Here is a 57,671-nt window from a genome sequence, read left to right as displayed (position 1 = left end):
CGAAGGTGATCAGGCTTGCGGTAATGCCGCGTTTTAGGCCAGTGCATTGAGTGCCCGACGCGTTGTCCTCCACATTCAGAACAGGTGAGGTTTCCGCGATGTACACCCAAGAACGCACAACGATGTCGAATTTGGTGGTCGGCGGCCCGGTAGCGGTGAACAGCTATGACAACGCAATCGTGGCAGCACTGGTCGAGAATCGGCCGGTCATGCTCGTCCACGCCTTCAACGGCGGCTACCTGCGGCCGGCCGAGCTGGACAAGGACAGCCACGACAAGGGGGCCAAGCTGGCCACGGCGCTCGACCCGGCCACCAAGGAGGCGCAGGGCCACCTCTGGTACATCACCCCCGGTGGCTTCTTCGGGCAGCGGCCGCTGTACTTCGTCGAGAGCGCCGCGGGCCAGGTGTCGCCCAAACCCGCCGGCACGGGCGACGCCGACTCCGGGCGCGGCGACGACGGCGCGCCGAAGCCGCAGCGCAGGCGCATCACCGTCCACCAGGATGCCCCCCAGAGCAGCCCCGCCGACACCGTCCAGGTCGGCCTGCCCGACAAGGTGGGCGACAAGTGGCGCGGGAAGAACGGCGCGTTCGAGGACACCCAGCTCTGGGTCGTCACGGTGACGCCGTGGGGCGGGATCACGTTCGTGCCGATCACCCACCCCGACGCCATCCTCGGGTTCAAGGATTACGCGGTGGCGGCCAACAGCGAGGTGCGTCTCACCTACAACTGGGGCGGGGACTTCACCGGGACGGTCATCAACACGTTCTACCCGCGGCTGCCCAGCGAGTGGAACGTGCCGTACCACCACGTCTTCACGTGATCCGCGGCCACCGCCGCACCACAACCGTCCCGAGCCAACGCCCCAACCGCCTGGAAGAGGCACCACGATGGCCGTGCCCACCGAAGAACTGAAGCTGGAGATCGTCAACGCCGCCACGGGGAAGACCCTGGGCACCAAAGCCGCGCCGAGCGCGGACGGGACGCTCGTCGTCCGCGACTTCCCCGATGACGGCCCGAACCCGGAGCAGTGGCAGCTCACTCCTGTGCAGGCCGCGCAAGGCGGGCAAACACAAGCCGACCAGGCATATGTAATCCGCAACGCGGCCAACGGCAAGGTGCTCGACAACCCCGGCGCCGCAGACCGCGGCGTCCGCCAGTCGGACGCCACCGCCGGCAAGAAGAGCCAGCAGTGGCGCCTCGTCCCCATTGAGGGCGAAGCTGGCCTCTACTCCATCAGGGGCGCGACCGACGGAGCCGTTCTCGACCTCGCCGACCCCGGCGAGGACGACACCCGGATCGTCCTGCGCGAGTACGACGACAGCGCGAAGAGCCAGCGCTGGCGGTTCGTCACGGCCGAGCCCGAGCGCACCAGCGACCTCATGCTGCGATGGGCACCACTGAGCCACTGGAACGGCCGCCGGTCCTGGCGGCTGGCCCGCTCGACCGCGCTGCGGCCGACACCCGACGCGACGCCGTCCTTCAGCGACATTCTGCTGGTCCTCAAGCGGTTCGGCAGCGACCAGGACGCCGGCGGCTGGAAGAGCGGCGGGGCCAACCGCTCTCCCAGCGGGCAACCAGGCTGGTGGGCCGGACTCGGTGACCGGTTCCTCGCCGACACCACGGGAACAGGGCGAAGGGACATCGTAGGACTCAAACCCGCGAAGGGGGCTGTGACGTCGTCCAGCAGAGGCGACGGGACATTCGACGACGACGAACGCGTCCTGCACCAGCCCGCGCCCTCCGCGAGTCCCGCGGACCTGTGGACCCTCGTGGACACGACGGGCGACAGCAAGCCCGACGTCGTCGTGCTGTCCGCCGACGGTGTCCGGGTGTCCTCTCAGGACGCGGGCGGGACGTTCACGCCCGCGGGCGGCAAGCTGGTCCTCAAGGCGTTCGGACACGGCAAGGAGGCCGGCGGGTGGCTGGCCGACAAGCACCCCCGCTTCCTCGCCGACACCACCGGCGACGGCCGGCTCGACATCGTCGGCTGCCACGACGACGGCGTCTGGGTATCGATCCAGGACGAGCACGGAAAGTTCGCCGGCCCTCTGCACGTCCTCGACGACTTCGGGACCGACCAGGGGTGGAGCTCGGTCGAGGAGCACCCCCGGTTCCTGGTCAGGACCACCAGTGACGGAGCACTGGACATCGTCGGGTTCGGCCCACAGGGCGTCGTCGTCTCACGCGGGCGCGGCGACGGCACGTTCGAGCCCTCGAAACTCGTCCTGAACGATTTCGGGCTCGCCCAGGGGTGGACGGGCAAGAAGCACCTTCGAATCGTCGCCGATGTCACCGGCGACGGCACCCCGGACATCGTCGGCTTCGGCGACGAGGGGGTCTGGGTGTCACACGGCCGCGGCGGCAGCCGGTTCGAGCAGGCCCAGCTGGTGTGCCGCAGCTTCGGGTACAACGAGGACGCAGGCGGCTGGCGGGTCGACCGCCACCCCCGCTTCCTCGCCGACATCACCGGGGACGGGCGCGTCGACATCGTCGGCTTCGGCGGCCCGGGGGTGTACGTGGCCCGAAACCTCTTCCGCCGCTTCAGGACCCGATAACCCTCTAAGGGCATCCGCAGCCGCATCACGGCGCCTCACCATCGGCGTGCCGGAACCTGTCATCCCGACCCGACGGCCACAACTCGCCATAGGACCTGCCTGGCGTCGCAGCAAGGCCGCGTCAACCACCATCCACCGGGCCCGCCCCCAAACCACAGGAGCCCCCGCCGGCAGCAGCCGACGGGGGCTTCTCATCTCTGACACTGCCCTTATGAGGGGGCATGGCTGTGTGGGCCTGGCCAGGTGGAACACCTCGCGGGCGGCGTAGCGTTTGAGGCATCGGACGATCTCGCGTCGGGTTTTGCCCTCCTTGGTGCGGCGCTCACAGTAGTCCTGGGTTGCGCGGGTCGAAGCGCAGGCGGGTCTGCACGATCCGGTGGAGGGCAGCGTTGTCCTGCCGGTCGCCGCCGCGGTTGAAGCGACGGTAGTGCCGAGTGCGCGTGGAGCGTTCTACGGGGCTGACCCCGCGCAGCGCCGCGAAGGACGCCTCACTGCCCAGACGTTCGGGGTTGTCCCTCATCGTGATCAGCAGAATGACGGCCGTCTGAACCTACCGATGCTGGTGGGGTGTTGGCGACGCATTGTCGACGCCGCCAACGCGGCCAGCAGGGCATCGGGGCATCAGGGCATCAGGGCATCAGGGCATCAGGGCATCAGGGCATCAGCGTTGCATCCACCACAGGATTCCGGCGACGACGGCGGATCCGGAGGCAGAGGCGCTGCCGCGCACCAGACCCCGGCGGTTGGCGCTCCCAGCGCAGTCCGGGCGAATACCGTCGAGACCCATGCGGGATATTGCTCAGGACGCGTCGCTCATCGGAGTCCTGCCCATGGCGGACATGAACTTTCCGTAGTCGGCGTACAGATCGTAGTAGTTGTACCCGCCCCCGGAGGTCAGCCCTTCGATGCGCGCGTTGACGTCGTCCAGCGCCTCCAGCGCCTGCGGGTCGTCGGTGACCTCGTGCGCCCTGCCGCGGGGTGTCCCGGCGGTGGTGGTGCCCCACAGCTCGCGGTAGGGCGGCTCGTTTGGCAGCGGCCGGCTGTTGTAGGGAGAGATCCAGGTGCGCAGCAGCACCCGCGGGCTCGGCCGGCCTTCGGTGTGTCTCCATGCGGTGCGGCCGTGGTAGGCGAGGTGGTTGTTCAGGAAGTAGCAGTCGCCGGGCTCCAGGCAGAACTTGAGTCCGATGCGGTACCCGGTCTCCTGGAGCTCGCGCAGTGCCTGGACTTGCTCTCTGGTGATGGTGGGCGTTTGTGGGAGCAGTTGGGAGAGCTCGGTGTAGACCGGGGTGAGCTGGGTGGTGAACAGGCCCTGCCCGTAGAACTTCCATACGGGCATGCTGCAGTGGAGATCCTTGCTGGTGGTCCACAGCCGCGGCAGCGGCTTGAACAGCTCCTGGGCGAGCACGGGGCTCTCCTCGCGCATCACCTCGTGGATGGCGATGGCGCTGGCCACGATGCTCCCGCCGTCCTCGAAGTCGCGGCTTGAGTTCCTGACGCACAGCAGGCTGATCGCGTCGCACACGTCGGTGTGCAGCAGGAACCTGTTGTCGCTCTGTTTTCCGTGCAGGGGCACGCTGCCGCTCATCTCGGCAGTGACCTTGCCGAGGAACCTGCCGTGGCCCCTGCTCTGCGACCGGACCCTTCCGCCCGCCTGGCGGACCAGGTGGCCGATATGGGCGCTGATCCCTGCGTGCAGGACGGCCGTGTCTTGCTCGTCGAACTCGTCCACGGGGAGGTTCTTCAGCATGACCGCGCCGGTGCCGTCCTCCAGCTCGGTCCGGACACGGTCGAGAAGTTCCGCGACACTGCCCTCCAGCGGGAGCATCGACCTGTCGATCCCATGGTCGGCCACCGTGCGGTAACTGTGGCCGGACTTCTTGAAGCGGTGCAGTGCGTCCGTAAGTTCGGCTACCTGCCGCCCGGTGAGCGGGTGGCCCCACAGGGGGCTGCGCTGCAGCGACGCGCCGGTCCAGGCCGCAGGAGGAGGCGAAGGGGGCAGAGGTGAGTCCATGGCCGAACCTCCAGGGTGAGGCGCACAGGCAGTACCCGGGAGTGCGGTCCTGCCGTTACCGCGGTGCCGGTGCAGTCCGGTGGGTGCTGAGCACCCCGGTGGTTCCCACACCACGGTTTCTCCAATGAACGAGACCTGTCAACTCCATCGCGTCGACAGGCAGCGCTGCGGTGGAGTGGGCTTGCACCGTTGTTCGGAGGGGTTGTGGCGAGTGGTCCCGGCAGCTCACACCGCACCGCTGGCCGTGGCCGTCGGTGTCGGTGTCGGCGGCTGCGTAATCGGCCTGGAGTTCCATCAGCTGAGACATGGCAGCCGGAGGCACCATCAGCCTCGTCATCGCCGCCCTCTTCCTGGTCTCACTCGTGACCTCACCGCATGGCCTTCCCGGCTCCGAAGCCCCCGAGCCAACACGCAGGCGGAAGCCACATGAGAGATGTGAAGCCCCCGCGAACATGCGCTTTGTTAACCGGAGTTGACGGAAGATTGACCAGCCCTCGGCAGAGCCCTGACGCATTCCGTCCATAAGGTCGGCCGTATGCCCCCACACCCCCCGAGGCCCCCGGCGCTTCCTGTCCTCCCGTACCGCAAACCCACACCAGGCCGGGACTACTGGGTCCTGGACGACGTACTGCCCGACATCGACGCCGTGCGGGCCCGCACCCTCAGCAGGGACGAATGGGCCGAGGGCTACCCCCACAAGCCCGAGAGCTGGCCCGGTCTGCGCACGATGCCGGGGCTCGAACCGGCGGAACTGGCGCGCGTCGAAGGGCTGGTGAAGAAGAAGACCGGGGCGCGGCGGCTCTGGCAGGAAACGGCCCCGAGCGGCGGCACCTTCAACCACAACTGCATCCAGGTCGTCGGCAAGGACGAGTGCGGCCCGCGCCCTCACACCGACTCCCGCTCCCTGTGCCGCTACGCCGCCGTGCTCTACCTCAACCCGAACGTGCCGAAGCAGTGCGGAACCAGCTTCTACCGCCAGAGCCTGCCGGGCGGCAGGCTCGGCGGGAACACGGTGGCGGCACCGCACAACAACCTCGTCGACGCGCTCGGCACGCGCTTCGTCCCGCCCGACTCCTTCACCGAAGACGTGCGCGTGCCGCACCGCTACAACCGGCTGCTCCTCTACACCGCCAACCTGATGCACAGCGCCACCGGCTATTGGGGCAGCACCCTGGAGGACAAGCGGATGACCGCGGTTTTCTTCTGGATGGCCTGACACCGATCAAGCCGTCGGGGCGCACCCGATCCGGCATGGTCGATAGAGCCGGCGATCGCGTTCGCGTCAGTCCGCGTGGATGTACTCGGACGCGTGCTCGTGGTCGTGCTCGCAGGAGTCGTCGATGCCGTACGTCTCCCAGGACGGGAACGGGTCGCACAGCCCGGCATCGGACTCGCCGTCCCTGAGGAGGCAGGCGGTGAGTCGTTCGGCCAGAGCCTCCTCGCGCAGTCCGGTGCCGATGATCTGGTGGACGTCTCCCACGCCTCGTTGAACTACGGTGACCTCAACGACGCCCGCTCCGGTCGGGTCCCGGTGGGTGCGGTGCTCGGTTCGGACGCCGCCGGAGTGGTCATTGAGGCCGCTGCCGACGGAACCGGCCCGGCGGTGGGCACCCAGGTGGTGGCTTTGACCTCGGGGGCGTTCGCCGAGCGCGTCGCGATCGACGTGAGTGCGCTCGCCGAGATACCGAAAGGCCTGGCACCGGCCCACGCGGTCGCTCTGCCGGTCGCCGGAGTGGCCGCACTGCGCTCGCTGCGGGCCGCCGGGCTCGGACCGGACAAAAGTGTGCTGATCACCGGCGCATCCGGCGGAGTCGGCCGGTTCGCCGTCCAGTTGGCAGCGCGGGCCGGTGCCCACGTCATCGCGTCCGTGGGCTCGGCCGGCCGCGGGGACGGACTGGCCGAGGCGGGCGCCGACGAGGTGCTGATCGGCCTGGAAGGACTTCAGCGACCGGTCGACGTCGTCATCGACAGCGTCGGCGGCCCCCAACTGGTCGCGGCGTGGAACCTGCTCGCTCCCGGGGGCAGCGTGCAGAGCGTCGGCTGGACATCCGGGGAGCCGGCGGTCTTTCCGCCGTACGCGACCGTCGGCCCGGCCAAATCGCTGACCTCCTTCGTCATCGACGGTGATGCCGGCGCGGACCTGGCCGTTCTTGCTGAGCTGGCCGCTGAGGGCGCCCTCACCATCGAGATTGGCTGGCAAGGACCCTGGGACCGCTTCGACGAGGCCGCAGCGGCCCTCCGCGGGCGGCGTGTCTCCGGAAAAGCGGTCCTGGAGGTGGCACGCGGTGAGCTGCCCGGCGGGGCAGCTTGTGCGCAGGACTAGGTGTGCCGTCCCGGCACGTTGGTGACGGGCGACATACCTTTCAGGGTGCTTGAACGAGGTGAGGGCCTTCTGGCTCGGTGGGGATTGCGACATCTACCGCCGAGTGCAGGAGGCCCTCGTGATCCACCGTAATGCCCCGCTGACGCCGACCGGCAGGCTGCGTCTGGCCCGGTGCGTCGTCGACCCCGACGGGGCACTGGCTGAGGCTGTCGAAGAGGAGAGCGGCCACCGCCGACGGGAATGGGCGGTGAACATCGACTCCACGTCCGGCCGGGCTCATCAGCACGCGGCCGGGGCCCGCCGCCGGCCGCCGCGTGACTTCCCGTAAAAGGGGGTGGTTCGCGTGTGGAAGCCGATGGGCGTGCGGCCCTGGGACGCTCACGAGGCGGACTGACCAGCAAAGTCCATCTGCCGGCCGATGACCGGGCCCGCCCGCTGACCTGGCTGACCCCCCAGGCCAGCAGGGCGACAGCCCTATGTTCATCCCTGTGCTGGAGTGCCTGCGGATCCGGCGGCACGGACCGGGGCGGCCACGCAGCCGACCGGATCGGGTCCGCGGTGACAAGGCGTACTCCAGCTACGACAACCGTGCCTGTCTGCGACGGCGGGGGATCAAGGCGACCATCGCCCAGCCCGATGACCAGCGGGCCAAGCGCCGGCGGAAGGTCCGGGCCGGCGGACGTCCTCCGGCCTTCGACAAGTCCCAGTACCGCCGCCGCAGTGCCGTCGAGCGGTGCGTCAGCAAGTGGAAGCAGTACCGCGCGGTGGCCAGCACGACCAGTACGTACTCGTCGCCGGCATCGAACGCCTTGACGATGTCGTCGGCCGAGACCTCCTCACCGGTGCGTTCGTTGACCCGCTGATGGCGGATCCGGTCGGATGTACCGCGCTGGAGCTGGTGAAAGTGAATCGTGTGGCTGTCGGTCGCCGTATACATCATGACCGGCAGGGTGACCAGCCCGAAGGTCAAGGAACCACTCCACACCGGACGGGCCATGTACCCCGCACCTCCCACGCCTGGCATGCCGGCGGCCGTGCTGCTACCTGCCTTTTCATGGCACGTCCGGTCGGCGACGATCGCATCCGCGGCACCCCAAGAAACAGCAGCCCTATCAAGCGCTTTTCGCGTGCTCTCAGCTCACACTCGCAAGCCAACCGGCTGTCGGCGCCCTCGAACGGGCCCGTCAGGGATTCTGGGGATCGACCCCCGTGTGGGCCTCTGCATCTCTCCCACCGCTCGGACGACGCGAGCGTCCCTTCTGCCCCATGTCCCGCATGCCCTTGCTGGGGTCCTTACTGGTTCCCCGCTGTGAGGACTTCCGATGTTTCGCCATGTCTGCTCCCGGTATTGGCGGCACCAAACGGCTGCGCCACCCATGTCGGGCCTGGCGCTGCACAATGGCTGCCGTTCGAAGCCCCCGCCTCCAGGCTGCGGCTCCACCAGAGCCCTCGCATCTCAGGCCGTGACCAAGCCGGCCGCACGCCTGGTCCCTGGCAGTCCCGGTCCGGCGGCTCCAGCTGCAGAAAGCCGCCCCTGCTCGCGGCCCGCTCTGCAATCGCTGCCTGTGCGTAGCGCGAAGGCCCGGGGGCAGGTGCGTCTGCTGCGCCGCACCAAGGGCGCACGGCCGCTCGCCGGGAACGCTGATCAACCGTCGAGACCAGCAGCCGCCCGCGCTCCGGTCACGGTCGCCGCACCGTCCGGTCATGCCGGCGTGGGAGCCTTGCCCGGTTGCTCCTGCGCGCGACAGTCCCGGAGCCAGCAGAGTGGAGCGGCGCCCGCTCCCGTTTGAGATTCTTCGCCCGTGGGACACGCCCACCATGCGGATGCTCTCGGCGATGTTCACGCACAGGCCTTCCCTCGCCTCAGGCACGTCCCGAATGCGGAGTGCCGGCGCAGACCTCAACGCTTCTTCCCTGGCGAATTCGCTGGACTCGTTGGCCGACGCCAAGGCGCTGGATGCGGTGATCGCACCGTTGCGGAAGGTCGTGCGCGCCCTGCCTCTGGGGCGGTACCGCGACGTTCTCCACGGGCGACAGCTCGGGCACCCCCTTCACCCCGCCCTCGTGCAGGTTCCCATCGGCGCGTGGACGTCCGCCGCCCTTCTCGACGTGGTTCCTGGCGCCTCCCGCAGCGCCCGGTTTCTTGTTGGCGTGGGTGTCGTCGCGGCCGTACCGGCGGCCTTGACGGGCTGGGTCGACTGGGCCGAACAGCACAAGCGGCAGATGCGTACCGGTGTGGTCCACGCCGCGGCCAACGCCGCAGCCATCGGCCTGTACACCGGTTCCTGGGCGGCCCGCCGTCAGGGGCGGCCATGGCGGGGCAAGGCGTTGGGTCTCGCGGGCCTGACCGCGGCCACCGCGGGCGGCATGCTGGGCGGGCATCTGGCCTTTCGGCACGGGGCGGGGACGAACAAGGCGGAGCCGGTGCCACGCCTGCTGAAGCCGGACTGGCAGCTCCTGGGACGGATGGACGACCTGCCCGTCGGCAAGCCCGTGCGCCGCGAGGTGGGGGAGGTGCCGGTGATCGTGGTCCGAGAGGACGGAGACGAAGTGCACGTCCTCGCGAACCGCTGCAGTCATCTCTCCGGTCCGCTGTCCGAGGGAAAGATCACCGACGGCTGTGTGAAATGCCCCTGGCACGGCAGCACATTCAGGCTCTCGGACGGCCAGAACATCCGTGGCCCCGCAACCGCTCCACAGCCTTCGTTCGAGGTACGCACCGACAGCGCCGGTACCGTGTACGTCCGGCTGCCGGAGGCCGGTTGACGTCGGCGCGCCCGCACTCCTTCGCCACGCCGCGCACACGCCGGCCGACAGCCGGCCCACGACGAGCGCTGGCAGCGTCCATTCCGGGAGCGGTTGCCTCGTGGTGTGCCTACGGTGGTAGTTGGTTGGGCGAGTTGTCGCCGGGCCCGGGGACGTACTCAACCGGGTGCGCCGCGACACCACACAGGACGGAGGTTCCTCGTGCTGACAGCCATCGCAGACGTTCTCCGCGCCATCGGGAGCGCAATCGCCACCGTGGTCACTCTGCCCTTCCGGGCCGTCGCCCGGCTCTTCGGTGGAGTATCCGACACGGCGCACGGACGCCACTGATCAGCCGCGGAAGGTCTGGGCCTCCTCGCCGGCATCAGTCGCCCAGCGTGGAAGGCCCCACTCCCCCGCCTGCCTCCTTCTGGTGCGTCCCGCCGAAACGCGAACCTGGTGGCACCGTTCCCGGACAGCCCGGAATCAGCCCGAGCTGAGGTGCGGATGATCCGGGCTGCCTGCAGCCTGGGGTAGGGGGCTACGAGACCTGGCCCCGGATTAGTCGCATGTGGCATCGGGAACCCGTGTGCCATGTCTCCTGATCACAGCCAAGCGCCCGTACTGGAAGCTCTCGCCCAGTACCATGCATCGGCCCGGCTGGCCTTCAGCCCGCCCGGCCACAAGCAGGCGCGAGGTGCCGACCCGCGGGTCCGTGACGTCCTGGGCGACGCCGTCTTCTACGGAGATGTTCTGGCCTCCGGCGGCCTGGACGACCGGCGTACGCGGAACAAGGTCCTCGAACGCGCCGAGAAGCTGATGGCAGATGCCGTGCACGCCTCCCACACCTTCTTCTCGACCTGTGGGAGTTCCCTCTCCGTGAAGGCCGCCATGCTCTCCGTAGCGCACCCCCACGAAAAGTTGCTGATCGGCCGGGATGCGCACAAGTCCGTCGTCTCCGGTCTGATTCTCGCGGGCATCCAGCCCGTGTGGGTGGACCCCAGGTGGGACACCGACCGGCATCTGGCTCACCCGCCCTCCGCAGAGGACTTCGAGAGGGCCTTCGCCGCCCACCCGGACGCGAAAGGGGCCCTGGTCACCAGCCCGACCCCGTATGGAAGCTGCGCGGATCTCCGCTCCATCGCGGACACCTGCCACCGCCGGGACCGCCCACTGATCGTTGACGAGGCATGGGGAGCGCATCTGCCCTTCCACCCCGATCTGCCCACCTGGGCCATGGACGCGGGTGCGGATGTCTGTGTGACCAGCATCCACAAAATGGGCAGCGGACTGGAACAGGGCTCCGTCTTCCATCTGCAGGGAGACCTGATCGACCCGGCCCTGCTCAAGACCCGCGCCGACCTGCTCGGGACGACCAGCCCCTCCGTGCTGATCTACGCCGGTCTCGACGGCTGGCGCCGTCAGATGGCCCAGCACGGCCGGGACCTGATGGACGGGGTCCTGAGCCTGGCGGCCCGGGTACGGGCGGCGATCGAGCAGATCGAAGGACTCCACGTCCATGACCGCGCCGACTTCTGCGGGCCCGGACTGGCGGACGACCTCGATCCGCTCCCCGTCGTCATTGACGTCAGCGGACTGAACACGACGGGATACAAGGTGGCTGACTGGCTGCGCGAACACCGGAATGTCGACGTGCACCTGTCCGACCACCGGCGCATCAACACCCAGCTCACCCACGCGGACGACGAGGAAACGACAGGCATGCTGCTGGAGGCGCTCAAGGCCGTCTCCCGTGCCGCGTCGGGCCTGCCACCCGGCCCCACGGTCAGCGTTCCGGAACCCCGATCCCTGCGTCTGAAACAGAGTTGCCTGCCGCGTGACGCCTTCTTCGGTTCCGTGGGGGACGTTCCCGTACAGCAGGCTGCCGGCCGCGTTGCCGCCGAGATGCTCACGCCCTACCCGCCAGGCATCCCCGCAGTCCTGCCGGGCGAGTTGCTCAGCGAGCCCGTGCTCGAGTACCTGCGCTCAGGAATCGCAGCAGGAATGAACGTGCCCGATGCCGTCGACACCCAGCTCAACACCGTCAGGGTCCTGATGGAGACCGACGACTGACCCATGGCGCATCCGGGACCCACGCGCACCGGCTCGTATCTGCATGGGCAGTCCGGCCGGGGACCGGCGTCGCAGAGGGCCGCCGCCAGGTCACCACCGGCCCGGTGCCCCGGCGAATGATCCGCAGCAGCCGCTGCCCCTCGTCGTCGTCGATCTCCCAGACCCGTACTCGTTCTGCCACCAACGGCAGCCTGCCGAGACCGCACCACCGCGTCGCGGATGCCGCACTACGCGCGTGTCGCGTGCATCTCCTGGAACAACTCGAACTCGCCGTCGGGGGCGGCGCTGAATCCCTGCCAGCGGAAAGACGTCGGCGTGACATCGCTGAACGTCCACCGCGAGCGCCGGCCCTCGGAGTCGGTTCCCTCCTGGATCATCCCGCCTTCACCGTCAGGTCGACCGACCTGGGAGAAGTACGAAGGAAGCTTCGGTGAGATCCACGTAATCTGCCACAGCCCGGTCGTGACGTCATACATGCGGATGGTGGTGCCGGGGAACCGGTCGTGGAACTCCGGGCAGAAGAGCACATCCTGCACCGCCCGCCCGCCGAGGACCCAGCCGAAACGCCACTCGCCCGCCGCGCTGCGCCATTGACCGTCACCGAACCGGTACCGGTTGCTGATGTTCCACGTTCCGACCAGCCGGCCGTACAGCATCATCGCCTCGGCGTTGTCGGGGTCAGGGCCGTCTGCCGAGAGCAGCTCCAGCATCGAGTCATGGGACGACACAGCCATCAGGGCCTCAACCTCCTGCTGAGAAAACGCGGTTGACCAGCCAGAAGGATAGCCCTCCCCTCTGACAGGGCGAACGTTGCCTGATGCGGCACCAGGCCGTACGTTCCGAGACCGCCGGCAGCCACTCCATCAGGTGGAAGGCGTGATCACGCCGCGCAGCCGCACGCCGGCCTTCCGCTTGTCCGGTTGAGGGCGGTTGCAGTCGGCCCAGCTCCCCTCGGCCCAGCTCCCCTGCGCACAACTCCTCCGGTGCGTTCTCCCTGCCTCGGCGAAGCCGGAGGCCACCTCACCGCGTCGGCGCGGGCGCGGGCCACGGCGTACGCCGCCAGAAGGCCGACCACGAGCGGGACGATGCCTGCCAGGCCGATGATTGCAGTTCGTCTCGTGCGCCTCTCGGCCTGGGCCTGTCCCCTCGGCTCCGGTACAGCTGCGGCGGACAAGCCGCTGGAGCTTCGGCCGGAACGGCGCGCAGCAGGTGCCCTCCCGGTGGACGCCGTCGACACCCTCGTCCACCTCCCCCACAGTAGCGCGGCGGCCGCCGGCAACCACCAGGTGAAGGGCAGCCAGATGCGTTCGGTCTCCGCCTTGCTCATGCCGGACAGGTCGGCGGCCAGCATGGCGAGCAGGAAGGCGCAGGGCAGCGCGGTCTGCCCGCCCGAGTCCGGGTGGCCGCGAGGGCGAGCAGGGCCAGCGCCCAGGCGGCGACCGCCGCGAAGTAGCCGTCGGCGGAGACCTCGACCCAGACCGCGCCCGGGGCCAGTGCCATGAAGGGCGCGGCCGCCCGCGCCCGGCCCTCACCGGCCAGCAGGCGCAGGGTCACCAGCGCGGCGGCCGCTGCCGAAGGGCTCGTCCTCGTCACGGCTTCATGGATGAGACGGGTCGGACGTGGTGCGTGCCCGCTCCGCTGCGGTCACTGCGCCGGCCGCAGGGTGTCGACGAGTTCGGCGGCCAGGGTGGTGGGTGTGCGGGGGTGCAGGAGCTCGGTGCGGTGCACGACGCGGGGCTCGGTGATCGGTACGGCCGCGATGCCGGGGAGGTCTTCGGCTGCGGGCAGGGCCGCAGTGGTGAGGCCGGCTCCGGCGGCCACCAGGACGGACAGTCCGCGGATGTCGGTTCCGGCGTAGGTGAGTTGGTGGCCGAAGCCGTCGGACCGGGCGGCGGCCCGGAGTTGGGCCAGGGGTACGGCGGCGTCGGGTGCGTCGATCCAGCGGGCGGCGGCGAGGTCGGCCAACCGCAGCACCGGACGGCCCGCGAGCGGGTGGGTGGCGGGCAGCAGCACCGCGAGGGGTTCCTCGCTGACGGGAAAGGCGGGCAGAGAGCCGGCATCGGGCAACGCCAGTGGATCGCTGGGTGCCACCGCGCCGTCGACGAGCGCCAGGTCCGCCGCGCCGGTCAGCACCGCCCGGATCGCTTCGGTGCTGCCGCACACCCGCATCGAGGCCGCGAGCTGTGGGGCCGCGGTGCGGGCGCGTACCAGCGCGAGGGCGGTGGCGGGCGTCAGCGCGCCCGGCGTGCAGGCCAACGCGAGTCGCCCCGGGCGCACCTGCCGCAGGCGCGCGATGTCGGCCCGCGCCGCGTCCAGGCGCAGCAGCAGCGGCCGAGCGTGTTCCAGCAGGCGCTCGCCCGCTTGGGTCGGCGCTACCGGTCGGCGGGTGAGCAGCGGCGTCTCCAGATCGGTCTCGAGGCTCGCGATGTGCTGCGAGACCGCGGACTGGGTGTAGCCGAGGGCCTGGGCGGCGGCGGAGAAGGAGCGGTGGTCGACCACGGCGACGAAAGTACGCAGGTGCTGCGGATCCATGAATATCAGTATTGCTGATTCTGGATACAGGAATCATCGTTGGACGTGATGCAGGTGGGCGGCTCAGGATGGCCGCATGACACACACCGCCCGCGTCGCCTTGGTCGGCGACCGCTCGCCACACGTGCGTTCCCACACCCGCATTCCGGGCCTGCTCGACGCGCTGCGCGAGCGTGATGGCCTGGACCTGGACGCCTACTGGATCCCCACCTGGGATATCGCGGACCACACGACCCTGACCGGGTTCGATGCGATCTGGGTGCTGCCCGGCAGCCCGTACCGCAGCGAGGCCGGCGCGCTCGCGGCCATCCGCACCGCCCGCGAGGACCGCATCCCCCTGCTCGGCACCTGCGCCGGCTTCCAGCACGTCCTGCTCGAATACGCCCGCAACGTGGCCGGGCTGCCAACGGCCGGTCACGCGGAGAACGCGCCCGACACGTCGGCGGCCGACGCCGTAGTGGTGCCGCTTGCGTGCTCCCTGGTCGGTCACGAGGGCACCGTCGAGCTGACCGCGGGCTCCCGTGCCGAAGCGCTCATCGGCGCTGAGCGATCCATCGAGCGCTATCACTGCAACTTCGGCGCCGGCCCCCACCACGTTCAGCTGCTGCGCACCCACGGGCTGCAGTTCACCGGCACTGACACCGACGGCGAAGTGCGGATCGCCGAGCTGCCGGAGCACCCGTTCTTCCTCGCCACCCTCTTCCAGCCGGAACTCGCCGGCGACGGCACCCGCCCGCACCCCCTCATCCGGGGCCTTGCGGCAGCCGCCGTCGCGCGGGCGAAGGCAACGGCCTGACCGGCACCAAGCCTCGGTTGAGCGTCTGCCTGCGCCGCACGCTCTCCTTGATCCGCGAGCCTACGGCCGATGCGGTCCGGGGTGTCCGGCAAGGCCCTGTGGCAGCGGGCAGTGCATGGGGGCATGCCGCGCACGCTGAAACTCACGGGAACATCTCTCGTGCTCCGACCATCTCCGGATCGGTGTCCGCCTGCCGTCGTCGCTGACCCGGACGACCTCCCCGGCGTCACCCGTCTTCCCGATATCTTCCCGACGTGATCAGCCTACGTGCCAAGAGGCTCACCACCGCCTGCCCGAGAGCCAACTGGTGGTCGTGCCACGCGTCGTGGGCCGGTTGCTGCCCCGTGGATGCCAGTGCCTCACGGCGGGGCGGCCACGGGTTGGGACAGGAAGCAACTATGTAGTAGTGATCAGGTCCTGCACCAGCTGGTTCATCTGCTGTGAGGGAGACACTTCAAGTTCCTGCTGCAGTAGCTCCTGGTAGTTGTGGTAGTGCTTGAGCGCGCAGGCCGTGTTGCCCTCGGCTACGTGTACCTCAATGACGATGCGGTGAGCGGTTTCCCGGATCGGATTGATAGCGATGGCAGTCGTTGCCGCCTGGAGCGCGGGCAGATACTGCTTTGCCGTCTGCAGCTGGTGGGCGAGGCTCTCAAGAGCGTGGAGGCGTGCTTGCTCCCAGTGCTCGCGTTCCAGAATGAGCCAGTCATCCGGCCAGCCCGGCAGCAGCTCCTGGTTCAGCTCGTTGACAACGGCCTCGCAATCCGCCGGCAGCGGGCTGAGCCCGGCAGTGATTTCCTGCGCTGTCTTCCGCATTCGATAGAGGTCGACGTCCACCGAGGGCGAGAGTCGCAGACGGCGGCCGACGCTGTCGATTACAGCTACGGACCGTATCCGTCTGCCTTGACAAAGGGCAGACCGCAGGTTCGCCGCTGCGCGGCTGGGTGTGCAGTCGGGCCAGAGCTGTTCGGCAGCTGCCCCCCTGTAGACACCGTGCTTTTGCAGGGCGAGTAAGGCCAACAGGCGCTGGGTTCCCAGAGGGAGGGGGATGCGGCTTCCGTCGTGTGCGAACTCGAAAACCCCAAGTAGTTCTAGGTGTGCGCTCTTCGAATTCACATGCACCACTTTGCGACCGGCCGCTGGTTCGCGCATCTGGATATGCCGCTGGCACCGGAGCGAAGGTGTTTTACACCCCCCTCTCCTGGCCGGTTCGACCTTCTTTCGCCCACTGAGCAACTGCGTCTGACCGGCGGATCCACGGACAGGAGACGCGCCAGAGACGTTTGCGGAACGCCTTTGGACGGTTCGGGGGACGCCCGCGGGATGAGCGGGTCGGAGTCTGGTGCTGAACGGCTACCGCGTCCCGTGCCATTGGCGGAGAGGAGGTCGGAGTGGAAGCCCGATCGATCCTTCAGACCCCTGCACTGCGGCAGAAGGACCTTCTCGGTGACGCCCGGGTGCGGGTAGCAGTGCTCGACGGACCTGTCGATCTGTCCCACCCGTGCTTCGATGGCGCACACCTCACGAGGCTGAACACGCTCGTGGACGAACCCGCCGGGCGAGGACGGATGTCGCTGCATGGCACACACGTCACCAGTCTGCTGTTCGGCCAGCGGGGTAGCCCTGTCGTCGGTCTTGCCCCCCGTTGCCGCGGACTGATCCTCCCGGTGTTCCGTGACACGCAGGAAGGCCGCGTGCCCCAGCTGGATTTGGCCAGGGCAATCGAGCGGGCAGTCCAGGAGGGGGCACACATCATCAACATCAGTGGCGGCGAGCGCACACCGGACGCACAAGCCGACAGCATGCTGGAACGTGCCCTGCGGCGGTGCGACGACAGCGGCGTCCTCGTCGTCGCAGCCGTGGGCAACGACGGATGCGACTGCCTGCAGGTGCCGGCTGCCGTGTCGTCGGTGCTGGCGGTCGGAGCGCTGGGTAGCGACGGCGCGCCGTTGACGATCAACAACTGGGGCAAGGCGTACCACACGAATGGTGTGCTGGCGCCGGGCCAGGATGTCTGGGGCGCCGCACCTGGTGGCGGGCGAGCGGCGCTGACCGGCAGCAGCTTCGCCACTCCTGTGGTATCGGGAGTGGCCGCGCTGCTCGTGGCCGCTCAGCTCCGCGAAGGCCACGACGCGGATCCCAAGGCAGTGGCCAGTGCCATCCTCAAGACCGCATCCGCTGCCCCCTGCTCCCCCGATGACGCCCCCGAGTGCCGACGCCGGCTCGTCGGGACCCTGGATGCAGGGAGGGCCTACGACCTCATCGTGGGGCGGGGAAGCACCTCCGTAAGGCAATCCGATGTGTCTGCAATACGGGTGACGCCTACGCCGCCACAGGGCGTGCGGCAGACGCAGTTCACCGCCGCCGAACCGGGAGTCAACCCCGCTGGTGCACCCCCTGCGCTCGGGATGTCCCCAGCGCAGGCGCCCCACACGGAGACGTCCCACTCGGAAATGACAGAGGGAGTCAGTGCCATGGACACCGATCGTACAGACGTCGCTGCACACGAAGCAGCCGAGACTGCGGGTGAGGAAGCACGGACCGAGATACCCCCGCCCCCGCCTGCTCCGGTACCCGCCGGAAGCACGGAAACGCGCGGCGTCCCTGATCCAGGAGCCGGCCCTGCGGGAGAACTCCCTGAACCCGGGACGTCCCGCGCGACATCGCTGGAAGGAGTCAGGGCCATGGACGCCAGTGGCGTGGATGTCCCCGCACATGAAGCAGCCGGGGTCGCGGGTGCAGAGGTATCGGCCATGGCACCCATTCCCCCAGGGGGACCGCCCCCCGTCGGCAGTGGGCTCAGGCACGGTGTCCGTCCCTCGTGCGGAGACGAAGGCAACGGTTCATGCACATGCAAAGGAAAGGCCGGAGGCCCCCTCGTCTACGCGATCGGCACGATCGGGTTCGACTTTCGGACCGAAGCCCGAAGGGACACTTTCCGCCAGCTCATGCCGTGGATCCCGGGGGAACCGGGTCCGAACGGCGAGCCGTCCTTCACCCAACCAAGCGTGTACAACCCGATTCAGCTGAGCGACTACCTGTCGATGAATCCGTGGGAGTCCGACAAACTGACCTGGACGCTGGAGTTGGATCGTACGCCGATCTACGCACTGGAGGCTGAGCCGGCCGCCGGCATGAACTGGGGCGGGCCGGTCGTCGCCGACCCGGACGAGGCGAAGCGCTTGGCCAAGGAGGCCGCGCTCGATCCGCAGAAGCTCGCGGACTACCTGGTCGCCGACCACTCCTACCCGCCTGTGTCGATGGTCTACAAGATCTTCCGGGAGGCGATCGCGGGACAGGTCAAGCCCGACGACGACCTGGGCCTGATCTCCCGGGTGTCGATCCCCGGAGTACTCACGGACCGAACGGTCCGGCTGTTCTCCGGGCAGGTCGTCCCCGTGGTCGAGGTCATGGCCCGCGGGGTCTCCACCTGGAACGAGACCTTGCTGGTCAACGCCGTGGTGGAGGCGGTCACCAAGGATCCCCGCAACGAGAACACCACGAACCCGGACGACCTCAAGAAGACCATCCGCGCGCTCCTGGACAAGGTCTACTACCAGTTCCGCAACCTGGGGCAGAGCTCCGCCGACCGGGCTATGAACTACGCGGGGACCAATGCGTTCCAGCTGGGGAAGTCCATCGCGGATGGACTGCTGTCCGCCCAGCACGTACCGGGGTCGGCGAACAACTTCTACGCGCTGGATTCCGTCCGGGTCTCCAAGAGTCCGTACTGCCGGATCGGCTCGGACTGTCAGGACGTCATCGTCACCTTCATGGACCCCGAGGACGACCGGCGGTCGAAGGTCAACTACCTGTTCACGATCGACGTCAGCGACCTGCCTCCGGTCAGCCTGGCACCGGTCCACACGTTCCTCGGTGACATCTGAACGTGTCACCGATGGCCGAGACAACGAAGAGAGAAGACCATGAAGGATCCGGAGAAGCAGCGGAAGATCGCCCTCCCGGTCCAGGCACCGCCGGTGCGTCGGGACGGGTGGAACGCCCCAGCGGCGCAGAACAGCGGAGACGGCATCGAAGCGGCCGCGCGCTGCGCCGACATGACAGGGATCGCACGGCAGATGTGCTTCGCCCGCGGCGGCCTTGCGGCGTGACGGGTGAGGGCGATGACCTGTCAGGCGGTACGGGAGATTGCTGAGCCACCACCGCTGCAACGGCAGTGCGTGGGTGGACGGTGCCGACGGGTGCAGCCCGCCGGCAGGCCGACAGAGTGGAAGGAAGAAGACCATGATGAATGACCGGATGGAGCAAGTAGCGGAGCAGCCGAAGCAGCCCGCCACGCTGGAGATGCCGCGGCAGGCGCCGCCCATCGACCGCACCGGACACAGCACGCCGGGCATGTACGGCGACAACCAGGGCGTCGACGCGAACGGGTTCCTCACCGACATGCTCGCAAAGGTGCTCCCCATCTGAACCGCCACCGTGCCGGTGACAGCGGTCCGCCCGGTCATCGGCACCGTGACACCCGTAGCCGACATCACATGACGGCACTACGGAAGAAGGAAGGCCATGAAGTTCGACCAGAACGAACGAGACGTGGAGCGGCTCACCAAGCCGACCACGCTGGAGATGCCGCGGCAGGCGCCGCCCATCGACCGCACCGGACACACGACGCCGGGCATGTACGGCGACAACCAGGGCGTCGACGCGAACGGGCTGCTCACCGGGATCCTCTCCAAATTCCTCCCGATTTGAACCGTCACCGCGCCTTGACGGTGGCACTCCCCCGTTACCGGCGCTCTGACGCCCCCCGACGACATGACGCATGACCCTTCACGGTCAATGACATGACGACATGACGGAAGGAAGGCCATGAAGTTCGACCAGAACGAACGAGACGTGGAGCGGCCTGCCAAGCCGACCACGTTGGAGATGCCGCGGCAGGCGCCGCCCATCGACCGCACCGGACACACGTCCGCTGGTGGCCACGACGACACCAGGGGCGTCGAGGCGAGCGATTTCCTCGACACGCTCACCAAGATTCTGCAGATCTGAACCGTCATCGCGCCGGTGACCGTGGCTCGCCCCCAGTCACTGGCGCCCAACCCGGTGCGCCGACGTTGGGAGGCAGGCCATGCCATTCAACTTGCCGGTCCAGAACGAGATTGACCGCTCGGAGCCCATCGAGCCGTTCCTCGTTCTGCGGCCGTTCCTCGACGACGGACAGCCCTCCCTGGCCAGGAAAGAGGTGGGCGGCAACTTCGGTGACGATGTCGGCGACCCGCCCCCGTACCTGTGCCGCGACCCCCGTGGCGAGGAATGCCAAGTGGTTCCGGGAACCGTGTGGGGAGGCCTGCTCTGATCCGCAGGCCGCGGTTGGTGCCGCCAGGTGGGTCGCGGCACCAACCGTCCCCAACGTGACCGGCCGTCAATGCCGCCCTCAGGAGGGACATCGTCATCGCCCTGTCGGCCTACCGGAAAGACCGCGTGAGGAAAGCTCCCAGGTCGGCTATCGGACTGAAGAGAGCCAGACATGCACCAGAGCGTTCAAAATGCATTCATCCCGTTCAGTGAGCCACTGGAAGGCCGTGTCCGGTTCATGTACCTGGACGTCAAAAGCCTGGTCTCCACTGGAGTGGGAAACCTGCTCGACGCCGACGATGCCAGCCACTTCGGCACCAACCCACACCCGCTCCCCGACATTTTCACCTTGCCTTGGTTCGATAAGACCACGCACGCGACAGCCAGTCACACCGAAATAGAGGCCGAATATCAAACGGTCAAATTCAGCGGAACAGCCTTCGCCACACTGACTCAGAAAGAAGCCATCACACGGCTGCGCATCACTGACTCGACGATTGATGAGCTGATATCCAGCAAGCTGGACAGTTTCGAGACATCCCTGCGAACTCGGGCACCGTTCGCCAACCTCGACGAGTGGCCTGCTGACGGACAGCTCGGCCTGCTCAGCATGGCGTGGGCCTTGGGCCCTCTTTTCAAGTTCCCCTTGTTCCAGGCCGCCGCAGCGACCGAGGAATGGCTGACCATGGCGCGGGAGTGCAAGATGACGGAGGCCGGAAACCCCGGGGTCATCCCACGGAACGTCCGCAACGGACTGCTCTTCACCCTCGCCGGCTGGATGGCCGCACCACCACCAGGCGACTTCACTCAGCTGGTTTTCGACCCCTCACAGAAGCTCGATGCAAACATGCGGTCCGGCAATTTTCCCATCCCAGTAAACTTGACCATCGGACTGCAGACCGCCCTGGAGGCACTTGACTTCAGCCCAAACGGACTCGACGGAGTTTTCGGCCCCGGTACGCGGTCAGCCCTGGTTTCGTTCCAAAGCGCCAGCGGACTCACACAGACACCAACGGCACAGAACATCGACGACGTCCCCCAGGAGACGGTTGACGCCATGGTCACCCAGCTGGACAACCTGGGGATAAGCTCCTTCCCCTGAAATGATCATTTCCGGGGAAGGATGGCGTGACGAGCATCCACTGTTACCCACTCGGCGTTTACTCCGTCACATTCCCAGAATTCACCTCACTTGGTGCGTCACGAGTCCCTGTGCTTGCCCCTGGAACGCAGGCACACTCGACGAGGCAATGAAGATGGTGGCTCCCATGCCAGCAACACAGCGAACACTCAAGGAATTCGAGACGCAAGCCAAGGCCGCCGCCCGTCGATACCACGAGACGAGTACCGAGCGGCAGGCCACACAGCGGGACCTGGATGCCGGGGTGAAGTTCCCGGATTCGCCGGAGGCCATCGCCGCCCGCGCAACACGGCTGCTCGACCGGAGCGGAGTTCCCCCCGCGGCTGCCGTGGCGAAGCTTTACGCAGAGCCGTTGGATATGCCCGGTACGAATGAGCGCATCATTGGGGTGTCCAACGAACTGCAGGCCTGGAGCTTCCTGCCACGCGGCGTCCGAGTCGCCGGCACCGTCGCGCGGATCTCGGTACGCGACAACGGCCGCGAGCTGCCACAGGGCACCGGCTTCCTGGTGTCGCCCCGTCTGCTGATGACCAACCACCACGTGCTGCCCGACGAAGCAACCGCTCAAAACTGCTTCGTAGAGTTCAATGCCCAGGTCACCATCGACAACACGCCCGATCAAACGGCCCGGATCGAACTCGACCCCAGCGCATTCTTCATAGCGGACGAGCGGCTCGACTTCGCCCTCGTTCAGCTCGCCAACACCACCGGCGCCCCCACGCCGGGCGAGAAGTTCGGCTGGAACAAGCTGAGTGTCCAACAGGGCACACTGGTTCTCGGCGAAGCGGTGAACATCATCGGGCACCCAAACGGCCGCTTCAAGGAAATCGCCATCCGGGACAACGGTCTCCTGGTACGTCTGGATGACTACCTCCACTACAAGACCGACACCGAGCCTGGCAATTCCGGGTCTCCGGTCTTCAATGACCAATGGGAAGTGGTGGCGCTGCACCACCTCGGGGTGCCGAAAACAGACGGCCAGGGACGAATCCTGCGCAAGGATGGCCAGCTCTGGCGGCGTGAGGACGGTGACAACGCCGTCGAGTACATCTCGAACGAAGGTATCCGCATCAGTTCGATCCTGAAGCGCCTCGCGGCGCTTGAGCTCAATCCTGCACGCCGTGCGGTCCTGGCTGAGATGGGTTCGGACTCCGGGCTCCAGCAGAAGGCCGTCGTCGCCCAGCCGACCCGGGCAGCGGCTCCACCTGTTGCCCCACGACCTGCACGTGAGGGAGTGGACCGTACCGGCCTGCGCGCCCGGAGCACTGCCTTCGGCGGCACGCGGCACCTGGTCTTCCTGCACGGCAGGAGCCAGCAGAACAAAGACCCCGAGGCGCTTCGCCGCAACTGGACCGCTGGGCTGAATCACGGACTCACCCGCGCCGGAATCGCTCCGATCGACCCAGCGGATGCCTGGTTCCCTTACTACGGCGACAGGTTGATGGACGCCCTGGAGCGGAACGAAGCCGTCCCGCGCCATTTCGAGGAACTGACCACCGGGGCCACTGCGGAAGCGTTCGCACCCGCCGGTACCGCCAGAGACACCTACGAGCAACTCATCGCCGAGGCTGCCGCAAAGGCAGACATGCCGCGGGATGGTCTGCTTGCCACCGAGGGGTTCGGGAGCAAGCTGGTTGGTGCCCTCCAGGGACAGCTGAGCTGGCTGGCAGCCAAGACCGATCTGGATGAATGGGTCATTGCCACGATCCTCAGCGATGTCGCCGCGTACCTCGACAATCAGCACGTCCGCCAAGCAGTCCTGGACTGTGTGCTGGAGACGACGCCGTCCTCCGGCAATCTCGTCCTGGTCACTCACAGCCTCGGCACCGTCGTCGGCATGGACCTCATCCGCAAGCTTCCGGAAGAGCTGGCGGTTGATCTGCTCGTCACGGTCGGCAGCCCACTGGGCATGAATGCCGTCTACGACCGGCTGCTGGTCCCCGGAGCCAAACGCCCCGAACGGGTCACCGACTGGTTCAACGCTTGGTGCCCGACGGATACCGTCACCGTCGGCTGCCCGCTCGGAGACACCTGGGGCAAGCTGACCGAAGTAGCCGTCGCCAACGCGCGCGACCGGGCGCACGACATCCAGGAGTACCTCGCTCACCCGGAGGTAGCCGCCGGAGTCGGGCGTGCAATCGGCCCGGCGTAACCGATCCACGTATGTGGCCAAGGCTTCCCCTCGGCACTGGGGGCGGCAGAGCGATACGAAGATGCAACAGTGTGCACCCCGTCTCCGACCGCGGAACGTGCCAGGAGCCTGCCGGCGCGTGGGGGAAGGATCCCGCCGGGTGATCGCCGAAGCCGTCGTTGAAGAGACCCGAGACCACATAGACCTCCTCCGGCCCCGGCTCGTGTACATCCCGCCGCGATCACGAGGCGCGCGGGTCGATCTCCAGCACCTGGGCCAGCGCTAGCAGCTCGTGGTGGGTGCTGGTTTCGAGGCGGCAGGCAATCTGACGGCGGTCGGTCCGGTCGGGGCAGTTTACGTCGAGCACTTCAACGCCCTGGGTCAGCAGGTAGCGGGAGAGGGCCGCCCCGAAGGAGCCGGCGCCCACGGAAGCCACATGCGCATCCCTGTGTTTTTCCACTCCGATGCCCCCCGTGAGCCGGGCGCTCACGGAAGTCGGCCAGCACACTGCGAGGGAAGCCTGGATCGTCCAGCGCCATGGCCAAGGCGTACACGAGATCGATGTGGCAGCGCACCACCTCGGCCGCCTGACGGCCCGACAGGTCCAGCAGGAACTGCGGACGCTTCAAATGGCGCCGGACGACTCGGAGTTGGGGCGGCTGCTTGCGTGGGCCGCCCTTCCCGATGAATTCGACGAGATTCTGCGCGGACCGAGCGCGCTGGACGGCGTTTCGCCTCACATCCGGATTCCCCATTACCGCGACAGAGACAGCAGATTGTCATGCCTGCATCACGCATAGCGGGCACTCTTCCCCTCACGGAGGCACACCCCTCCCCACGGAGGAACGCCTCTCCCCCCGCGGCGGCAACACCATGAAATCCTCACACGCATGGCGGCGCCCGCGCGTCACGGTGCCCGTACTCGCCTTGTCCGCCGCCCTGCTCGCCTTGCTCGCCCTGGCCATCGTCCCCGCCAGTCCCCCCACGGGTCCAACGAAAGCACCTCGGCGTGTGCGCTCCAGGGCACGACCGGTTACACCGACGAGGGCCAGAACACCGACTACAACCGGTTCCAGAAGCCGGAGGGCACCAAGCGTGTGGGCGTGATCTACGTGGACTTCCCCGACGCCGTCGGGACCACCACGCCTCTCGACCGCTATGACGACCAGATATCCGGCGCCGACGACTACGCACCGGGTATACGTGAAGGACGCGCTCGCCGGTGCCGCCGACGCAGGCCTCAACCTCGCCGACTCTGACATGTTCTACATCGTGCCGACCAGCACCGCGGACGCGATCACCCACACCCCCACCTGGGTCCAGAACCCCGCCACCCCGACGCAGATCTGGAACAAGGCGACGAACGCCTGGGTGACGATCAAGCGGGCGGTGACCTTCGGACAGGACGTGTGGAACTGGGGCTACAAGGTCGCCGACCACGAGACCGGCCACACCTTCGGCCTGCCCGACCTCTACGCCTTCAACGGCGAACAGCACCAGTACGTCGGCGGCTGGGACGTCATGGGCAAGGTCAGCGGCCATGCCCCGCAGTTCCTCGGCTGGCACGCGTGGAAGTTCGGCTGGATCAACGACAACCAGGTTTCCTGCCTGGACACGAACGACACGTACTCCACCACCCTGAACGGGGTGGAGCACGGGGGCGACGGCTACAAACTGGCGGTGATCCAGAGCAGCGACACCACGGCCTACGTCGCCGAGTCCCGCAAGGCCACCGGAAGCCCCCTGCCGCAGCCGCTGCGGGCCGTGGAGAGCCGGCCGTCGAGGAGGGACTCGGTCCGAATTCACTCGTAACGCAGGCGCAGCGACTCCCGTTCGGCCTCCTCGATCTGGTCGACGGTCAGGCCCGGCAGGTTGAGCTGGGCCAGCGTCACCTCGGCGCTGGTCGGCTGGGCGTCGGCAGGCACCCAGTTCTTCGGTTGCCAGGCGTTGGCGCGTATCAGCGACTTCGGGCAGTGCGGATAGACCTGCTCAACATGGACCACCAGCGCAGTCACCGGCGGTTTGCCAACGGGAGTGAGTTGGGCGAGCAGCTCCGGGCGCGCCGAGACGCAGGCGCGGCCATTGACGCGCAGCGTGGTCGGGCGGCCGGGGATGAGGAAGAGCAGGCCGACGCGTCCGGTCTCCAGCACGTTGTGCATGGTGTCGAGCCGTTTGTTGCCGGTCGCGTCGGGGATCGCCAAGGTTCGCTCGTCCAGCACCGAGACGAATCCGGCCGGGCCGCCGCGCGGCGTCACGTCCGCCCGGCCCTCGGCGTCCGCACTGCCGATGAACACCAGCGAGGAGCAGCCAATCAGCGCCCGAGTCTCCTCGGTCAGGCGGTCGATCTCCTTGCGGAGCGCGTTCGTGTTCGGCTGCGGGTAGAGCTCGCGCAGCTGGTCCGGGCTGGTGAGGGCGTCCGCCCGGAGGGAGTCGAAGAGCAAGCCGGTGGTCCCCGTGTCGATCGTCATACGGACGACCCTAGAAGACGACCGAGGCAGTTCGCGGGTCAGCGCGTGATCTCGCCCGCGTTGACCGGTCGCTGCTCCCCGAAGCAGTCGGACGAACGTGTCGGGGTGATGCCTGTCCGTACGAGGCGGATCTCGGCGAGCGGGCACCGTCAGGGGCAGCACGGCGTCCACCTCGGCCTGCTGCTGTGCCGGGCCGAGGAGAGTCCGGCCGGCTCGTCGGCCGGCACCCTGGCGGGGGCAGGGGTCAGCGCGGGTGAAGCCGGCCATGTCGTCCGACCTGACCATTCTGTGAGGAGTTCTTTGACGAACCTGGCTACCTGGCTGTCCTGCTCTTACCTCGCCCCGGAGCCAGGAGTCTGTCCCGCGCCCGACCGCCATGAGCCCCGGCGACTCCGGCCCCACTCCGCGCCCTGGCGCGCGGGCGGCCAAAGTGGATCTTGGACGTGGGACGATCTCGGTTCTTGGCACGCGGAAATCCGACGGAGGCACAGTGGGCCCGCCTGGAGCCGCTGCTGCCCAAGGGTAACGAGCGCGGTCTGTTGGGCAGTCGGCACCGACTGTGTGATCAGACGGTGGTCTCCTCCGGGCGGGGTCTGTTGTCCAGGCAGCAGCGGACGAAGTCCTGAACGATGGGATGGGTGTCGTCGGCGGGGGCCCAGGCGACGCCCACCTGACTGGGGCTGACGCCGCTGACGGGGCGGTAGACGACGCCGGGGCGGGCGTAGAAGCGGGCGGCGGATGCGGGGGCGAGGGCGATGCCATAGCCATTGGCGATTGCGCTGAGCCAGTCGTCCGGCAGGTCGGTGACGGCGCCGATGCGGACCGGGTGGCCGTCGCGTTCGTCGGTGGCCAGCCAGTGGTCCCGCCACCAGCCTGACTCGGGCGGGGCGGCCACGAACGGTTCATCCCACAGATCGTGGAAGGCGATCAGGTCGCAGGGTGCCAATGGGTGTCCCGTGGGGAGAGCGACCCAGCGGGGCTCAGTGAACAACACCGTCGTCCGCAGGGCGTCCTGGCCGGGGAAGGGCAGCCGCAGCAGGGCGACGTCGACGTCCCCCTCGGCAAGTCCGGCGCTCGGATTCGACCAGGCAGCCTGCCGCATGTCCGCCCGCCAGCCCGGTCGGCGCCGTGCGAAGTCCGCGATGATGCGAGGGGTCGCCTCGTTGGCAGCACTGGCCAGGAAGCCGACCTGCAGCACGCAGGCTGCCCGGCCGGCCGCGCTCCTGGTCTCCCGCAGCGCCTGGTCCCAGTCCGCCAGCAGGCCGGGCACTCGCTCTGCCAGGGCCCGGCCCGGCTCGGTGAGGGCCATGCCGGTGCGGGACCGGCTGAACAGCCGCACTCCGAGCTGGGTCTCCAACTGCTTGATCTGCTTGGTGAGCGCCGGCTGGGACACGAACAGTCGTTCCGCGGCACGGGTGAGGGTCCCCTCCTCCGCCACGGCGACGAAGTAGCGCAACAGCCGGGTGTCCACATCCATGCCGTCAGGTTATGGGTGCAGGTATTGGCCACCGCTCCCAGGGCTCGGGATGCTTGTCGTAGCGATCGGCGACGGCCCGCCCACGCCCCGCCATGTAGTCAACTGAGAGGTGAGGCAGATGTTCACCGCCTACGTGATCATCACCGTCATCACGGTCACGGCCAACGCGGGGATCGCCGTGGCTGACTGTGCGAGCGCCAGGTTCGTCCTCGCCAACTCGGCCGAGGTCGGTCTTCCGCAGTCCTGGCTCCCTTGGCTCGCCGCGCTCAAGGCCGCGGGAGCTGCCGGGCTCCTGCTCGGGCTCCTGGGCGTCCGGTCCATCGGCATCGCCGCCGCGACGGGGCTCGTCCTGTTCTTCATCGGCGCCATCGCCGCGCACCTCCGTGCCCGCGTTTACCGCACCATCGCGTTTCCCGGCGGCTACCTGGGTCTGGCCGCTGCGTCCCTCGTCCTCGCCGCCGCGCGATAGACGTCACAGCGCCGCCCAGAGGCAACAGCCGCGGCCCCAGCCGGAGTCGGCGACGACCGAACTGCCTGCCGACAGCGAGACCGTCTCGGGCTACACCCGCCGGCCAGTCACATGACCGGAGCCACGGCGCTCGATCACCTACAACCTTGATCGACTTTCGCAACAGGCCTTGGCCGAGGTTCGGTGTCATGCCGTGTGCCGTGTGCCGTGTCACCGAGCAGCGCGATCCGGCCTTCGGCGAAGGCGGGTGAGTTTCATCGGTGGCATGTCGGTTGAAGCCTACTGGCACCGGCCGGGGGTGCCGGAACTCGTCGAGCGTCTCGGCAAAGGCCGGAAGACCACCGCTGCGCGGAACTCACCGAACGTGGCGTCGTCATTGACGGCGACGGCGGAAGCACTCTGCTTGGTCTTCTTGTAGCTCCACCAGCCACTGTCGGTGAGCCAGGCCGGGTTGGCGAAGGCCAGACCGCGGACGAGGGTGTCCCAGACATTGGCGGCACCGAGTTTGGCCAAGTACATCGACCTGCGATGCAACACGTCATCGCAAGCCATACCGTCGGAAGTCGTTGGTGCAGCGTTCGCAGTCCTCGGCAATGAGTTCACGCGGTCGACCCGGGGCCGAGAAGGGCTTGGTGCCGGTAATCCCTGGGCGTCATGCCGTAGGCAGTACGGAAGGCGCGCGAGAAGTCACTGGCGCGTGTGAAGCCCCAGCGGGCGGCGATGACATGGATGGCGGTGGAGCACATTGCGGGGTCGGCAATGTCGCGGCGGGCATGTTCCAGGCGCTGGCGGCGAATCCAGGCCGCGATGGTCTCGTGCTCGTTCTGGAAGAGGCGATGCAGGTAGCTGGTGGAGATGTGGTGTGCGGCGGCGATCGCTTGCGGGGTCAACCGTGGGTCGTGCAGGTTCCGCTGGACGTAGGCCCGAATGCGCAGTACCAAGGTCCGACTACGGGTTTCCGGCGCAAGGGTTCGGTCTGCGTCCAGAACGTGGGCGAACAGTGCGGACAGCAGGTCGACCACGATTGTTCCCAGACGTGGGGCATCGGATGGCTGGTAGGGGCTGGTGTCCGCCGTGAGCTGGGTAAGGAACTGCACCAGCAGGCCGCCGACCCCTTCCCGCCCGGACATGCTGCGGGCATAGAGTTGGTCCAACTTGTTCCGCGGCAGGTGCAGTTGTGCCCTGGGGACTTCGATCCCGATGCCCGAGAACAAATCGGGTCCGTTGGCGCAGTTGACTTCGACTGCCCGTGAGCTGTCGTGGACCCGTATGTCGTAGGGTCCGTAGACGGCCTTCTCGTCGGCCCAAGCGACTTGATTGGTCCCCTTCAGCGGGATCCCGATGTGGTAGTGCTCGGGATCGGACTGGAGGATGTGCTTGGGAATCCGGCGATAGCCCAGGGCATGGTGGGTCGCGGGCCAGACCTGAATCGCGCCGAGCTCCAGAACTCGCTGGTGTGCCCAGAAATCCGCCGCGTGGTCGCTATAAAGGTCCAGCGGTACATCGGTGGTTCGGCCGATACGCTCGCACCAAAAGCCGAACCGGTCCCCACGAGATAGGCCATCAGTTCGAAATTCAGTTTCGTTCAGCATCCCGTCTCCTGCATCCCGTGGTGGTCCAGCACCGTCTGGACGAGACCGCCGCCCCGCGTATGCCCGGCGCCCGCCGACGATTACAGCGGCCGACTGGTCGTGGCGGACAGCGCCATTGGTCCACGCCAGAAGGATCGCGCGGTTCAAAATATCGCGGTTTCCGTGGTCAAGCCGGACGATCAGCGCGATGCTCTGCTCCCGTACTGGTCTTCCTGGGCGTGCAGGGACGTCTCCTTCCGATGACGCGATTCAGCACTCGGAGCGACGGAGCGTCAACATCAATCCGACGTCCCACCGTGAGCGGCAGCTCACGAACATGCGCTCGGTCTACCCGTCGGAGCGGGAAGCCCCCGGCGAAGGTCGGACAGTACGTCTGCTTCGCCAGGTCGTGTCGCCTCAGGTGTCGAGCGCCGCGGTGGTGGCTTGACCTGCGGCTTCAAGTTCGCAGTAGCGGGTATGCGCGGGCGAGAGCGATGCGGCCGGAGGCCCGACGGCAGGCAGGGCCGACGCGCTTGGCACCCAGCGGCCTCCTAGGACCAGCCCGTCACGAGCCAATCGGCTGCCCGGGCAGCCCCCCGGATGCGCACCGCGGCATCGCCGGCAGGTGCGCAGCGGTCGGGTCCCCCGCCGAGCCCGTCCTGCCGGCGATCGCGTCCCCGTCGTACACCCTGCGTACGTAGGACAAGGCGCCCAGCAACTCGGCCGAGCCGACCTGCCTGGCATCGCTCGATTCGACGATGCCGCCCAACGGCAGGGAGCCGATGTCCGCCCATCTGATACTGCCGGAGTCGTCGAGGTAACTGCGGCAGCGTCCTTGGTTGTCCGGGTGCAGGCAGTACGGGACGTCGAGATATCCGAACCGGAATGCGCGGGTGAGCGCCTTGCCAAGGTCGTCGTCGAGTTCGCGTACCGCCTCGATCAGCCGGAGCGCTTCGAGGTAGGTCTGGGAGTCGCCGGATCCCGGGGCCATGGCGTCCTTGGGCTCGTCCCTGGCCGACCGGTCCCTGGCCCACCGGCCCGTGACCGCGGCTGCGTACTCGAGGGCGGCCACGTTCTCCTCGATGGTGGGAATACGGCTCGATTCCGCCACCGTTTTGACGATCAAGCGTTCCGTACGGGTGGACGCAGCCAGCACGGCGGCCTCTGCGAGCAGTCGATAGGCGCCGTTCGCCGTAGTGGGATAGACACCCATGTATGTGTAGAGCACGACGTGCCACTCCACATCCGGCAGAAAACGGCCGCACAAGCGTCGCAGCGCCGCGATGGCTTCTCTGTTCTGCTCGAGGCTGGGCTGCTGGGCGTAGCTGACCGAGATGCTGTGCAGCCCGTGCTGCCGGAAGAACAGTGCCTCCAAGACACTGATGGCGACCAGCAGGCTCGGCGGGCAGAGCTGTCCCAGCATGCAGCCCCCGAAGGTTTCGAGGTGCGGCCGGACACCGGTTTCGCCGCTGTGTGCCAGGAGGCGGCAGGACGCCTCCCAATTGCGTACGGACTCGGCCAAGGGCGTGCGTCCATAGGGGAGGCAATACGAGACCGGTCCGCCCTCGGTGGCGCTGAGGCCCGCGGCGAGCAGTGAGGTGACGATGTCGAAGGGGGCGGCGGATCCGTGGCGTACCTGCACCGCGAAAGATTCCGACTGGACTCCGGTCAGCACCTCACGTGTGATGGCGGCGTCGTGATGGGCGATGGGGTATCCGTTGAGGCCGATGCCTGCGGTGAGTGCTTCGGCCACCGCACGCAGGTCGCCGACTCGGGTATAGCTGTCGACGGTTAGCGTGCCCGCCGTCGCGGCAGCCGCCGCTTTGGTCGCCAGGAGGCCCGCGCGCATGGTTGCGGGATCGCTGAAGCCCATGCGGGGTTGCACGACGGTGCCGACGGTCCGGTGTCGTTCCCTTATGAAGGAGCCGAAGTCAGGGGGACGCTCTGTCGGAGGCGGATCGGCGGGCAGGGGCCTGCTGCCGGTCATGAGACGACCCTTTCCGACAGGGATGCGATGAAGCGGCAGAAGTCCGTCACGGCGTCCGGGCTGTCGGGGTAGACGGCGTCGAATCCGGCGTCACGCAGGTGGTCGGCATGGTCCGTATCCGCTCCGGAGATGCCCAGCTTTCCGCCGATGACAACCGGCAGTGCGGCGAGGTCCGCCGTCGCGCGGATACGTGTGATCAGGCGTATGCCGTCCTGGTGGCCATGGCCGTTGACGCTGCTGAGGACCAGCAGTCGGGGGCGGTACAGGAGGCATGCCTCGACAATGGCTTCGTCGGGGACGCAAGGGCCCAGGTTGACGGTGGGGTGGCCGAGCTCCTCAACGAGGAGTTGCAGGTAAATCAGGTTCCAGGTATGCGCGTCGGAGGCCGGCCCGGCGATGAGGACCGTGCGCGCGTCTCGTGCTGCCGACATCTCAGGCCGTGATTCCCTTCGTCGCTTCCGTCGTCATTCCCGTCGTAACTCCCGCTGCGTCGAGGAATGTGGCCAGCTCGGCGAGGGATGCGTCGTCGTCGAGCAGCATGCGCAGTGGCACTTCCACGCCGAATCTGGTCTGGCACCAGGCGAGGAGCCGCACGGCGGTGAGCGAGTGTCCGCCGAGGGTGACGAAACCGATCTCGGCCCCGCAGGCCGGGGGCGGGCCCAGCAGGCTCCACCATCTGTCGGTCAGAGTCTCCTCGTCCGGTCGCGATGCCAGCGGGTCCGTGCAGGGAGCCGTGCCAGGATCCGCTCTTCGGCTCACGGTGTCGCGCAGTCTTGCGCGGTCGGCCTTGCCGCTGCGGGTCAGCGGAATCGCGTCGATCCAGTGCACCATGGCCGGAAGGTGGGCACGCGGCAGGTGGTGGGCCAGGAAGGTGCGGAGTTCGGGGGCGGTCGGGTGCTCATGGCTCGGGGTGCGGGCCGGGGCCACCACAGCGGCCAGCTCGAGGTCGCCGTTGGCCGAGTTCCGCGGTACGACGACAGCCTGGCCCACTGCTGGATGCCGGCAGAGGGCGTTCTCGATCTCGGCCGGTTCGATCCGCACACCGCGCACCTTCAGTTGGTCGTCGATGCGGCCCAGGTACTCGAGCTCGCCGCCGACGACGCGGACGAGGTCACCGGTGCGGTAGCGGCGCTCACCATCCAGGTCGGCGAAGGCCGCAGCGGTGGCCTCGGGGCGGCCCGCGTAGCCCAGCGCCACCGGTGTGCCGCCGATCCAGAGTTCCCCTTGCTCTCCTGTGGGCACGGAGCGTCCCTGGTGATCGAGCACGTACAGGTCCGTGTTGTCGATCGGGCGGCCGATGAGGACGGGCTGGTGGGACGGGAGCGGGTTGGGCACCGGCCAGTGCGTGACGTCGATGGCGGCTTCGGTCGGGCCGTAGAGGTTGACCAGGTCGGCCGCGATGGCACGCTGGAATCGCGCGGCCAGTCCGGCAGGCAGGGCCTCGCCGCTGCAGAACACCAGGCGCAGGGAGGAGCAGGCGCGTACGAGGACGGGGTCGGCCAGGGATTCGGCGAGCATCGACGGCACGAAGTGGCAGACCGTCACCCGGTGACGGCGCATGGCGGCGGTCAGTTCGCGGGGATCTCGTTGTCCGCCCTCTGCGAGGTACTGACAGCGGGCACCGGTGATCAGCGGAAGGAAGATCTCCCATCCCGAGACGTCGAAGGTGCAAGGGGTCTTCTGGAGGACGACATCATGCTCGCCCAGTGGGTAAGCACGACGCATCCATGCGAGGCGGTTGCACAGCGCTTCGCCGCCGACCATCACGCCTTTCGGGGTGCCGGTGGAGCCGGAGGTGAACAGGACATAGGCCGGTTGGTCCGCCGGGACAGGCATCAGGGGGCGGACGTCGGTGGAGGGGGGTGGTGTGGGGACAGCGAGCGCCGGCATGCCCAGGAAGGGGGTGGCCGGATCGTCCGGGCAGGCTGTGACCACAGCGGCCGCCTCGGTGTCCTCGAGCATCTGGGTCACCCGTTCGTCCGGCTCGCCCAGAGCAATCGGTACGTACCAGCATCCCGCTTTGAGCACCCCCAGCAAGGCGACGGTCACGTCGACGCTCTTGGCCAGGTGGACCGCCACCGCCGCGCCGCCTCCTCCGGTCGACTCCAGCAGGGCAGCCGCCAGTGCGTCGCTGGCGAGCTCGACCTCCCGGTAGGTCAACGTCCGGCCGTCGTCGGCGCAGGCGATGCGGTCGGGCGTACGTTGCGCCTGTTCGCGTATCAGGCCCTGAATTCCGTACGGGAAGCGCTCGCTGACTTCGGGCCCGGTAAGAGCCGGCGCGGAGAAGACCACACCCGGTGTACTGGTATTCGGTGGTGCGGCGGTGTGGCTGGTCGGGGTGGTGTCTCTGAGGATGTTCACGCGACTGCTGCCTTTCTGAGCGGTGGCCGGGCTAGATCGGCAGCATCGAGCCCGGCCACTTCATGTGAATGCGCCAGGTGCATGGTTCGTGTGCAGGCGCACCCCGTCAGTTCCTTGTCATGGATTCGTCGTCGGTGGCGGATATCCCGGTGTGCAGTCGGCCAGGCGTACCGGATCGCCGAAGATCAGGCCGAGTGTGCGCTCGCCCACAAAGGGTTCGCGGCTGTGTGCCATACGGATGTTGTCGACCAGGAAGAGGTCGCCGACCTGCCATGGTTCGCGAAGCGTCGCCGACTCGTAGACGTCCGCGATGATGCCCACCGTCTCGGCGTCGAGTGGTTCGCCGTCTCCGTAGGATGTGGTGAACGGCAGTCCGTCCGGCCCGAACTGGCCCAGCATGAATGCGCGGACCGCAGGGTCGAGATTCCATTCACTGAGGAAGCCGACCTGGTTGAACCAACAGCGTGCACCGGTGATCGGGTGGTGAATCACCGCAGATCGGCGCTGATGAGTGCGTAGCCGGCCGTCCGCCTGCCATTCGGCCGTGATCCCGTTTGCCCGGCAGTATTCCTCCGCCGTGGTGCGGTCCGCGGCGTTGAACGCCTCCTTCCACGACAGGCCGACCAGGTTGTTGTACGAGCGTGTGAGTGTCCACCCTTCCCGTACGAACCGTTCCACCAGGGGCGCAGGAAGCTCGGCCAGTACCCGCTGTGCATCGGCCACGCCCGTCACACCGCCCTTTTCCGGTGCGGTGAAGCAGCCGATCACCAGCAGTCGGGGGAACTCCAGCGCGTGACTCAGCTCGTGATGCATACACATCGGCTGGTCCGCCGGCCATTCCAGGGAGGAGACGACATCCGCACCGAGCTGCTGCCGACGCGCGAATGCCTCCCGTTCCGGGGCCAGGAGGGTGGTGAGCCGCTCGCCTGCCCGCCGCAACGTGGCCGCGTCGCGTATACCGAGCCCCCGTACCAGAACCGCGCCGTGGCGGAGAACGAGGTCGTCCAGTTCGGTCCGGCGGTCGGCGATCCAGTCCGCGGCGTGTTCGGGCCGGACCGTTTCGGTCACCCTCAGGAGCGCTGGCTTCCCAGGGGCGATCTCTACGTCGAGGCCGGTGGCCGCGGTTGTTCGGTCAAGTGTGGCCATGTGTCAGGCTCCGGTTTCTTCCATGGCCTTGACCAGGCTGGCCGGGCGCATGTCCACCCAGTTCTTCTCTATGTACTCCAGACAGGCGGCGCGGCTGTCCTCCTGCTTTGCGACCGTCCAGCCGGCCGGCACATCGATGAAGGAGGGCCAGAGCGAGTGCTGGCCTTCATCGTTGATCAGGACGAGGTAGGTGCCGTCCGGGTTCTCGAACGGGTTCGTCATAGCTGTTCCTCTTTCCGGGATCCGATTCTGCGGGTTCTTGCTTTCTGGTGTGCGGTGTTGCCGGCCGACTCGCCGAGGCTTGACCACGAGGAATCACTCCTCGGAGGAAATGATGCGGCGCAGCCTGTCCGCCACCATCGGACCAATTTCCTCCAGGGGCCCCTGGTTCAGCATCTGGGAATGGCGGGCACCTACTCGATGGAAATCGATGCTGCCGGTGATGTACTCGCTCCACATGCTCTTGGTGAGTGGGTTGTTCGAGCCCTCACCGGCCGCGATGATGAGCGTTTCCGCGGATACGACGTGGTTTTCGACCTGATTGCGGATACGGACGTTGTTGATCAGGACGTCGGTCAGTGTCCGTATTTCGGACTCCTTGAGCCCGGCGAGTACCGAATTCTTCTCCCGAAGGATTTCGGTGAAGCGGTCATGACTCAGTGTCTTCGCTTCCGCCTCGTCGACGTGGACGTCGAACCCTTCGAGGATACCGCGGTACATGGTCGGCATATCGATTTTGGAAACGATCTCCTCCAATTCCACCGCGGTCACCTCCTTCCTCGGGTAGGCGTCGAGGAGCGTAAGCAGCGCCACCTGCTTTCCGCGGCGTTCCAGGAGCGCCGCGATGGTGTGGGCCAAGAGGCCGCCGAAGGACCAGCCGAGGAGGAAGTACGGCCCTTCCGGCTGCAGTCGGAGGATCCGCTGGACATAGTCCTCGGCCATGTCGTCCAGGGATTCCGGGAGCGGTTCCTGGCGCCGTATGCCGCGGGACTGCAGGCCGTAAACCGGGATCTCCGGCGAGAGGTGCTTCAGAAGCCTCGAATAGGACCAGCTCAGCCCGCTCACCGGATGGATGCAGAAGAGGGGGCGCTGCCGTCCGTGCGTGCGCAGTGGCAGCAGGACATCCAGGCTGTCGTCCTCCTCACCCAGCTCCATCCGCCGGACCAGCGCTGCCACGGTGGGGCCTTCGAACACCGCGCGTATGGGCAGTTCCACGCCCAGCACCTCCCACATCCGACTGACCAGGCGGGCCGCCAGGAGGGAGTGTCCGCCCAGATCGAAGAAGCCGTCCTCGATGCCGACCTGTGGCAGGTTCAGCACCTCGGCGAACAGGTCGCACAGCACTTCTTCCTGCGGTGTCCTCGGTGCCTGATTGCGGAGTTGGGTGGTGTAGTCCGGGGCCGGCAGGGAGGTGCGGTCCAGTTTTCCGTTCGAGGTCAGGGGGAGCGCTTCGAGGGTGACCACGGTCGAAGGAACCATGTACTCCGGCAGGCTTTCCGCCGCGTGGCCGCGCAGTTCGCCCGGGGTGAGGACGAGACCGTCCTTGGGCGCCACATAGGCCACGAGCCGGGTGTCGCCCGGCACGTCCTCCCGGGCCACGACGACCGCCTGTGCCACATCGGGATGCCTGGCCAGCACGGCCTGGACCTCACCCGGCTCGATGCGATGACCCCGCACCTTCACCTGCTCATCCGCGCGCCCCACGAACTCCAGGTCGCCCTCACGGTTCCACCGCACAAGGTCACCGGTCCGGTACATCCGCGCACCCGACTCGAAGGGACACGCCACAAACCGCTCCCCGGTCAGCCCCGCTCGCCCGTGGTAGCCACGTGCCAGACCCGCACCGGAGACGTACAACTCGCCCGCGACACCCGGAGGAACCGGACGCAACGCCTCGTCGAGAACGTACACCCGGGTGTTCCAGAAGGGACGGCCTATGGGGACGGGGCCGGCCGGGAGCCGACTGCCCTGGGGGATCGCGTACTGCGTGCAGTTGACGGTCAGTTCCGTCGGGCCGTACGCGTTGATGACCGCTGCCCGGGGGTTCTGGTTCCGCCAGCTCTCAAGGGCTTCGCCGGTGAGGGCCTCACCGCCGAGGATCAGGGTGTCGGTCGGCGACCATCCTGTGGAGAGCCCGGTGAGCAGGGGAAGGTGCGAGGGGGTGGCTTTGAGCAGCGTCACCGGGACGTCGCCGGCCGGGGGCAGGTCCTCCAGGTCTGCCAGGTGGACACGGCCGCCCAGCGCCAGAGTGGTGTACAGGCCGGTCACCGTGAGGTCGAACGACATCGGGGACGGGACCAGCGTCGCGGTCCTCGCCGCCGGGTAATGCCGGGTGGACCAGCTCAGGTAGTCGGCAAGTGAGCCGTGCTCGACGATGACGCCCTTGGGGCGGCCCGTCGAACCCGAGGTGTAGATCAGGTACGCCGGGTGCGACGGGTCGAGGCTTGGTGCCGGGTCGTGGTCGGGATGGTCCGTCCATTCGCGGGACATCGTCTGCCCGTCGAGCACCAGCAGGGGCTGGGCATCGGCCAGCATGAAGGCGAGACGATCGGCCGGATGGGCCGGGTCCAGCGGCAGATACGCACCGCCGGCCTTGAGGACGGCCAGCACCGCGATCACCATCTCCACGGACCGGGGCAGCGACACCCCCACGATGCGCTCCGGCCCCACGCCCCGCTCGATCAGATAGTGCGCCAGCCGGTTCGCGCGAGCGTTCAGTTCTCCGTACGACAGCGACTGCTCGCCGCAGACCACCGCCACCGCGTCCGGCGCCGCATGGGCCCGCTCGGTGAACAGTTCCACCGCCGTCGGCGTGGGCAGCTCGGCCGCGGTGTCGTTCCACTCGCGCAGGAGCTGCGTGCGCTCCCCGTCGAGCAGCACCTCCGCCTCGCCGATCGGCCGGTCCGGCCGTGCGACGACCTGTTCCAGCAAGCGTATCCAGCGCGACACCAGCGTTTCGGCCGTGGCCCGGTCGAACAGGTCCGTCGCGTACTTCAGCACACCGCTCACACCGGCCGGCCCGCCTGACTCATCATGATGTTCGACCATGTGGGCCGAGAGATCGACCTTCGAGGTGTCGAGACCGACCGGCTCTTCCCGTACGTCCAGACCTGGCAGGCCGACGGCACCGCCCGACGCGTTCTGCAGCACCAGCATCACTTGGAACAGCGGATGATGCGATACGGAACGCTGGGGGTTGAGCGCCTCCACCAGATACTCGAACGGCACATCCTGGTGGGCGTAGGCGGCCAGGCTCGTCCGGCGGACGCGTGCCAGCAGTTCCTGGAAGCTCGGGTCGCCGGACGTATCCGTACGGAGCACCAGCGTGTTGACGAAGAAGCCGACGAGGTCGTCCAGGGCTTCATCCGTGCGGCCCGCGATCGGGGATCCCAGCGGAATGTCGGTCCCCGCACCCAGTCGGGTCAGCAGCGTCGCCATTCCGGCCTGCAGCACCATGAAGACGGTCGCGCCCGCTTCCCGGGCCAGATCTGCCAGTGCCCGGTGCAGCTCTGGGGTGAATGCGAAGCGCAGACCGGCGCCCTCGTACGACTGCACGGCAGGGCGCGGCCGATCCGTCGGAAGCGTCAACCGGGCGGGAAGTGCGGCCAGCTGTTCGGTCCAGTAGCCGACTTGCTGGGCGAAGACGCTGTCCGGATCGGACTCCTCCCCCAGCAGTTCGCGCTGCCACAGCGTGTAGTCCGCGTACTGGACGGCCAGTGCCGGCCATTGGGGTGCGTGGCCTTCACGGCGGGCTGTGTAGGCGGTGGCCAGGTCCTGCATCAGCGGTCCGGTGGACCAACCGTCACCAGCTATGTGGTGCAGCAGGATGAGCAGCACGCACTCGTCGCCTCCGCAGTCGAACAGCCAGGCCCGGATGGGTGGCTCGACGGCCAGGTCGAAGTCGTATCGCGCGGCCCTCGCCACCTCCCGTGGCAGCTCGTCGGCGCTGACCGAGCGGGTCTCCCAGGTCAGTTCGTCGGCGGTCACGATCTTCTGGTGCGGCAAACCGTCGGTCTCGGGGAACACCGTGCGCAGGGACTCATGGCGATCCACCACATCCCGCAGCGCGGCCCGCAGCGCCTCGTGGTGCACCTCACCGGACAGGCGCAGTGCCAGGGGCATGTTGTACGCGGAGGACGGCCCGTCCAGCTTGTGCAGGAACCACAGCCGGCGCTGGGCGAAGGACAGGGGCACCTCGTCCGGGCGGGGCATCGGCACCAGAGCTGGGCGGGCCCGGTCGCCGCTGTCGTCCAGACGCCCGGCCAGTCCGACCACGGTCGGCGTCTCGAACACCATGGCGATGGGCAGTTCCACACCGAGCGTGGTGCGCACCCGGCTGGCCAGCCGGGTGGCGAGCAGTGAGTGGCCGCCGAGATCGAAGAAGCTGTCGTCGATGCCGACCTCGGACAGGCCCAGGACCTCGGCGAACAGCCCGCAGAGCGCCTGCTCCCGCGGGGTGCGCGGTGCGCGGCCGCCGCTGAACAGGGCGTAGTCCGGCGCCGGCAGCGCCTTGCGGTCCAGCTTGCCGATGGGGCTCAGGGGCAGCTCGTCCAACAGCACAAAGGCCGCGGGCACCATGTACTCCGGCAGCCATTGGCTCAGCCGGGCGCGCAGCTCCTCGTGCAGGCCCCGTAGCCGGTGAGTGGTGGCGGGCCGGTTGGCCAGCCTGTCGTGATGTACGGCCGGATCACTCCCAACGACTGTTGTGCCGCTGCGATAAGCGGCCACCGGCAGCGTCGACCCCGAGGGGAGGAAGACCACATCGAAGCGGTCGTCGTGTCCGGACTTCGCCCACGTCGCCACCGCGCGGAATCCCTGTGCTTCGGCCACTTCGTTGCAGGCTTCGGGGTCCAGACCCGCGGTGCCGGTCTGGTTGATCCGGTCCAGCACCCGGCTTGCGGTACTCCCGGCACGTATCTCCCGCATCGCGGCGTAGTCGGCGAGGAGCCGACCGTTGGGGATGTCGTTGCAGCGGATGCCCCCCGGGTGGGTGCGCAGCGCCTCCCGGATGCCCTCGAGGAAGTCCTCGCCTGCCTCAGACCAGGTGATCTCCGGCAAAGAGTCAACCGCCAGCGGGACCAGTGGCGCCTTGCAGAGGACGACGTCGTAGCGGTATCGGGACAACTCGTTCGCGTACGCGCCGCGCTTGAGCCTGATGTCGACGCCGCCGATCTGATGGAGATCCGTTCCGAGACCGGCGAAGAAGTCCGGGGAGAGCAGCAACTCCTCTTCCCCGGTGACCTTCTGCTCGATGGCCGCGCGGACGGCACCCATGTCGGCGTCCGATGTGAGGCCGTGGCCGACGACACCACTGTGCAGGGAGCGCAGCAGACGCAGGTTCCGGATGTCACCCAGATAGAGCGACCCGCCCGGTACCAGGAGGTCCAGGCAGGTACGGATCACCTCGACCAGGTACTGGGAGTGCGGGAAGTACTGGACGACCGAGTTGATGACGATCGTGTCGAAGTACTCCCGGGGTAGGCCGGAGTCGTCATCGGCGGGCTGGGCACGCAGTTCGACCATCGAGGCCACGTCTCCGAGGACAGCCAGGCGTCCGCGCAGCGCGTCGATCGCCGACGAGGAGAAGTCCGTGCCCCAGTACGCCTCGCAGTGGGGTGCCATCTGCGACAGGATCAGGCCGTTCCCGACGCCGATCTCCAGTACGCGCCTGGGTTCGAGCTCCATGATCCGTTCGACGGCGGAGCTTCGCCACGCCTCCATTTCGGCGAGCGGGATCGCGGTGCCGTCGTAGCTGCTCCGCCAGATCCCGAAGTCCTCCCAGAAGCCGTCGTTCGCCAGCTGGTCGCGGTACTGGGACTCGTACACCTCCCGCCACGACTCGATCTGGCGAGCCTCCTCCTGGGTGCCGCCGACGGCGGCCCACTCCCGGCCAGGCACCACATAGCCGACGAGTTTCTGGTCGCCGTTGCCGTCGTCGTGGACGAGCACGGCAGCCTCCGTCACGCCTTCCTGCTGGGAGAGGGCGGCCTCGACCTCGCCCAGTTCGATCCGGAAGCCCCGCATCTTGACCTGGTCGTCGGCCCGGCCGACGAAGTCGAGGCCACCGTCGCGGCGCCAGCGCACCAGGTCTCCGGTGCGGTACAGCCGGGCGCCGGGCCCGCCGAACGGATTCGCGACAAAGCGTTCGGCCGTGAGAGCGGGGCGACGGAGATAGCCGCGTGCCAGGGCGACGCCGGCGACGTACAGTTCTCCGGCCACGCCCGGCGGAACGGGCCGCAGGTGCGGGTCCAGGACGTAGACGCGGACGTTCGGCATGGGCGTGCCGATCCATGGGGTGTGCTTGCCGCTCTCCACCGCGCCCAGCGTGTTCCACACCGTGGTCTCGGTCGGGCCGTAGAGGTTGATGACCTCGCCGCCCGCCGAGCACAGCGCTTCGGCCAGGCTGTTCGACAGCGCCTCGCCACCGACGAGCAGCCGTACACCGGCCAGGCCCTGCGGTGCGGCGGTCACCATCGACCGGTACACCGAAGGCGTGGCCTGCAGGACGGTCGCCCCCCGCTCGGCCACCAGTGCCGAGAGTGCCGCGGGATCCTTGGTGACGGCCGAGGGAGCGATCACCACACTGCCGCCGTTGAGGAGCGGCATGTAGAGCTCGACGGCGGCGATGTCGAAGGCAAGGGTGGTCGCCGCGACCATGCGGTCCTGCCTGGTGAACGGGATGCGGGTGCCGAGCCCGTCAAGGAAGTTGGTGATGCTGGCGTAGGAGATCACCACGCCCTTGGGACGTCCGGTGGAACCGGATGTGTAGATGACGTAGGCGGCGTTGTCCGCGTGGACCGGCAGATTCGGGTCGGACGCGTCGAGGGTGCCCAGCTCCCGCTCCACGGCGGGATCGCCGAGTACGACATGCGGCACTCCGGACGCCGGCAGCCGCTCGCCCGCCGCCGCGGTGGTGATCACCACCGCCGGAGCCGCGTCCTCGAGCAGGAACGCCAGCCGGTCGGCGGGATGGTTGGGGTCCATCGGCAGATACGTCGCCCCCGCTTTGAGGACGGCGAGCATGGACACGACCATGTCCACCGTTCTCGGCAGGGCCAGGGCCACGACCGTCTCCGCGCCGACGCCCTGGTTGACCAGGTGCCGGGCGAGGCGGTTGGCCCGCTCGTCGAGCTGACGGTAGGTGAGTTCCGCGTGCTCGCAGCTTACGGCCGGCGTATCCGGTGTCAGCGCCGCCTGACGCGCGACCTTCTCGTGCGGCCACTGCGCGGACAGCGGTACGACGGTCGCGTTGCGGGTCTCGACCAGTTCGCCGTACTCCTCGGCGGACAGCAGCCCGGCGTCCGCGATGCGTACGCGCGGATCGCGGACCACGGCGCGCAGCAGATTCCGGTACCACGACACGATGCGCTCGATGGTCTCGCGGTCGAACAGCTCCGTGGCGTACTCGATCCGCCCGCGCAGGCCGTCGGGGGAACCCGCCTCGGTCTGCATTTCCACCAGGCTCACCGACATGTCGAACTTGGCACTCACGCGCTCGACCTGGTGTGGGGTGACTTCGAGGTCGTGCACCCAAGTCGAGGGGTGGTCGATGTTCTGCAGGACGAACATCACCTGGAACAGGGCATTGCTGGAAAGGGAGCGGGCGGGGTTGATCGCCTCGACGAGGTATTCGAACGGCAGCTCCTGGTGGGTGTACGCGTCGAGGGTGGTGCCCCGGACCTGCTCGAGCAGCTCGTCGAACCGGGGATTCCCGGCGGTGTTCGTACGCAGCACCAGCGTGTTGACGAAGAATCCCACGAGCGGACGCAGGGCGTCGTCGGTGCGGCCGGCGATGGGGGTGCCGAGCGGGATGTCGGTCCCCGCACCGAGCCGTGTCAGCAGCGCCGCGAACGCGGCCTGCAGGACCATGAACAGCGTGGTCTGCGACGACTTGGCGAGTGCGGCGAGCCCCGCGTGCAGCTCGGCGTCCAGGGTCCAGGTCACATCGGCGCCCTGATAGCTGGCGACGGCAGGCCGGGGCCGGTCCGCGGGCAGCTCGAGCTGTGCGGGGATGCCGTCGAGGGCATCCGTCCAGTACGCCAGCTGCGCCGACACCATGCTGGCCGGGTCGTCGATCTGGCCGAACGTCTGTTGCTGCCAGAGCGAGTAGTCCACGTACTGCACGGGCAGCGGCGCCCAGTTCGGCGGGGTCCCTACACGCCGTGCCCGGTAGGCGTCACCCAGGTCGCGCAGGAAGGGCGCCCAGGATGACCCGTCACCGGCGATGTGGTGCAGCAGCACGAACAGCAGCGCCTCGGGTTCGTCACCGGAGTGTGCCGGGTCCTCGCCGGCCTCCGGCAGCAGCAGCCAGGCGCGCACCGGGCACTCGGTAAGCAGATCGAAGCGGTGGTCGGCCAGGTCCCGAACGGCGTCGTCCAGCCGAGCGGCCTCGACACGGCGGACCTCCCAGCCCAGCTCGACGTCGTCGAGATCCAGCACGACCTGTGTCGGCTCGCCGTCGTGCTCGGGGAAGACGGTACGCAGGGCCTCATGCCGCCCCACCACATCCAGCAGCGCGTCGTGCAGGGCCTGCGGGTCCAGATGCCCGTTCAGCCGCAGCGCCAGCGGCATGTTGTAGGTGGCCGAAGGACCTTCCAGCTTGTGCAGGAACCACAGCCTGCGCTGGGCGAACGACAGCGGGATGCTGTCCGGGCGCAGCATCCGGACGAGCTCCGGACGCACCCGCTCGTCTCCGTCCAGCCGCTGGGCGAGCTCCGCGGCCGTGGGGGCATCGAAGACCGTCGCAATGGCGACCTCGACGTTCAAGACGCTGCGGATCCGGCTGACGAGCCTGGTGACCAGCAGCGAATGCCCACCCAGGTCGAAGAAACCGTCGTCGACACCGACCCGCGGCACACCCAACACCTCCGCGAACAGCCCGCACAACACCTCTTCCTGCGGCGTACGCGCAGCCCGACCACCGCTCAGTACGGCGTAATCGGGGGCAGGCAGGGCCTTGCGGTCCAGCTTGCCGTTCGGGGTCAGCGGCAACCGGTCCAGCACCATCACCGCCGACGGCACCATGTACTCCGGCAACCGCTCGCCGAGCATGCTTTTCACCGAGGCCACCACGTCGCCGATGGCTCTGACCGCGGCGGGAGTGTTGACCAGCGGTCCCTCCAGGTCACCGGCGCGATACACCCCCGACAGCGACTGGTCGGCGGACGCACCCGGCAGAACCACGGCCTCGAACAGGTCGGGACGTCCGGCGCTCCATGTCACCAGCACGGTGAGCCCATGCCGCTCACCCCAGCGAACGCATTCCTCCGGGTCGACGGCATCGACGGTGCGTAGCGCAGCGGCCGAATCCTGAATCTCACTGGTCAGTCGGGCGTTGGGAATGCCGGTCACCCGGAAGCCCGTGTCCGTGTTCCCTCCGCCGAGCCGCGGCAAGAGGTCCGCGAGACCGGAGACGTCCCGGCCCCATACGAGTTCCTCCGCGCCGGCGACCGAGGTGGTGGTGGCGTCGGCGGAATGCAGCACCACCTCGTAACGGTGCCGCGTCAGCTCATTGTGATACCCACCCCGCTTCAGCCGGACATCCACCGCACCCAGCCGGACATCACGCCCCGCGAAGTCCACGAAGAACTCCGGCGCCACCAACAACTCCGGTTCCGCACGCAGCCCCTGCTCCACCGCCGCATCCAACCTCGATACATCCGCACCGAACCGCAACGCCTGAACAGCTGCCTGGAACTCCCGGGCCGTCCGAGCATTACGGATATCACCCAGGACAATGCGCCCGCCCGGAGCAAGCAGCCGAACAACCGCATCCAGCACCCGGGTGAGGTAGTCGCCAGTGGGGAAGTACTGCACCATCGAATTCAGCACGATGGTGTCGAAGAATCCGGCCGGCAGCCCCTCGGTGTTGTCGGCGGGCTGGCACCGCAGCCGCACGCGGTCGGCCAGACCCGCCTCCGCGACCTGGCGCTCCAGCCGGCCGATCACAGTCGCCGAGAAATCCGTCGCCCAGTACTGCTCACACTCCGCAGCCAACCACGCAAGCAATAGCCCCGAACCCACACCGATCTCCAGCACGCGCCGAGGTGCGAATTCCCGGATCCGCGCCACCGCGGCATCCCGCCACTCCCGCATCTCCCCCAACGGAATCGGCCCACCGGAATACGAACTGTTCCAACCGGTGAAATCCTCGCCGAGCACTTCATCGGAGCCACCGGAATACATCGATTCGTAAATCTCGCGCCAGTCCCCGACCTGACGGTCATTCTGCCCCTGGTCAGCGAGGGAATCGGGTACCACGTATGCGACCAGCCGCGCATCCCCGGGGTTGTCCTCGCGGGCCACCACAACCGCCTGGCCGACATCCGGATGCCCCGCCAGCACCGCCTCGATCTCGCCCGGCTCGATACGGAAACCCCGCACCTTCACCTGCTCATCGACACGCCCCACGAACTCCAGCTCACCGTCACCGTTCCACCGCACCAAATCGCCCGTGCGATACATCCGCACGCCCGGCTCGAAAGGACACGCCACAAACCGCTCCGCGGTCAGCCCAGGACGTCCCAGATAGCCGCGGGCAAGCTGCGCCCCCGCCAGGTAGAGCTCACCCCCGACACCGACCGGCACAGGACGCAGCCACGAATCCAGGACGTAGACACCCATGTTCGTCGACGGCGCACCGATCAACACCGCGCCGGCCGGATCAGCGTCCCCGGCCGCGACCCGGTGCACGACGCAGCCCACGGTGGCCTCGGTGGGCCCGTACTCATTGATCACCGTGACACCCGGGTGCGCGGCCCGCCACGGCGCCAGCGCCGCACCCAGCAGCTGTTCACCACCCAGCACCAGATCGCCGTCGGCCAGCACATCCACCGGCATCGACTCCAGCAGTGGAAGGTGACTCGGCGTGGCCTTGACAAATGTCGGCGCCGGCAGACCCGCCCACAGCCCCGGATCCAACTCGTCCAGCCCGCTGACATGAACCGTCCCGCCCACGGCAAGCGGAGCGAAGAGAGTGGTGACGGTCAGGTCGAAGGACACCGACGAATGCAGCACCGCACCACCGCAGAGCCCGGGATAGGCACCCTCACACCACCGCAGATAATTCGCCAGACCCTCGTGCGGCACCACCACGCCCTTGGACCGACTCGTCGAACCGGACGTGTAGATCACATACGCGGCGTGCGCCGCTCGCAACGGAACAATCTGCTCGGCGTCAGACAGCGCCCGCCCCGGCAGCTCCGACACCGCCGCGGCTGTCTGTGCCTCATCGAGCACCACCCACGCCACACCCGACTCCGGCAGCACTCCCGCCGTCCGGGCATCCGTCAACAGCAGAACGGGCTCGGCGTCGGCCAGCATCAGGCCGATCCGCTCCGCCGGATACTCCGGATCCACCGGAAGATATGCGCCGCCGGCCTTCAGTACGCCCAGCAGCGCCACCAACAGCTCCGGCGTGCGGGGCAACGCCAACGCCACCACCGACTCCGGACCCACACCGCGGCCCACCAGCCACCGCGCCAACCGGTTGGACCGCTCGTCGAGCTCGCGATACGACAGGCGCAGCCCGGCACCCGTCACCGCAACCGCCTCGGGCGTACGGGCGACCTGCTCGGCAAACAGATCCGGAAACAGGCCTGCCTGCTCGGCAACGGGACCACGCCCACCAGCCAGTACGGCCTCACGCTCCACCGCCCCGACTAGCTCAACCTGCCCGATCCGGGTGCCGGGATCAGCGGTCACGGCACGCAGCAGCCGCTCCCAGCGGTGCACCAACCTCCGCACGGTCCCCTCATCGAACAGGTCGGTGGCGAACTCCACCTGACCCGCCAGCCCACTCGGCACACCGTCCCCATCCAGGACTTCGTGGAGCGAGAACATCAGGTCATAGCGGGCAGCGCCGGTACCGACCGACTGCGACCGGGCGTCCAATCCCGGCAGTTCGAACCGCGCCTCGGGCAGATTCTGCAGGATGAGGTTGACCTGGAACAGCGGGTGATGAGCCGGGGAGCGCTTCGGGTTGAGCACCTCCACCAGATACTCGAACGGCACGTCTTGGTGGGCGTATGCCGCCAGGCTCGTCTTCCGGACCCGCTCCACGAGATCCGCGAACTCAGGGTCCCCCGAAGTGTCGGTGCGCAGCACCAACGTATTCACGAAGAACCCGATGAGATCGTCCAGAGCTCCGTCGGTGCGCCCGGCGATGCCGCTGCCCAGCGGAATATCGGTACCCGCACCCAGCCGGGTCAACAAAGCCGCCATCCCTGCCTGCAACACCATGAACAGAGTGGCGCCGCAGTCCGCCGCCAACTCCCGGAGGTTCCGGTGCAGCTCGCCGTCCAGGGCGAAAGTGGCGTGGGAGCCGGCGTACGAGGCCGTCGCCGGCCGCGGACGGTCCGTCGGCAAGTTGATGACCTCGGGGAGTCCGGCCAGCTGCTCGGTCCAGTAACCGACCTGTTGGGCGAAGACGCTGTCCGGGTCGGACTCCGCGCCGAGCAGCTCCCGCTGCCACAGCGTGTAGTCCGCGTACTGCACGGGGAGCGGCGCCCAGTCCGGGGCCTGACCTGCACAGCGTGCGGAGTAAGCCGTCATGATGTCGCGGGCCAGCGGCCCGACGGACCAGCCGTCGCTGGCGATGTGGTGCTGCAGCACCATCAGGACATGCTCGTCGCCGGCTGCTGCCCCACCACGTTCCCCCGTGGGGTCGTCCACCAGGTCGAACAGGGCCACACGGACCGGTATTTCAGTGGCGAGGTCGAACGCGTAGCGGGCCGCGGCCGCCAGTGCGGCCGGCAGGTCCCCTTCCGTGACCGTGTGGTTCTCCCAGCCCAGCCGCACCTGGTCGGTCGCGATGACCCGCTGCCGGGGCTCGCCGTCCTGCTCGGGGAAGACCGTGCGCAGCGACTCGTGCCGGTCGATGACGTCGAGCAGTGCGGCGTGCAGGGCATGCCGGTCGACCGATCCGGAGAGCCGGAGCACCCGGGGCGAGTTGTAGGTGGGTGAGGGCCCTTCGAGCTTGTACAGGAACCACAGCCGCTGCTGGGCAAAGGACAGCGGAATGCTGTCCGGGCGCGGAATCGGGACGAGCGCCGGACGCACCTGGTCCTCGTCTTGCAGCCGCCGGGCCAGTCCCGCCACCGTGGGTGCGTCGAAGACCGTGGCGATGGCCACCTCAACACCCAGCACGCTGCGGATCCGGCTGACGAGCCTGGTGACCAGCAGCGAATGCCCGCCGAGATCGAAGAAACCGTCGTCGATACCGACCCGCGGCACACCCAGCACCTCGGCGAACAGACCACACAGGACGTCTTCACGAGGTGTGCGTGGGGCCCGGCCACAGCTCAGCGCGGTGTAGTCAGGAGCCGGCAGGGCCTTGCGGTCCAGTTTGCCGTTCGGGGTCAGCGGCAGGCAGTCCAGCAGGATGACCGCCGACGGCACCATGTATCCGGGAAGCAGGCCGGCGACATGGGCCCGCAGTTCTTCGCCGTCTGCGGAGTCGGCGTCGGTCATCGCCACATAGGCCACCAGTCTCGTGTCGCCGGGAGCGTCCTCCCGGGCCATGACCACGGCCTGCGCCACGGCCGGGTGGCCGGTCAGGGCGGCCTCCACCTCACCGGGTTCGATGCGGAAGCCCCGCACCTTGATCTGCTGGTCGGCGCGCCCGGCGAACTCCAGCTCACCCTCCGCGTTCCAGCGGAGTACGTCACCGGTGCGGTACATCCGGGCACCGGGCTCAAAGGGGCAGGCCACGAAGCGTTCGGCGGTCAGCCCGGCGCGATCCCAGTAGCCGCGGGCGAGACCGGCGCCGGACACATACAACTCACCGGCCACGCCCGGTGGCACCGGGCGCAGCTGTGCATCGAGGACGTACATCCGGGTGTTCCAGAAGGGCCGTCCGACGGGCAGCACTCCGGGCCGGGGCCGGGTACCGGGCTCCAGGCGGTATTCCGTGGAGTTGACGGTCAGTTCCGTCGCTCCGTAGACGTTGATGACGGTGGCGTCGGGGTTCCGGGCGCGCCAGACCTCGAGGGCCTCACCGGTGAGGGCCTCGCCGCCGAGGATCAGGGTTTCCGCCGACGACCATCCCGAGGGGAGCTCGGCCAGCATCGGCAGATGCGACGGGGTGACCTTCAGCAGCGCCACCGGGACGTCGGCCGTCGGCGGCAGATCCTCCAGGTCGGCGAGATAGACGCGGCCGCCCAGTGCCAGCGTGGTGTACAGGCCAGTGACCGTGAGGTCGAAGGAGAGGGGGGACGGCACCAGTGTCGCCGTCGCGGCGCCTGGGTAGTGGCGGGTGGACCATTGCAGGTAATGGGCGAGGGAGCCGTGCTCGATGATCGTTCCCTTGGGCCGACCGGTGGATCCCGACGTGTAGATCACATACGCCGTGTGCGACGGGTGGGGCCGTGGCTCCGGGTCGGTATCGGGGTATGCGCTCCGGTCCTGGGCCAGCACATCGGCGTCGAGCACCAGCAGCGGCCGGGCGTCGGCCAGCATGAACTCCAGACGGTCCGCCGGGTATGCGGGATCCAGCGGCAGATAGGCGCCGCCGGCCTTCAGGACCGCGAGGACGGCGACCACCATGTCGACCGACCGGGGCAGCGACACCCCGACGAGCTTCTCCGGTCCTACGCCCTGCTCGATCAAGTGATGCGCCAGGCGATTCGCCCGGGCGTTCAGCTCCCCGTACGAAAGGGAATCCGCGCCGGAGACCACGGCCGTCGCCTCGGGCACCAAGCGGACCTGCGTGGCGAACAGCTCCACCACCGTCGGCGCGGGCAGTTCCGTCGTGGTGTCGTTCCAGCCCACAAGGACGCGGTCCCGCTCGCCCTCAAGAAGGATCTCCGCCTGGCCGATGGGACGGTCCGGGTACGCCACGACCTGTTCCAGGAGCCGCGTCCACCGAGCGAGCAGGGACTCCATCGTGGAGCGGTGGAACAGATCAGTCGAGTACGTCAGCGCGCCCTGGATGCCGGCCGGTGCGCCCGATGCATCGTGGCGCTCGATCACGTTGACGGAAAGGTCGACCTTCGCTACCTCTACACCGACGGGTTCTTCACTGACCTGAAGGCCCGACAGTTCGAGAGCACCGCCGGCCGCATTCTGCAGTGTCAGCATCACCTGGAACAGAGGATGGTGAGATGCCGAGCGCCGTGGATTCAGCGTCTCTACCAGGTACTCGAACGGCACATCCTGATGGCTGTAGGCCGCGAGACTCGTCTCCCGGACGCGAGCCAGCAATTCGACGAAACTCGGATCACCGGACGTATCCGTACGCAGCACCAGCGTATTCAGGAACAGCCCGACGAGACCGTCCAGGGCATCGTCCGTACGACCTGCGATCGGGGACCCCAGCGGAATATCCGTACCCGCACCCAGCCGCGTCAGCAGCGCCGCCATGCTCGCCTGCAGCACCATGAACACAGTTACACCCGCATTCCGGGCCAGACTGACCAGACTGCGATGCAGCTCCGCGTTCAGCTCAAGAGGCACGTGGGAACCGTCGTACGACTGCACAGCGGGACGCGGCCGATCCAGGGGAAGGGGCAAGAGTTCGGGCAGGTCCGCCAACATCTCTGCCCAGTAGCTGACTTGCCGGGAGAACACGCTGTCCGGTGCGGACTCGTCGCCCAGCAGTTCGCGCTGCCACAGCGTGTAATCCGCATACTGCACCGGCAATTCGTCCCAGGACGGGGCCTGCCCCGCCCTACGAGCCGAGTACGCTGCGACGATGTCATCGGCCAATGGCTTCATCGACCAACCGTCAACGGCAATATGATGGATCAGAAGCGTCAGAATATGGTCGTCACCACAGGCGAACAGCGACGCCCGGACCGGAATCTCCGAGGAGAGATCGAACCGGTAAGCGGCCGCGGTTTCCAGGGCATCCGGCAGCTCCCGCTCCGTCACCGACCGCGTCTCCCAATGCAACTGCACCCGGTCCGGCTCGAGAATGGACTGCCAGGTCTCACCGTCCCGCTCCGGAAATACCGTGCGCAGTGACTCATGCCGCTTCACCACATCCAGCAGGGCCGCCTGGAGGGCCTCCTGATCCAGCTGGCCGGAAAGCCGTAGGACCAGCGGAGAGTTATAGGTGGCCGAAGGACCTTCCAGTTTGTGCAGGAACCACAGCCGCCGCTGGGCGAATGACAGCGGTATGTGGTCAGGGCGCGGCCTGCGGGCAAGGGCCGCGCGCACATGGCCGTCGCCGTCCAGTCGCTGCGCCAATCCCGCGACGGTGGCGGCCTCGAATACCGTCGCAATGGCCACCTCGATACCCAGCACACTTCGAATCCGGCTGACCAGCCGGGTCACCAGCAGCGAATGCCCGCCGAGATCGAAGAAACCGTCATCGATACCGACCCGCGGCACACCCAGCGCCTCGGCGAACAGCCCGCACAGCACTTCTTCCCGAGGCGTACGCGGAGCACGGCCACCCGCGGCCACCGCATAGTCCGGTGCCGGCAGTGCTGTGCGGTCCAGCTTTCCATTCACGGTCAGAGGCAGACGGTCCAACGCCACCACGGCCGACGGCACCATGAAGCCCGGCAGTCGGCCGACCATGAATGCACGCAATTCGTCCGTGTCGATGCGAACGTCGGAACGCACCACATAGGCCACCAGGCGGGTGTCACCGGGGTTGTCCTCCCGGGCCACCACGACCGCCTCCGCCACCGCGGGGTGACCCGACAGCACAGCTGTCACCTCGCCGGGTTCGATACGGAAGCCTCGGATCTTGACCTGCTCATCGGCGCGGCCCACGAACTCCAGCTCGCCGTCGCAGCTCCACCGGACCAGGTCGCCGGTGCGGTACATCCGGGCACCTGACTCGAAGGGGCACGCCACGAACCGCTCCGCGGTCAGCCCCGCACGACGCCAGTAGCCGCGCGCCAGCCCGGCACCGGACACATACAATTCACCCGCCACACCCGGCGGCACGGGGCACAGCCGTGGATCGAGGACGTACAGACGAGTGTTGCGGCACGGCCGACCGATCGACACCGTGCCACCTGCCGAGAGTGCCCCGGACATGGTCACGTCTACCGTCGTCTCGGTCGGGCCATAGGAGTTGAGCAGCCGTCGGCCCACCGACCAGCGGGCCGCCAGCTCCGGCGGGCATGCCTCGCCTCCCATGACCACGGTCGCCAGATCCGGCAGCGCAGACTCCGCCCCGTCGAGCGGGATCGAACGCAGCACCGATGGAGGCAGGTCCACATGCGTGATCCGCTTCTCGGCCAGTTCCTCCAGCAAGGCCTCGCCCGCCAGACGTTCCTGCCCGGGAAGGACCAGCACCGCGCCGGCGGCAAAAGTGGTGCACAGGTCGGAGAAGGAAATATCGAAACTGAGGGAAGAGACCTGGAGAAGCCGACTCTCGGCCGTCACCACCATCCGCTCCTGGTGGGTGGCGGCCAGGTCAGCTACCCCGCTCTGGGAAACGAGCACGCCCTTGGGGTGCCCGGCCGAACCGGAAGTGTAGATCAGATAGGCCGGATGCGCGGGTTGGAGTAGCGGTTGCGGATCGGTGTCGGGGTATGCGCTCCAGTCCTGCCTGACCAGCTCCCGATCCAGCACCAGCATGGGCTGGGCGTCGGCGAGCATGAACTCCAGGCGGTCCGCCGGGTATGCGGGATCCAGGGGCAGATAGGCGCCGCCGGCCTTGAGGATGGCGAGCACGGCGACGATCATTTCCACCGAACGGGGCAGCAGCACACCCACGATCTGCTCCGGTTCCACACCCTGCTCGACCAAATAATGCGCCAGCCGATTCGCTCGGGAATTCACTTCCCGGTACGAGAAGGACACCCCGCCGCCGGAAATAACCGCCGTCGCATCCGGCGCCAGCTTCGCCCGCTCGGCGAACAGCCCCGCCAAGGTCGCAAAGGGCGTCTCGGCCGCGGTGTCGTTCCAGCCCACCAGGACTTGGTGCCGCTCGCCCTCGAGCAGGATCTCTGCCTCGCCGATAGGCCGCCCCGGATCGAACACGACCTGCTCGAGGAACCGGACCCACCGGGCCATCAACGACTCGACCGTGGACCGGTCGAACAGATCCGTCGCATATTCCAGCAGCGCGTCGATTCCGGTCGGAACTCCGGACTCGTCGTGCCGCTCCACCACGTGGAGTGAAAGGTCGACCTGCGACACTCCCACGTCCACCTTTTCGGCGTTTACCTGAAGTTCGGGCAGCTCGAAGTCCGCCGAAGGCGCGTTCTGCAAGGCCAGCATCACCTGGAAAAGCGGGTGATGCGACAGCGAACGCTGTGGGTTGAGTACCTCCACCAAATACTCGAACGGCACGTCCTGATTCGCGTAGGCGGCCAGGCTTGTTTCGCGGACCTGCGCCATCAGTTCCAGGAAGGTCGGGTCGTCCGAGGTGTCGGTCCGCAGCACAAACGTGTTGACGAAGAAGCCGACCAGATCATCCATGGCCTCATCGGTACGGCCGGCAACCGGAGTGCCGAGCGGAATATCCGTGCCCGCACCGATCCGGGTGAGAAATGCCGCCATGGCCGCCTGCAGCACCATAAAGACAGTCGCGCCGTTGCCACTCGCCAATGCGGCGAGACTCTGGTGGAGTTCACGGTCGATCGCGAAGGTGAGGTACGCGCCCTCATAAGAGGCCACGGCGGGTCGCGGGTGATCGGTGGGCAGACTCAGCAGATCGGGCAGTCCGGCCAGCTGCCCCGTCCAGTAGTCCACCTGCCCGGCGAAAACACTGTCGGGATCGGATTCGTCTCCCAGCAGCTCACGCTGCCACAGCGTGTAATCCGCGTACTGCACAGGCAATTCGTCCCACGATGGGGCCTGTCCGGCACAGCGGGCCGAATATGCCGCCACGATGTCACGCGCCAGGGGCCCCACCGACCAGCCATCACCGGCAATATGATGGATGAGAATCATCAGGACCTGCTCTTCGCCGCAATCGAACAGCCAGCCGCGGACGGGTATTTCCGTAGCCAGGTCGAAGGCATGGCGCGCCGCATTCTCCAGGGCGGCCGGCAGTTCCGCGTCAATCGACGACTGGACCTCCCAGCCCAGCTCGACGTCGTCGAGATCCAGCACGGCCTGTGTCGGCTCGCCGTCGTGCTCGGGGAAGACGGTACGCAGGGCCTCATGTCGCGCCACGACATCGAGCAGCGCATCGTGCAGGGCCTGCTGGTCCACCCGGCCCTGAAGCCGCAGCGCCAGCGGCATGTTGTAGGTAGCCGACGGACCTTCGAGTTTGTGCAGGAACCACAGCCTGCGCTGGGCGAAGGAGAGCGGGATGTGAGCCGGGCGTGGCATCGGGACAAGCGCCGAACGCACCGTCGCGGCAGCGTCCAATCGCTGGGCCAGGTCTGCGACCGTGGGAGCGTCGAAGACGGTGGCGATGCCCACCTCGACGTTCAGGACACTGCGGATGCGGCTGACGAGCCTGGTGACGAGGAGCGAATGCCCGCCCAGGTCGAAGAAACCGTCATCGACACCGACCCGCGGCACCCCCAACACCTCCGCGAACAGCCCGCACAACACCTCTTCCTGCGGCGTACGCGGAGCCCGGCCGCTGCTCAGAACCGCGTAATCCGGTGCGGGCAGCGCCCCGCGGTCCAGCTTGCCGTTCGGGGTCAGCGGCAGCCGGTCCAGTACGACGACGGCCGACGGCACCATGAACTCCGGCAGCCGCTCGGTGAGCATGGTTCTGACCGAGGTCTGGACATCGCCGGCGCCATGGACCGCGACCGGATCGTTGACGAGTGGTCCAGCTGTCGGGCCGCTGCGATACACCCCGGTAAGAGCCCGGACCGGATACCCGGCCGGCAGAATGACGGCATCGAACCGCCCGGAGTGGTCGGCGCTCCAGGTCAGTGCCACATGGTGGCCGTGTTGTTCACCCCAGCGGACGAATTCCTCGGGATCGACGGCCCCGGCGGTGCCGGATTCGGCAGCCGAGCCGGGGAGTTCACTGACCAGCCGGGCGTTGGGAATACCCGTCACCCGAAGACCATCGGTCTTCCCTTCCAGCGCCGTGGGAAGGCCCGCGAGGCCAGCAACATCCTGGCCCCATGCGTATTCCGTGACACCGGCCAGCGAGACCGACTCCACATCGGCCGCATACAGCACCACCTCATAACGGTGCCGCGTCAGCTCATTGTGATACCCGCCCCGCTTCAGCCGGACATCCACCACACCGAACCGTTCATCGCTCTCGGCAAACTCGGTGAAGAACTCCGGCGCGACCAACAGCTCCGGCTCCGCGCGCAGCCCCTGTTCCACAGCCGACTCCAAATGGGCGGCGTCTGTCCCCCCGGGAAGACGCTGGTCCTGGATGGCCGTCTGCAGCGCCCGAGCCGTACGGACATTTCGAACATCGCCCACGACGATGCGACCGCCCGGCGCGAGCAGTCGCGCCACCGCATCCAGCACCCGGCCCAGATACTCACCCGAAGGGAAGTACTGCACCACCGAATTCAGCACAATCGTGTCGAAGAATCCCTCCGGCAAGCCGTCCGCGTCATCGGCAGACCGGCACCGCAGCTGCACCCGGTCACCCAGACCCGCCTCCGCGACCTGGCCCTCCAGCCGGCCGATGGCATTCGCCGAGAAGTCCGTCGCCCAGTACTGCTCACACTCCGAAGCCAACCGCGCAAGCAACAGACCCGAGCCCACACCGATCTCCAGCAACCTCCGCGGCGCAAACTCCCGTAGCCTCGCAACCGCCGCGTCCCGCCACTCCCGCATCTCCACCAGCGGAATCGGCTCACCGGAATACGAACTGTTCCAGCCGGTGAAATTCTCACCGAATTCGCTACCGTTATCGCCGGAATACACCGACTCATAGATCTGCTGCCAGTCAGCCACCTGACGGTTTTTTTGGTCCGCATCGCCGACGGAATCCGGAACCACATAGGCCACCAGCCGCGCATCACCCGGGGCGTCTTCACGGGCCACCACCACGGCCTGCGCCACTTCGGGATGGGCGGTGAGGACAGTCTCGATCTCACCCGGCTCGATGCGGAAGCCCCGCACCTTCACCTGCTCATCGGCACGACCAGCGAACTCCAGCTCGCCCTCGGGGTTCCACCGCACCAGGTCCCCGGTCCGATACATCCGCGCACCAGCCTCGAACGGGCACGCCACAAACCGTTCGGCGGTCAACGCGGCACGCTCCCAATAGCCTCGCGCGAGGCCTGCGCCGGATACATACAGCTCGCCCGCCACACTGGCCGGGACCGGTTGCAACTGGGCATCCAGCACATACACCCGTGTGTTGACAATCGGCTTGCCGATCGGCACCGGACCGCCGGCTGACAGCGCTCCACTCATCGAGACACACACCGTGGACTCGGTCGGCCCATACGCATTGACCACCCGACGACCCACCGACCAACGCGCCACCAACTGCGGCGGGCACGCCTCCCCTGCCAGCACCACCGACGCCAGATCCGGCAACTCGGCCTCGGTACCGGCGGGAACCGTCGCCAGCACCGACGCCGGCAACGTCACATGCGATACCCGCCCCACACGCAGCACACGACCGAGGCCCTCCCCCGTCGACTCCTCCCGACCAGGCACCACCAACGCCGCACCAGCACCAAACACCATCACCAGTTCCCACACCGAAGCATCAAAGCTCGGCGAAGAAAACTGCAGCACGCGGCTCTTCGCATCCACCCCAAGGTGAGCCTGCTGCGCAACAGCCAGACTCGCCATACCGATGTGCGAAACGACCACACCCTTCGGCCGCCCCGTCGAACCGGAGGTGTACATCACGTATGCCGGATGCGACGGCTCAGCCTTCCGCTCCGGGTCACCGTCGTCATACCCGGACCAGTCCCGGCCCAGCAGCTCACTGTCCAGAACCAACAATGGCCGGGCGTCGGCCAGCATGAATTCGAGGCGGTCCGTCGGATACGCCGGGTCCAATGGCAGATAGGCGCCGCCGGCCTTCAGCACGGCCAGCACGGCAACCACCATCTCCACCGATCGCGGCAGCAACACCCCCACGACCTGCTCCGGCCCCACACCCTTCTCCACCAGGTAATGCGCCAGCCGGTTCGCCCGCGCATTCACCTCGGCGTACGACAACGACTCGGCACCCGACACCACCGCCACCGCATCGGGAGCCCACCGCGCCCGCTCCGCAAACAACTCTGCCAACGACGCACCCGACACCCCGGGCGCCGTAGTGTCGTTCCAGCCCGATATCAGCTGCTCCCGCTCACCGTCGAGCAGCACCTCGGCCTGACCGACCGACAGATCGGGATCAGCAACTACCTGCTCCAGCAGCCGCACCCAACGTCCCATCAACGACTCTACGGTCGACCGATCGAACAAATCCGTCGAGTACTCGAGGAGCGCATCGATGCCAGCTGGCTCGCCCGCCGGATCATGGTGTTCGAGCAGCGAAATCAGCATGTCGAACCGGGATGTACCGGTTCCCACGTCTTCCTGCTTCACCTGCAGTCCCGGCAGCTCGGCATCGGTGCCGGGGGCGTTCTGCACCACCAGAGCCACCTGGAACAGCGGGTGATATCCGGCGGAACGCTGCGGATTGAGCACCTCCACCAAATACTCGAACGGCACGTCCTGGTTCGCATAAGCCGCCAGGCTCGTCTCCCGAACCCGCCCCA

General features: G+C 67.8%; 36 protein-coding genes and 6 pseudogenes (1 of these 42 running past the window's edge). 22 read left to right on the top strand and 20 right to left on the bottom strand.

Annotated elements, in window-relative coordinates:
• Window positions 1-106, bottom strand: partial view of a hypothetical protein gene (locus ADL29_RS43430; RefSeq protein WP_157878470.1) — the 5' portion only. The gene continues 176 nt to the left of window position 1, outside the view; 106 of the gene's 282 nt are visible here — the first part of the coding sequence; its start codon is at window positions 104-106; the stop codon falls past the left edge of the window.
• Between ADL29_RS43430 and ADL29_RS12000 the strand changes: the two genes are divergently transcribed.
• Window positions 99-821 (top strand): hypothetical protein, encoded by a 723-nt coding sequence (locus ADL29_RS12000; RefSeq protein ID WP_053923655.1) that lies wholly within the window; start codon window positions 99-101, stop codon window positions 819-821. The genes ADL29_RS43430 and ADL29_RS12000 overlap by 8 nt on opposite strands.
• A 67-nt stretch (window positions 822-888) precedes the next feature.
• Window positions 889-2,556, top strand: coding sequence for an RICIN domain-containing protein (locus tag ADL29_RS11995; RefSeq protein WP_053923654.1), 1,668 nt, complete (start codon window positions 889-891; stop codon window positions 2,554-2,556).
• A 216-nt stretch (window positions 2,557-2,772) separates the two neighbouring features.
• Here ADL29_RS11995 and ADL29_RS46540 read toward each other — a convergent pair.
• A pseudogene (locus ADL29_RS46540) lies at window positions 2,773-3,100 on the bottom strand (transposase); the annotation flags it as partial.
• Window positions 3,101-3,355: 255 nt separating this feature from the next.
• Entirely contained in the window at window positions 3,356-4,567 is a 1,212-nt protein-coding gene (locus ADL29_RS11985; protein WP_053923653.1) for a TauD/TfdA family dioxygenase, read from the bottom strand.
• 535 nt (window positions 4,568-5,102) lie between these two features.
• On the opposite strand from ADL29_RS11985, the gene ADL29_RS11980 reads away from it, so the two are divergent.
• Window positions 5,103-5,783 carry a DUF6445 family protein gene (locus tag ADL29_RS11980; RefSeq protein WP_053923652.1) on the top strand — a complete coding sequence of 227 codons (681 nt, stop codon included), beginning with the start codon at window positions 5,103-5,105 and terminating at the stop codon, window positions 5,781-5,783.
• 66 nt (window positions 5,784-5,849) lie between these two features.
• On the opposite strand, the gene ADL29_RS44060 is transcribed toward ADL29_RS11980, so the two are convergent.
• Complete coding sequence (locus tag ADL29_RS44060) at window positions 5,850-6,047, bottom strand: hypothetical protein (protein WP_169795218.1); 198 nt, start codon at window positions 6,045-6,047, stop codon at window positions 5,850-5,852.
• On the opposite strand from ADL29_RS44060, the gene ADL29_RS11975 reads away from it, so the two are divergent.
• The 3 genes and pseudogenes from ADL29_RS11975 (at window position 6,033) to ADL29_RS46530 (ending at window position 7,753) form a co-directional block, all read left to right on the top strand.
• Entirely contained in the window at window positions 6,033-6,890 is an 858-nt protein-coding gene (locus ADL29_RS11975) for a zinc-binding dehydrogenase (RefSeq protein ID WP_245689339.1), read from the top strand. The two genes, ADL29_RS44060 and ADL29_RS11975, sit on opposite strands and share 15 nt — an antisense overlap.
• 118 nt (window positions 6,891-7,008) lie before the next feature.
• Window positions 7,009-7,104, top strand: a pseudogene (locus ADL29_RS46535) (IS481 family transposase); the annotation flags it as partial.
• A 262-nt stretch (window positions 7,105-7,366) separates the two neighbouring features.
• Entirely contained in the window at window positions 7,367-7,753 is a 387-nt protein-coding gene (locus ADL29_RS46530; RefSeq protein ID WP_078970943.1) for a transposase, read from the top strand.
• Here the strand turns inward: ADL29_RS46530 and ADL29_RS40810 are convergent.
• Window positions 7,678-7,887 (bottom strand): annotated as a pseudogene (locus ADL29_RS40810) (Ku protein); the annotation flags it as partial. The gene ADL29_RS46530 and the pseudogene ADL29_RS40810 sit on opposite strands and share 76 nt — an antisense overlap.
• A gap of 839 nt (window positions 7,888-8,726) precedes the next feature.
• Here ADL29_RS40810 and ADL29_RS11960 point away from each other — a divergent pair.
• The 3 genes from ADL29_RS11960 (at window position 8,727) to ADL29_RS11955 (ending at window position 11,708) form a co-directional block, all read left to right on the top strand.
• A complete protein-coding gene (locus ADL29_RS11960) occupies window positions 8,727-9,656 on the top strand; it encodes a Rieske (2Fe-2S) protein (RefSeq protein WP_425424227.1) in 930 nt (309 codons plus the stop codon).
• Between the two features lie 201 nt (window positions 9,657-9,857).
• Window positions 9,858-9,986 carry an LPFR motif small protein gene (locus ADL29_RS46010; RefSeq protein ID WP_281181818.1) on the top strand — a complete coding sequence of 43 codons (129 nt, stop codon included), beginning with the start codon at window positions 9,858-9,860 and terminating at the stop codon, window positions 9,984-9,986.
• 243 nt (window positions 9,987-10,229) lie between these two features.
• Window positions 10,230-11,708 carry an aminotransferase class I/II-fold pyridoxal phosphate-dependent enzyme gene (locus ADL29_RS11955; RefSeq protein ID WP_053923649.1) on the top strand — a complete coding sequence of 493 codons (1,479 nt, stop codon included), beginning with the start codon at window positions 10,230-10,232 and terminating at the stop codon, window positions 11,706-11,708.
• 227 nt (window positions 11,709-11,935) lie between these two features.
• Here the strand turns inward: ADL29_RS11955 and ADL29_RS11950 are convergent, their stop codons facing one another.
• The 3 genes and pseudogenes from ADL29_RS11950 to ADL29_RS11940 form a co-directional block, all read right to left on the bottom strand.
• Complete coding sequence (locus ADL29_RS11950; protein ID WP_063788456.1) at window positions 11,936-12,418, bottom strand: hypothetical protein; 483 nt, start codon at window positions 12,416-12,418, stop codon at window positions 11,936-11,938.
• A 655-nt stretch (window positions 12,419-13,073) separates the two neighbouring features.
• Window positions 13,074-13,283 (bottom strand): annotated as a pseudogene (locus ADL29_RS46245) (hypothetical protein); the annotation flags it as partial.
• A gap of 69 nt (window positions 13,284-13,352) precedes the next feature.
• On the bottom strand, window positions 13,353-14,240 hold the full coding sequence (locus ADL29_RS11940; protein ID WP_053923646.1) for a LysR family transcriptional regulator: 888 nt from the start codon (window positions 14,238-14,240) through the stop codon (window positions 13,353-13,355).
• A 76-nt stretch (window positions 14,241-14,316) separates the two neighbouring features.
• Between ADL29_RS11940 and ADL29_RS11935 the strand changes: the two genes are divergently transcribed.
• A complete protein-coding gene (locus ADL29_RS11935) occupies window positions 14,317-15,036 on the top strand; it encodes a CTP synthase C-terminal region-related (seleno)protein (protein WP_053923645.1) in 720 nt (239 codons plus the stop codon).
• Window positions 15,037-15,432: 396 nt separating this feature from the next.
• Here ADL29_RS11935 and ADL29_RS43425 read toward each other — a convergent pair whose 3' ends face one another.
• Window positions 15,433-15,870: a bacterial transcriptional activator domain-containing protein gene (locus ADL29_RS43425; protein ID WP_157878469.1), complete on the bottom strand. Its 438-nt coding sequence runs from the start codon at window positions 15,868-15,870 to the stop codon at window positions 15,433-15,435.
• 554 nt (window positions 15,871-16,424) lie between these two features.
• Here ADL29_RS43425 and ADL29_RS46525 point away from each other — a divergent pair.
• The 9 genes and pseudogenes from ADL29_RS46525 to ADL29_RS11890 all read left to right on the top strand — a co-directional run.
• A pseudogene (locus tag ADL29_RS46525) lies at window positions 16,425-17,198 on the top strand (S8 family serine peptidase); the annotation flags it as partial.
• Window positions 17,199-18,041: 843 nt separating this feature from the next.
• Window positions 18,042-18,920: a cyanobactin maturation protease PatG family protein gene (locus tag ADL29_RS46520; protein WP_425424234.1), complete on the top strand. Its 879-nt coding sequence runs from the start codon at window positions 18,042-18,044 to the stop codon at window positions 18,918-18,920.
• A gap of 39 nt (window positions 18,921-18,959) precedes the next feature.
• On the top strand, window positions 18,960-19,145 hold the full coding sequence (locus ADL29_RS11920; protein WP_053923642.1) for a hypothetical protein: 186 nt from the start codon (window positions 18,960-18,962) through the stop codon (window positions 19,143-19,145).
• 133 nt (window positions 19,146-19,278) lie between these two features.
• Window positions 19,279-19,464, top strand: a complete 186-nt coding sequence (locus ADL29_RS11915) for a hypothetical protein (RefSeq protein ID WP_053923641.1) — start codon at window positions 19,279-19,281, stop codon at window positions 19,462-19,464.
• 96 nt (window positions 19,465-19,560) lie between these two features.
• Window positions 19,561-19,746, top strand: coding sequence for a hypothetical protein (locus ADL29_RS11910; RefSeq protein WP_053923640.1), 186 nt, complete (start codon window positions 19,561-19,563; stop codon window positions 19,744-19,746).
• A gap of 117 nt (window positions 19,747-19,863) precedes the next feature.
• The gene (locus tag ADL29_RS11905; protein WP_053923639.1) at window positions 19,864-20,046 is read left to right on the top strand and encodes a hypothetical protein; all 183 of its coding nucleotides are present in this window, start codon (window positions 19,864-19,866) and stop codon (window positions 20,044-20,046) included.
• 79 nt (window positions 20,047-20,125) lie between these two features.
• Entirely contained in the window at window positions 20,126-20,353 is a 228-nt protein-coding gene (locus ADL29_RS11900; RefSeq protein WP_053923638.1) for a hypothetical protein, read from the top strand.
• A 171-nt stretch (window positions 20,354-20,524) separates the two neighbouring features.
• A complete protein-coding gene (locus ADL29_RS11895) occupies window positions 20,525-21,454 on the top strand; it encodes a peptidoglycan-binding domain-containing protein (RefSeq protein ID WP_053923637.1) in 930 nt (309 codons plus the stop codon).
• A gap of 166 nt (window positions 21,455-21,620) precedes the next feature.
• A complete protein-coding gene (locus tag ADL29_RS11890; protein ID WP_053923636.1) occupies window positions 21,621-23,645 on the top strand; it encodes a trypsin-like serine peptidase in 2,025 nt (674 codons plus the stop codon).
• A 67-nt stretch (window positions 23,646-23,712) separates the two neighbouring features.
• On the opposite strand, the pseudogene ADL29_RS40790 reads toward ADL29_RS11890, so the two are convergent.
• Window positions 23,713-23,907 (bottom strand): annotated as a pseudogene (locus tag ADL29_RS40790) (cupin domain-containing protein); the annotation flags it as partial.
• 190 nt (window positions 23,908-24,097) lie between these two features.
• On the opposite strand from ADL29_RS40790, the gene ADL29_RS43420 reads away from it, so the two are divergent.
• Both ADL29_RS43420 and ADL29_RS11875 read left to right on the top strand, forming a co-directional pair.
• Window positions 24,098-24,424: a hypothetical protein gene (locus ADL29_RS43420; RefSeq protein WP_157878468.1), complete on the top strand. Its 327-nt coding sequence runs from the start codon at window positions 24,098-24,100 to the stop codon at window positions 24,422-24,424.
• Window positions 24,425-24,827: 403 nt separating this feature from the next.
• A complete protein-coding gene (locus ADL29_RS11875) occupies window positions 24,828-25,436 on the top strand; it encodes a metallopeptidase domain-containing protein (RefSeq protein ID WP_053923633.1) in 609 nt (202 codons plus the stop codon).
• Here the strand turns inward: ADL29_RS11875 and ADL29_RS11870 are convergent.
• Together ADL29_RS11870 and ADL29_RS11865 are read right to left on the bottom strand one after the other, a co-directional pair.
• The gene (locus ADL29_RS11870) at window positions 25,427-26,092 is read right to left on the bottom strand and encodes a pyridoxamine 5'-phosphate oxidase family protein (RefSeq protein ID WP_053923632.1); all 666 of its coding nucleotides are present in this window, start codon (window positions 26,090-26,092) and stop codon (window positions 25,427-25,429) included. The genes ADL29_RS11875 and ADL29_RS11870 overlap by 10 nt on opposite strands.
• A gap of 565 nt (window positions 26,093-26,657) precedes the next feature.
• Complete coding sequence (locus ADL29_RS11865; protein WP_053923631.1) at window positions 26,658-27,569, bottom strand: LysR family transcriptional regulator; 912 nt, start codon at window positions 27,567-27,569, stop codon at window positions 26,658-26,660.
• A gap of 118 nt (window positions 27,570-27,687) precedes the next feature.
• Here ADL29_RS11865 and ADL29_RS11860 point away from each other — a divergent pair, with 118 nt between their 5' ends.
• Window positions 27,688-28,038: a DoxX family protein gene (locus tag ADL29_RS11860; protein WP_053923630.1), complete on the top strand. Its 351-nt coding sequence runs from the start codon at window positions 27,688-27,690 to the stop codon at window positions 28,036-28,038.
• A gap of 279 nt (window positions 28,039-28,317) precedes the next feature.
• Here the strand turns inward: ADL29_RS11860 and ADL29_RS11855 are convergent, their stop codons facing one another.
• The 8 genes from ADL29_RS11855 to ADL29_RS45105 form a co-directional block, all read right to left on the bottom strand.
• On the bottom strand, window positions 28,318-28,551 hold the full coding sequence (locus ADL29_RS11855) for a hypothetical protein (protein ID WP_157878467.1): 234 nt from the start codon (window positions 28,549-28,551) through the stop codon (window positions 28,318-28,320).
• A gap of 86 nt (window positions 28,552-28,637) precedes the next feature.
• Window positions 28,638-29,630: a helix-turn-helix domain-containing protein gene (locus tag ADL29_RS11850; protein ID WP_053923628.1), complete on the bottom strand. Its 993-nt coding sequence runs from the start codon at window positions 29,628-29,630 to the stop codon at window positions 28,638-28,640.
• Between the two features lie 544 nt (window positions 29,631-30,174).
• Entirely contained in the window at window positions 30,175-31,596 is a 1,422-nt protein-coding gene (locus tag ADL29_RS11845) for a methylaspartate mutase (protein WP_078970918.1), read from the bottom strand.
• Window positions 31,593-32,027: a cobalamin B12-binding domain-containing protein gene (locus ADL29_RS11840; RefSeq protein WP_053923627.1), complete on the bottom strand. Its 435-nt coding sequence runs from the start codon at window positions 32,025-32,027 to the stop codon at window positions 31,593-31,595. The genes ADL29_RS11845 and ADL29_RS11840 overlap by 4 nt, the downstream gene beginning before the upstream one ends.
• Before the next feature lies 1 nt (window position 32,028).
• Entirely contained in the window at window positions 32,029-33,957 is a 1,929-nt protein-coding gene (locus ADL29_RS11835) for a non-ribosomal peptide synthetase (RefSeq protein WP_078970917.1), read from the bottom strand.
• 117 nt (window positions 33,958-34,074) lie between these two features.
• A complete protein-coding gene (locus ADL29_RS11830; protein WP_342671150.1) occupies window positions 34,075-35,025 on the bottom strand; it encodes a TauD/TfdA family dioxygenase in 951 nt (316 codons plus the stop codon).
• A gap of 81 nt (window positions 35,026-35,106) precedes the next feature.
• Window positions 35,107-35,325, bottom strand: coding sequence for an MbtH family protein (locus ADL29_RS11825; RefSeq protein ID WP_053923624.1), 219 nt, complete (start codon window positions 35,323-35,325; stop codon window positions 35,107-35,109).
• A 93-nt stretch (window positions 35,326-35,418) separates the two neighbouring features.
• The coding region (locus ADL29_RS45105; RefSeq protein WP_281181817.1) for a non-ribosomal peptide synthase/polyketide synthase at window positions 35,419-57,671 on the bottom strand (22,253 nt) is incomplete at its 5' end.

Source organism: Streptomyces chattanoogensis, assembly GCF_001294335.1.
GTDB lineage: Bacteria > Actinomycetota > Actinomycetes > Streptomycetales > Streptomycetaceae > Streptomyces > Streptomyces chattanoogensis.
The sequence above is the reverse complement of the archived record's forward strand: the minus strand, read 5'-3'. Positions and strand labels throughout refer to the sequence as shown.

What these genes read in the sequence shown, in the direction of transcription:
- ADL29_RS12000 (WP_053923655.1), top strand. Translation starts at nt 99, where the DNA reads ATGTACACCCAAGAACGCACAACGATGTCGAATTTGGTGGTCGGCGGC.
- ADL29_RS11995 (WP_053923654.1), top strand. Translation starts at nt 889, where the DNA reads ATGGCCGTGCCCACCGAAGAACTGAAGCTGGAGATCGTCAACGCCGCC.
- ADL29_RS11985 (WP_053923653.1), bottom strand. Translation starts at nt 4,567, where the DNA reads ATGGACTCACCTCTGCCCCCTTCGCCTCCTCCTGCGGCCTGGACCGGC.
- ADL29_RS11980 (WP_053923652.1), top strand. Translation starts at nt 5,103, where the DNA reads ATGCCCCCACACCCCCCGAGGCCCCCGGCGCTTCCTGTCCTCCCGTAC.
- ADL29_RS46530 (WP_078970943.1), top strand. Translation starts at nt 7,367, where the DNA reads ATGTTCATCCCTGTGCTGGAGTGCCTGCGGATCCGGCGGCACGGACCG.
- ADL29_RS11960 (WP_425424227.1), top strand. Translation starts at nt 8,727, where the DNA reads ATGTTCACGCACAGGCCTTCCCTCGCCTCAGGCACGTCCCGAATGCGG.
- ADL29_RS11955 (WP_053923649.1), top strand. Translation starts at nt 10,230, where the DNA reads ATGTCTCCTGATCACAGCCAAGCGCCCGTACTGGAAGCTCTCGCCCAG.
- ADL29_RS11950 (WP_063788456.1), bottom strand. Translation starts at nt 12,418, where the DNA reads ATGCTGGAGCTGCTCTCGGCAGACGGCCCTGACCCCGACAACGCCGAG.
- ADL29_RS11940 (WP_053923646.1), bottom strand. Translation starts at nt 14,240, where the DNA reads ATGGATCCGCAGCACCTGCGTACTTTCGTCGCCGTGGTCGACCACCGC.
- ADL29_RS11935 (WP_053923645.1), top strand. Translation starts at nt 14,317, where the DNA reads ATGACACACACCGCCCGCGTCGCCTTGGTCGGCGACCGCTCGCCACAC.
- ADL29_RS11920 (WP_053923642.1), top strand. Translation starts at nt 18,960, where the DNA reads ATGAAGGATCCGGAGAAGCAGCGGAAGATCGCCCTCCCGGTCCAGGCA.
- ADL29_RS11915 (WP_053923641.1), top strand. Translation starts at nt 19,279, where the DNA reads ATGATGAATGACCGGATGGAGCAAGTAGCGGAGCAGCCGAAGCAGCCC.
- ADL29_RS11910 (WP_053923640.1), top strand. Translation starts at nt 19,561, where the DNA reads ATGAAGTTCGACCAGAACGAACGAGACGTGGAGCGGCTCACCAAGCCG.
- ADL29_RS11905 (WP_053923639.1), top strand. Translation starts at nt 19,864, where the DNA reads ATGAAGTTCGACCAGAACGAACGAGACGTGGAGCGGCCTGCCAAGCCG.
- ADL29_RS11900 (WP_053923638.1), top strand. Translation starts at nt 20,126, where the DNA reads ATGCCATTCAACTTGCCGGTCCAGAACGAGATTGACCGCTCGGAGCCC.
- ADL29_RS11895 (WP_053923637.1), top strand. Translation starts at nt 20,525, where the DNA reads ATGCACCAGAGCGTTCAAAATGCATTCATCCCGTTCAGTGAGCCACTG.
- ADL29_RS11890 (WP_053923636.1), top strand. Translation starts at nt 21,621, where the DNA reads ATGCCAGCAACACAGCGAACACTCAAGGAATTCGAGACGCAAGCCAAG.
- ADL29_RS11870 (WP_053923632.1), bottom strand. Translation starts at nt 26,092, where the DNA reads ATGACGATCGACACGGGGACCACCGGCTTGCTCTTCGACTCCCTCCGG.
- ADL29_RS11865 (WP_053923631.1), bottom strand. Translation starts at nt 27,569, where the DNA reads ATGGATGTGGACACCCGGCTGTTGCGCTACTTCGTCGCCGTGGCGGAG.
- ADL29_RS11860 (WP_053923630.1), top strand. Translation starts at nt 27,688, where the DNA reads ATGTTCACCGCCTACGTGATCATCACCGTCATCACGGTCACGGCCAAC.
- ADL29_RS11850 (WP_053923628.1), bottom strand. Translation starts at nt 29,630, where the DNA reads ATGCTGAACGAAACTGAATTTCGAACTGATGGCCTATCTCGTGGGGAC.
- ADL29_RS11845 (WP_078970918.1), bottom strand. Translation starts at nt 31,596, where the DNA reads ATGACCGGCAGCAGGCCCCTGCCCGCCGATCCGCCTCCGACAGAGCGT.
- ADL29_RS11840 (WP_053923627.1), bottom strand. Translation starts at nt 32,027, where the DNA reads ATGTCGGCAGCACGAGACGCGCGCACGGTCCTCATCGCCGGGCCGGCC.
- ADL29_RS11825 (WP_053923624.1), bottom strand. Translation starts at nt 35,325, where the DNA reads ATGACGAACCCGTTCGAGAACCCGGACGGCACCTACCTCGTCCTGATC.